Source organism: Bradyrhizobium sp. GW821-FHT13H05 (genome assembly GCF_058804065.1).
Genome location: NZ_JBXAPO010000002.1, coordinates 573,671 through 628,641, shown reverse-complemented (window position 1 = coordinate 628,641; position 54,971 = coordinate 573,671). Strand labels below are relative to the sequence as shown.

Annotated in this window: 53 protein-coding genes, 1 pseudogene and 1 riboswitch (1 of these 55 cut by a window edge); of the genes and pseudogenes, 26 read left to right on the top strand and 28 right to left on the bottom strand. The window is 64.5% G+C overall.

The window, feature by feature from the left end; translation table 11 throughout:
- Positions 1-317: 317 nt before the first annotated feature.
- Together AC1RR3_RS07280 and AC1RR3_RS07275 are read right to left on the bottom strand one after the other, a co-directional pair.
- Positions 318-1,553 carry an aminotransferase-like domain-containing protein gene (locus AC1RR3_RS07280; RefSeq protein WP_492820836.1) on the bottom strand — a complete coding sequence of 412 codons (1,236 nt, stop codon included), beginning with the start codon at positions 1,551-1,553 and terminating at the stop codon, positions 318-320.
- 87 nt (positions 1,554-1,640) lie between these two features.
- Positions 1,641-2,168, bottom strand: a complete 528-nt coding sequence (locus AC1RR3_RS07275) for a DUF3124 domain-containing protein (protein ID WP_492820834.1) — start codon at positions 2,166-2,168, stop codon at positions 1,641-1,643.
- A gap of 67 nt (positions 2,169-2,235) precedes the next feature.
- Here AC1RR3_RS07275 and AC1RR3_RS07270 point away from each other — a divergent pair, with 67 nt between their 5' ends.
- The 4 genes from AC1RR3_RS07270 to AC1RR3_RS07255 all read left to right on the top strand — a co-directional run bounded on the left by AC1RR3_RS07270 (position 2,236) and on the right by AC1RR3_RS07255 (position 7,674).
- The gene (locus AC1RR3_RS07270; RefSeq protein WP_492820832.1) at positions 2,236-3,966 is read left to right on the top strand and encodes a cation:proton antiporter domain-containing protein; all 1,731 of its coding nucleotides are present in this window, start codon (positions 2,236-2,238) and stop codon (positions 3,964-3,966) included.
- A gap of 190 nt (positions 3,967-4,156) precedes the next feature.
- The gene (gene ribB / locus AC1RR3_RS07265) at positions 4,157-5,233 is read left to right on the top strand and encodes a 3,4-dihydroxy-2-butanone-4-phosphate synthase (RefSeq protein WP_492820830.1); all 1,077 of its coding nucleotides are present in this window, start codon (positions 4,157-4,159) and stop codon (positions 5,231-5,233) included.
- Between the two features lie 191 nt (positions 5,234-5,424).
- Positions 5,425-6,639 carry an acyl-CoA dehydrogenase gene (locus AC1RR3_RS07260; protein WP_492820828.1) on the top strand — a complete coding sequence of 405 codons (1,215 nt, stop codon included), beginning with the start codon at positions 5,425-5,427 and terminating at the stop codon, positions 6,637-6,639.
- Positions 6,640-6,750: 111 nt separating this feature from the next.
- Positions 6,751-7,674 (top strand): MBL fold metallo-hydrolase, encoded by a 924-nt coding sequence (locus AC1RR3_RS07255; protein WP_492820826.1) that lies wholly within the window; start codon positions 6,751-6,753, stop codon positions 7,672-7,674.
- A gap of 7 nt (positions 7,675-7,681) precedes the next feature.
- Here the strand turns inward: AC1RR3_RS07255 and AC1RR3_RS07250 are convergent, their stop codons facing one another.
- Entirely contained in the window at positions 7,682-8,536 is an 855-nt protein-coding gene (locus AC1RR3_RS07250; protein WP_492820824.1) for a DUF1499 domain-containing protein, read from the bottom strand.
- A 208-nt stretch (positions 8,537-8,744) separates the two neighbouring features.
- Positions 8,745-10,373 (bottom strand): fatty-acid--CoA ligase, encoded by a 1,629-nt coding sequence (locus tag AC1RR3_RS07245; protein ID WP_492820822.1) that lies wholly within the window; start codon positions 10,371-10,373, stop codon positions 8,745-8,747.
- A gap of 65 nt (positions 10,374-10,438) precedes the next feature.
- Between AC1RR3_RS07245 and AC1RR3_RS07240 the strand changes: the two genes are divergently transcribed.
- Positions 10,439-11,539 carry an extensin family protein gene (locus AC1RR3_RS07240; RefSeq protein ID WP_492820820.1) on the top strand — a complete coding sequence of 367 codons (1,101 nt, stop codon included), beginning with the start codon at positions 10,439-10,441 and terminating at the stop codon, positions 11,537-11,539.
- Between the two features lie 36 nt (positions 11,540-11,575).
- Here the strand turns inward: AC1RR3_RS07240 and AC1RR3_RS07235 are convergent, their stop codons facing one another.
- Positions 11,576-12,262 carry a L,D-transpeptidase gene (locus tag AC1RR3_RS07235; protein ID WP_492820818.1) on the bottom strand — a complete coding sequence of 229 codons (687 nt, stop codon included), beginning with the start codon at positions 12,260-12,262 and terminating at the stop codon, positions 11,576-11,578.
- A gap of 339 nt (positions 12,263-12,601) precedes the next feature.
- Here AC1RR3_RS07235 and AC1RR3_RS07230 point away from each other — a divergent pair, with 339 nt between their 5' ends.
- Positions 12,602-13,579, top strand: coding sequence for a magnesium transporter CorA family protein (locus tag AC1RR3_RS07230; RefSeq protein WP_492820816.1), 978 nt, complete (start codon positions 12,602-12,604; stop codon positions 13,577-13,579).
- Positions 13,580-13,848: 269 nt separating this feature from the next.
- On the top strand, positions 13,849-14,067 hold the full coding sequence (locus AC1RR3_RS07225; protein WP_492820814.1) for a hypothetical protein: 219 nt from the start codon (positions 13,849-13,851) through the stop codon (positions 14,065-14,067).
- Between the two features lie 76 nt (positions 14,068-14,143).
- Here the strand turns inward: AC1RR3_RS07225 and AC1RR3_RS07220 are convergent, their stop codons facing one another.
- Genes AC1RR3_RS07220 through pdxH form a run of 3 tightly spaced genes read right to left on the bottom strand, consistent with a single transcriptional unit; the run spans position 14,144 to position 16,347 of the window.
- Positions 14,144-14,920, bottom strand: a complete 777-nt coding sequence (locus AC1RR3_RS07220; RefSeq protein WP_492820812.1) for a class I SAM-dependent methyltransferase — start codon at positions 14,918-14,920, stop codon at positions 14,144-14,146.
- Between the two features lie 18 nt (positions 14,921-14,938).
- A complete protein-coding gene (locus tag AC1RR3_RS07215) occupies positions 14,939-15,691 on the bottom strand; it encodes an SDR family NAD(P)-dependent oxidoreductase (RefSeq protein WP_492820810.1) in 753 nt (250 codons plus the stop codon).
- Positions 15,692-15,705: 14 nt separating this feature from the next.
- Positions 15,706-16,347 (bottom strand): pyridoxamine 5'-phosphate oxidase, encoded by a 642-nt coding sequence (pdxH, locus tag AC1RR3_RS07210; protein WP_492820808.1) that lies wholly within the window; start codon positions 16,345-16,347, stop codon positions 15,706-15,708.
- Positions 16,348-16,460: 113 nt separating this feature from the next.
- Here pdxH and AC1RR3_RS07205 point away from each other — a divergent pair, with 113 nt between their 5' ends.
- Both AC1RR3_RS07205 and AC1RR3_RS07200 read left to right on the top strand, forming a co-directional pair.
- The gene (locus AC1RR3_RS07205; protein WP_492820806.1) at positions 16,461-16,868 is read left to right on the top strand and encodes an RT0821/Lpp0805 family surface protein; all 408 of its coding nucleotides are present in this window, start codon (positions 16,461-16,463) and stop codon (positions 16,866-16,868) included.
- A 166-nt stretch (positions 16,869-17,034) separates the two neighbouring features.
- Positions 17,035-18,003, top strand: coding sequence for a DnaJ C-terminal domain-containing protein (locus AC1RR3_RS07200; protein ID WP_492820804.1), 969 nt, complete (start codon positions 17,035-17,037; stop codon positions 18,001-18,003).
- 317 nt (positions 18,004-18,320) lie between these two features.
- Here the strand turns inward: AC1RR3_RS07200 and AC1RR3_RS07195 are convergent, their stop codons facing one another.
- On the bottom strand, positions 18,321-19,094 hold the full coding sequence (locus tag AC1RR3_RS07195; protein WP_492820802.1) for an anti-sigma factor family protein: 774 nt from the start codon (positions 19,092-19,094) through the stop codon (positions 18,321-18,323).
- A gap of 106 nt (positions 19,095-19,200) precedes the next feature.
- On the bottom strand, positions 19,201-19,689 hold the full coding sequence (locus tag AC1RR3_RS07190; protein ID WP_375310428.1) for a sigma-70 family RNA polymerase sigma factor: 489 nt from the start codon (positions 19,687-19,689) through the stop codon (positions 19,201-19,203).
- A gap of 172 nt (positions 19,690-19,861) precedes the next feature.
- Here AC1RR3_RS07190 and fabI point away from each other — a divergent pair, with 172 nt between their 5' ends.
- The 6 genes from fabI to AC1RR3_RS07160 all read left to right on the top strand — a co-directional run bounded on the left by fabI (position 19,862) and on the right by AC1RR3_RS07160 (position 24,805).
- Entirely contained in the window at positions 19,862-20,677 is an 816-nt protein-coding gene (fabI, locus tag AC1RR3_RS07185) for an enoyl-ACP reductase FabI (RefSeq protein ID WP_492820800.1), read from the top strand.
- A gap of 12 nt (positions 20,678-20,689) precedes the next feature.
- Positions 20,690-21,289, top strand: coding sequence for a histidine phosphatase family protein (locus AC1RR3_RS07180; RefSeq protein ID WP_492820798.1), 600 nt, complete (start codon positions 20,690-20,692; stop codon positions 21,287-21,289).
- Between the two features lie 178 nt (positions 21,290-21,467).
- Positions 21,468-22,556: a chorismate synthase gene (gene aroC, locus AC1RR3_RS07175; RefSeq protein ID WP_492820796.1), complete on the top strand. Its 1,089-nt coding sequence runs from the start codon at positions 21,468-21,470 to the stop codon at positions 22,554-22,556.
- Positions 22,557-22,680: 124 nt separating this feature from the next.
- Positions 22,681-23,871: an adenylate/guanylate cyclase domain-containing protein gene (locus tag AC1RR3_RS07170; RefSeq protein WP_492820794.1), complete on the top strand. Its 1,191-nt coding sequence runs from the start codon at positions 22,681-22,683 to the stop codon at positions 23,869-23,871.
- The gene (locus AC1RR3_RS07165) at positions 23,868-24,287 is read left to right on the top strand and encodes a hypothetical protein (protein ID WP_492820792.1); all 420 of its coding nucleotides are present in this window, start codon (positions 23,868-23,870) and stop codon (positions 24,285-24,287) included. Before AC1RR3_RS07170 ends, AC1RR3_RS07165 begins: the two co-directional genes overlap by 4 nt.
- Before the next feature lie 23 nt (positions 24,288-24,310).
- Positions 24,311-24,805 carry a GNAT family N-acetyltransferase gene (locus AC1RR3_RS07160; RefSeq protein ID WP_492820790.1) on the top strand — a complete coding sequence of 165 codons (495 nt, stop codon included), beginning with the start codon at positions 24,311-24,313 and terminating at the stop codon, positions 24,803-24,805.
- 2 nt (positions 24,806-24,807) lie between these two features.
- On the opposite strand, the gene AC1RR3_RS07155 is transcribed toward AC1RR3_RS07160, so the two are convergent.
- From AC1RR3_RS07155 to leuC, 3 genes are read right to left on the bottom strand one after another with little or no spacing between them, the layout of a single operon-like run.
- Positions 24,808-26,130 (bottom strand): 2-hydroxycarboxylate transporter family protein, encoded by a 1,323-nt coding sequence (locus tag AC1RR3_RS07155; protein WP_492820788.1) that lies wholly within the window; start codon positions 26,128-26,130, stop codon positions 24,808-24,810.
- A 55-nt stretch (positions 26,131-26,185) separates the two neighbouring features.
- A complete protein-coding gene (leuD, locus tag AC1RR3_RS07150; RefSeq protein WP_492820786.1) occupies positions 26,186-26,788 on the bottom strand; it encodes a 3-isopropylmalate dehydratase small subunit in 603 nt (200 codons plus the stop codon).
- The gene (gene leuC / locus AC1RR3_RS07145) at positions 26,785-28,209 is read right to left on the bottom strand and encodes a 3-isopropylmalate dehydratase large subunit (protein WP_492820784.1); all 1,425 of its coding nucleotides are present in this window, start codon (positions 28,207-28,209) and stop codon (positions 26,785-26,787) included. Before leuC ends, leuD begins: the two co-directional genes overlap by 4 nt.
- A 113-nt stretch (positions 28,210-28,322) precedes the next feature.
- Between leuC and AC1RR3_RS07140 the strand changes: the two genes are divergently transcribed.
- Positions 28,323-29,276 (top strand): LysR family transcriptional regulator, encoded by a 954-nt coding sequence (locus tag AC1RR3_RS07140; RefSeq protein WP_492820782.1) that lies wholly within the window; start codon positions 28,323-28,325, stop codon positions 29,274-29,276.
- A 4-nt stretch (positions 29,277-29,280) separates the two neighbouring features.
- On the opposite strand, the gene clpS is transcribed toward AC1RR3_RS07140, so the two are convergent.
- From clpS to AC1RR3_RS07125, 3 genes are all read right to left on the bottom strand, one after another.
- The gene (gene clpS / locus AC1RR3_RS07135; protein WP_492820780.1) at positions 29,281-29,586 is read right to left on the bottom strand and encodes an ATP-dependent Clp protease adapter ClpS; all 306 of its coding nucleotides are present in this window, start codon (positions 29,584-29,586) and stop codon (positions 29,281-29,283) included.
- A 128-nt stretch (positions 29,587-29,714) separates the two neighbouring features.
- Entirely contained in the window at positions 29,715-30,098 is a 384-nt protein-coding gene (gene crcB / locus AC1RR3_RS07130) for a fluoride efflux transporter CrcB (RefSeq protein ID WP_492820778.1), read from the bottom strand.
- A 31-nt stretch (positions 30,099-30,129) separates the two neighbouring features.
- Entirely contained in the window at positions 30,130-31,305 is a 1,176-nt protein-coding gene (locus AC1RR3_RS07125; RefSeq protein ID WP_492821425.1) for an MFS transporter, read from the bottom strand.
- A gap of 136 nt (positions 31,306-31,441) precedes the next feature.
- A riboswitch (Fluoride riboswitch) is annotated at positions 31,442-31,526 on the bottom strand.
- A 263-nt stretch (positions 31,527-31,789) separates the two neighbouring features.
- Between AC1RR3_RS07125 and AC1RR3_RS07120 the strand changes: the two genes are divergently transcribed.
- A complete protein-coding gene (locus AC1RR3_RS07120) occupies positions 31,790-32,653 on the top strand; it encodes a DUF1194 domain-containing protein (RefSeq protein WP_492820776.1) in 864 nt (287 codons plus the stop codon).
- 175 nt (positions 32,654-32,828) lie between these two features.
- Entirely contained in the window at positions 32,829-33,461 is a 633-nt protein-coding gene (locus AC1RR3_RS07115) for a hypothetical protein (RefSeq protein WP_492820774.1), read from the top strand.
- Between the two features lie 19 nt (positions 33,462-33,480).
- Here AC1RR3_RS07115 and AC1RR3_RS07110 read toward each other — a convergent pair whose 3' ends face one another.
- Together AC1RR3_RS07110 and AC1RR3_RS07105 are read right to left on the bottom strand one after the other, a co-directional pair.
- A complete protein-coding gene (locus AC1RR3_RS07110; RefSeq protein ID WP_492820772.1) occupies positions 33,481-34,254 on the bottom strand; it encodes an enoyl-CoA hydratase/isomerase family protein in 774 nt (257 codons plus the stop codon).
- A 182-nt stretch (positions 34,255-34,436) separates the two neighbouring features.
- A complete protein-coding gene (locus AC1RR3_RS07105) occupies positions 34,437-35,078 on the bottom strand; it encodes a carboxymuconolactone decarboxylase family protein (protein ID WP_492820770.1) in 642 nt (213 codons plus the stop codon).
- 89 nt (positions 35,079-35,167) lie between these two features.
- Between AC1RR3_RS07105 and AC1RR3_RS07100 the strand changes: the two are divergent.
- Both AC1RR3_RS07100 and AC1RR3_RS07095 read left to right on the top strand, forming a co-directional pair.
- Positions 35,168-35,299, top strand: a pseudogene (locus AC1RR3_RS07100) (hypothetical protein); the annotation flags it as partial.
- Positions 35,300-35,662: 363 nt separating this feature from the next.
- Entirely contained in the window at positions 35,663-36,265 is a 603-nt protein-coding gene (locus tag AC1RR3_RS07095) for a hypothetical protein (RefSeq protein ID WP_492820768.1), read from the top strand.
- A gap of 4 nt (positions 36,266-36,269) precedes the next feature.
- On the opposite strand, the gene AC1RR3_RS07090 is transcribed toward AC1RR3_RS07095, so the two are convergent.
- The 8 genes from AC1RR3_RS07090 to AC1RR3_RS07055 form a co-directional block, all read right to left on the bottom strand.
- On the bottom strand, positions 36,270-37,517 hold the full coding sequence (locus AC1RR3_RS07090) for a class I SAM-dependent RNA methyltransferase (protein WP_492820766.1): 1,248 nt from the start codon (positions 37,515-37,517) through the stop codon (positions 36,270-36,272).
- Positions 37,510-38,244, bottom strand: a complete 735-nt coding sequence (locus tag AC1RR3_RS07085; protein ID WP_492820764.1) for a TlyA family RNA methyltransferase — start codon at positions 38,242-38,244, stop codon at positions 37,510-37,512. The genes AC1RR3_RS07090 and AC1RR3_RS07085 overlap by 8 nt, the downstream gene beginning before the upstream one ends.
- A 26-nt stretch (positions 38,245-38,270) precedes the next feature.
- Positions 38,271-38,825, bottom strand: coding sequence for a nucleoside 2-deoxyribosyltransferase (locus AC1RR3_RS07080; protein ID WP_492820762.1), 555 nt, complete (start codon positions 38,823-38,825; stop codon positions 38,271-38,273).
- 183 nt (positions 38,826-39,008) lie between these two features.
- Positions 39,009-40,937, bottom strand: coding sequence for a 1-deoxy-D-xylulose-5-phosphate synthase (gene dxs, locus AC1RR3_RS07075; RefSeq protein ID WP_492820760.1), 1,929 nt, complete (start codon positions 40,935-40,937; stop codon positions 39,009-39,011).
- Positions 40,938-41,524: 587 nt separating this feature from the next.
- Positions 41,525-41,776: an exodeoxyribonuclease VII small subunit gene (locus AC1RR3_RS07070; RefSeq protein ID WP_027516568.1), complete on the bottom strand. Its 252-nt coding sequence runs from the start codon at positions 41,774-41,776 to the stop codon at positions 41,525-41,527.
- A 74-nt stretch (positions 41,777-41,850) separates the two neighbouring features.
- Positions 41,851-42,780: a histone deacetylase family protein gene (locus AC1RR3_RS07065; RefSeq protein WP_492820757.1), complete on the bottom strand. Its 930-nt coding sequence runs from the start codon at positions 42,778-42,780 to the stop codon at positions 41,851-41,853.
- A gap of 133 nt (positions 42,781-42,913) precedes the next feature.
- Positions 42,914-44,569, bottom strand: coding sequence for a bifunctional metallophosphatase/5'-nucleotidase (locus AC1RR3_RS07060; protein WP_492820755.1), 1,656 nt, complete (start codon positions 44,567-44,569; stop codon positions 42,914-42,916).
- Between the two features lie 254 nt (positions 44,570-44,823).
- Positions 44,824-45,582 carry an enoyl-CoA hydratase-related protein gene (locus AC1RR3_RS07055; protein WP_492820753.1) on the bottom strand — a complete coding sequence of 253 codons (759 nt, stop codon included), beginning with the start codon at positions 45,580-45,582 and terminating at the stop codon, positions 44,824-44,826.
- A 314-nt stretch (positions 45,583-45,896) separates the two neighbouring features.
- Between AC1RR3_RS07055 and AC1RR3_RS07050 the strand changes: the two genes are divergently transcribed.
- On the top strand, positions 45,897-47,132 hold the full coding sequence (locus AC1RR3_RS07050) for an MFS transporter (RefSeq protein ID WP_492820751.1): 1,236 nt from the start codon (positions 45,897-45,899) through the stop codon (positions 47,130-47,132).
- 180 nt (positions 47,133-47,312) lie between these two features.
- Here AC1RR3_RS07050 and AC1RR3_RS07045 read toward each other — a convergent pair whose 3' ends face one another.
- Entirely contained in the window at positions 47,313-49,091 is a 1,779-nt protein-coding gene (locus AC1RR3_RS07045) for an acyl-CoA dehydrogenase family protein (RefSeq protein ID WP_492820749.1), read from the bottom strand.
- A 237-nt stretch (positions 49,092-49,328) separates the two neighbouring features.
- Positions 49,329-50,105 (bottom strand): hypothetical protein, encoded by a 777-nt coding sequence (locus AC1RR3_RS07040; RefSeq protein ID WP_492820747.1) that lies wholly within the window; start codon positions 50,103-50,105, stop codon positions 49,329-49,331.
- A 303-nt stretch (positions 50,106-50,408) separates the two neighbouring features.
- Between AC1RR3_RS07040 and AC1RR3_RS07035 the strand changes: the two genes are divergently transcribed.
- The 5 genes from AC1RR3_RS07035 to AC1RR3_RS07015 form a co-directional block, all read left to right on the top strand.
- Positions 50,409-51,803, top strand: a complete 1,395-nt coding sequence (locus AC1RR3_RS07035) for a hypothetical protein (protein WP_492820745.1) — start codon at positions 50,409-50,411, stop codon at positions 51,801-51,803.
- An 85-nt stretch (positions 51,804-51,888) separates the two neighbouring features.
- Positions 51,889-52,806 carry a hypothetical protein gene (locus AC1RR3_RS07030; protein WP_492820743.1) on the top strand — a complete coding sequence of 306 codons (918 nt, stop codon included), beginning with the start codon at positions 51,889-51,891 and terminating at the stop codon, positions 52,804-52,806.
- Between the two features lie 52 nt (positions 52,807-52,858).
- Entirely contained in the window at positions 52,859-53,704 is an 846-nt protein-coding gene (locus AC1RR3_RS07025) for a hypothetical protein (RefSeq protein ID WP_492820741.1), read from the top strand.
- Positions 53,698-54,171 carry a hypothetical protein gene (locus AC1RR3_RS07020; RefSeq protein WP_492820739.1) on the top strand — a complete coding sequence of 158 codons (474 nt, stop codon included), beginning with the start codon at positions 53,698-53,700 and terminating at the stop codon, positions 54,169-54,171. Before AC1RR3_RS07025 ends, AC1RR3_RS07020 begins: the two co-directional genes overlap by 7 nt.
- Positions 54,172-54,173: 2 nt before the next feature.
- Positions 54,174-54,971, top strand: the 5' portion of a protein-coding gene (locus AC1RR3_RS07015; protein ID WP_492820737.1) for a hypothetical protein. Its footprint extends 600 nt past the window's final position; 798 of the gene's 1,398 nt are visible here — the first part of the coding sequence; the start codon lies at positions 54,174-54,176; its stop codon lies beyond the right edge, outside the window.

Here is a 54,971-nt window from a genome sequence, read left to right as displayed (position 1 = left end):
TCATCCCGGCCTACTGACCAAGCTTCCGAATTTGACGGGAGGTAGCTCACCATGGTCACGATCTGATCCCCATTCGATCGATCCTTCCAAAGAAACCCGTAAGTTCGTTCTGGCGATCTGATTCTTCGTGGTCCCTCAAACCGGTCGGGAGAGATCCCGCGTCGTTCACACTCTTGTCGAAAAGCAAGCCGTGCTTCTTCACGAGCGCTCGCTTCAGTGCGCGTCGCGAACTCCGGCACCTCAGAGGCGGCGACCACGAGACCGAGAGAGACACAGATTCCAAGGATCCATCGGGCGATCCGTGCCACACGTCTCATCTAAGCCTTCGCCTTCTCCACGTTGGCGCTGCGGGCCGGCACTCCGAACTCCTTGCGGCAGACCTCGGCCAGCACGGCGACGCCTTCGCGGATCTGCTGATGCGAAGGGCTGGCAAAGCACAGCCGCAGGCGCGAGCTGGAATGGCCCTTGTCGGTCGACCATTCCGGACCCGGATTGATCGAGACGCCGGCGGCGAGCGCGGCCTGATAGAGTTTTAGCGTATCGACCTGGTCGGGCAGCTTCACCCACAGGAAGATACCGCCCTTGGGCTCCTCGAACTCCGCCGCCGTCCCGAACTGCTCGTTCAGCGCTTCCATCAACGTGTCGAGCTTGGTGCGCAGCGCCTTGGTCAGGGCCGGCACGTGGGTCGAAAAATGCGCCTTGCAATAGGCGGCCAGCACCATCTGCTCGAGCGCGCCGGAGCCGGCATCGGTCTTCAGCGACAGCATCCGCGACATCACATCCCAGGGCGCGACGATGAAGCCGACGCGCAGCGCCGGTGCGATCGATTTCGAGAACGAGCCGATATGGATGACGCCGCCGTTCGGGCTCATCGCATGGATCGCCGGCGGCCGCTGTCCCGACCACACCAGGTCCGCGTAGCAATCGTCCTCGAAGATCGGCACGCCATATTCCGCTGCGAGCCTTACCAGCTCAGCGCGGCGGCTCTCCGGCATGATGCTGCCGGTCGGGTTCTGCACGGTCGGGATGGTGTAGATGTATTTCGGCCGGATGCCGCGACTCCTGAGATTGGCGAGCGTCGCGGCCAGCACGTCCATGCGCATGCCGTCCTTGTCGAGCGGGATGCCAACCACGTTGACCCCGAGCCGAGCCAGACGGGTCAGCGAGCCCTGATAGCTGTCCTGCTCGAAGATCACGGTGTCGCCGCGCGTCAGCAGCGTGTTGTTGACGAGGTCGAGCGCCTGGAGCGAACCCGAGACGATCATGAGATCGTCGACCGTGCAGCTGATGCCGGCATCGCGCTTCAGTTTTGTCACCAGGAATTCGCGCAAGGGCAGGTAGCCTTGCGGCCCGTGCGCCAGCCCGTAGGTGGCGAGCGATCGGCCCTCGCGCCGCAGCACCGCGTTGGCCGCCTCGATCAGCTCGTCCAGCGGCACCTGCTCGGAATCATTGTTGCCGCCGACGAAGCTGTATTTGGCAAGGCCCGTCCAGCGCGCAGTCGGGGCCGGCAGCCCTGCGGGGAACAGGGGCGCGAAATCGAAGCTGGACGTCATGGGAGCGTTCCTCGTTTTGTTCTTGTTGAGCGGCCGGCTTTGTGCCGGTCTGCCTTCCGTCTTGCTGGCCGTCCGGGTCGGACGGTCTTATTTTTTGCCTGCCGTCCTGGTCGGACGGCCCTGGCTGATGAAAGCGTAATGCGCATTGGCGACGCCGCCAACCATCAAGGCCTCGACGACGGGCTCGGAGATCTCGCCCGTTGCGGCCCAGTCGACGAGGAAGTTGGCCCCGGTCCCGCCGCGCACGTCGTCGGTCGGGATGAAGATCGAGACGGTGGCAAGCGGCTTCAAGGCGACCGGCGCCTTCAGATAGCTTTCGACCTGCTTGCCTGCGGTGTCGAAATAAGCGATGCGTTTGACCACAAGCGCTTGCGTCTCGGAGGCGTTGTGAACGCTCAACGTCACCGAGAAGTCGACGCGCAGCTTGCCCTGGCTCATTGCAACGCTGGAATAGGCCGGTACGTAGAACCCGCCGGATACGCCGAGTTCCTCCTTCGGCAGCGCGGTCAGCGAATCGGCAAAGTTTTGCTCGATATTGACCTTGGGCTGCGCGGCGCCGGGTGCCGCGGATACGAACGGACCTAGCAGGGCTATCAGCCAGAGCACGATCCGCATGTGACGAATTGCTCGCTTGCCGCGTTGCACTCGATCACTAGGGTGCGGCGAAACGGACCAATTTGGCATGCACGAGCTCATTCGCGACATCACTCTCTGTATCCTGTTTGCCTGGATGCTGGGCCTGCTCGCCCATTTCTCCCGGCAACCCCTGATCCTGGCGTACCTTATCGCCGGCTTCTGCATAGGTCCATTCGGTGCCGGCTGGGTCAAGTCGCAGGAATCGATCAGCGTCATCTCCGAGCTCGGCCTGATCTTCATGCTGTTCATGATCGGGCTCGAGATCGACCTGAAGAAGATCGTGCGGGCGGGCAAGGTGATCCTGTTCGCGGCGGGTGGACAGCTTCTCGGCGGCTGCCTGCTTGGGGTGCTGTTCTTCGCTGCAATTGGCCTGTCGCTCGGCGGCGGGCACTTCGACGCCATCTATCTGTGCGTCGCCTGCGCGCTGTCGAGTACCGTCATCATCGTCAAGGTGCTCTACGAGAAGCGCGAGCTCGACACGCTGCCCGGCCGCATCACGCTCGGCGTCCTCGTGCTCCAGGACATCTTCGCCATCCTGTTCCTGGCGGTGCAGCCGAGCCTCGCCAATCTGCAAATGAGCGTCATCGTGCTGTCGATCGGCCGCGTCGCAGTGCTGGTCGCAGCTGCCTTGCTGGTCAGCCGCTATGTGCTGCCGCGCCTGTTCCACCAGATTGCGCGGCGCCCCGAGCTGATCCTGCTCGGCGCACTCGCCTGGTGTTTTCTCGTCGCCGAGACCGCGGAGCGGCTGTCGCTGTCGCGCGAGATGGGCGCGCTGATTGCCGGTGTCTCGCTCTCGACCTTCCCTTACGCGCTCGACGTCACCGCCAAGGTCACGACGCTGCGCGACTTCTTCATCACGCTGTTCTTCGTCGCGCTCGGCATGACCATTCCCGTACCCGGCCTCTCCGTGATCGGGCTTGCCCTGATGATCGCGGCCTTCACGGTGGCGAGCCGCCTCGTCACCACTTTCACCCCGCTCTACCTGATGAAGCAGGGGCTGCGTGCCAGCCTGTTGCCGGCCCTGAACCTCGCGCAGATCTCCGAGTTCTCGCTGGTTGTGATCCAGACCGGCGTCGCCGACAACCACATCGCGGCCGACACGGCCAACGCGGCCTCCTTCGCCTTCGTCGTGCTCGCCGTGCTCTCGACCTTCGTGATGACCCGGAGCGACGAGATCATCCGCCGGGCGATCGGCCCCCTGAAGCGGATCGGCCTGCGCGACCTCGACCATGGCAACGGCCACGGCGAGGAGGGGCACGAGGGCGGCCACGGCGAGGCACGCCGCATCGTCATCCTCGGCTTTTTCCGTGCTGCGAGCGCGCTCCTGGCCGAGATCGAACGGCAGGCCCCGGTGCTGCTCGAGCAGATCACCGTGATCGACTTCAATCCCAATGTGTACCAGACGTTGCTGTCGCGCGGCCTGCACGTGATCTATGGCGACATCAGCAGCGCCGACACGCTGCTCCATGCCGGAATCGGCAAGTCCGAGATGATCATCCTCAGCGTGCCGGATGCGCTTCTCAAGGGCGCCAGCAACGAGAAGCTGGTCCGCCACGTCCGCACCCTCAATCCGACCGCCATGATCGTCGCCACGGCCGATCTCTTGTCGGATGTCGGCGAACTCTACGAGGCTGGCGCCAGCTACGTCACCGTGACCCGGCTCAGCGACGCCCATGAGCTGTTCACCGTGATCGAGGCGGCCCAGGCCGGCCTTCTGGCCGACAAGCGGGCCGAGCTCGATCTGCGGCTCGGCGAGCGGCGAGAGGTGCTGCCCTGACGGCGGTGCGGCCGCCTTCCCTCCGGGCCCCGCGCGCCTATATCCCTGGTATCTTCGGTGCAAGCCTGAAGCCCGCGGGCCGGCCCGCCACCGGGCATATGCGGTTGCGTCCAGGACACTAGCGCTTGGGGCCAAGTCCGGCTAAGGCGTCCGGCTAAGCCTCCGGCCCATAACCGATAGAGATTGGGAAATGCCCGATAGCGTCCAGGAAGTCTTGCAGGCCTTTGCCAGGGGCGAGCTTGTCGTCGTGACCGACGACGAGGACCGTGAGGGCGAGGGCGATCTGATCGTCGCTGCCTCGCTCTGCACCGCCGAGAAGATGGCGTTCATCATCCGCCACACCTCCGGCATCGTCTGTGCGCCCGTGACCAGCGAGGATGCGCGCCGGCTGCGGCTCGATCCGATGGTGGCCCACAACGATTCCGCACACACCACCGCCTTCACGGTCTCGATCGACTACAAGCCCGACGGTGGTACCGGCATCTCCGCCGAGGAGCGTGCCTCGTGCTGCCGCGCGCTGTCCAATCCCAATGTCGGCGCCAACGACTTTGCCCGGCCCGGCCACATCTTCCCGCTGATCGCCAAGGATGGCGGCGTGCTGCTGCGCTCCGGCCATACCGAGGCCGCCGTCGACCTCTGCAAGCTCTCTGGTCTGCCGCCGGTCGGCGTCATCAGCGAGCTGATGAACGACGACGGCAGCGTGATGAAGGGCGAGCAGGTCGCCCGCTTCGCCACCCAGCACAAGCTCAAGCATGTCACCATCGCGGACATGATCGCCTACCGCCAGGCGCGCGAGAAGCTGATCGAGCGGGTCTCGACCTTCGTCACCGAAAGCCCGATCGGCCCCTTGCAGGGCTATGCCTACCGCTCGCCGTTCGATTCCATCGCCCACGTCGCCTTTGTCTACAACGGCGTCGGCGACGGCAAGAACGTGCTGACGCGCTTCCACAAGCCGAACATCGTCAAGGACATCTTCACCGGCCACAAGCGCATGGCGGCCGTGCTCGAGCAATTCAAGAAATCCGGCCGCGGCGTGCTGGTCTACTTGCGCGACGGCGCGGCCGGTGTCCCGGTGTCGGCACTGCCGGACGAAACGGCGACGGAGGCCGACCGCAACCGCCAGTGGCGCGAGGTCGGCGTCGGCGCGCAGATATTGCGCGATCTCGGCGTCACCTCGATCCGGCATCTCACCTCCTCGGTGCACGACTACAAGGGCCTGTCCGGCTTCGGCATCGAGATCGTCGCCAACGAGCAGCTCGAAGGCTGACACGCAGCGTCATTCCGGGATGGCGCTGAAAGCGCCAGACCCGGAATCTCGAAGTGATGGATAAGGAGATTCCGGCTTCGCGCCGTTGCGTGCCCCGGAATGACCGAAACCAGGATGCATTTGCACTTGTTGCCGCGGCGCTTTAGTTTGTCGGGCAAATTTTGACGGAACCAGATGCGAAAGGACGTTTCATGAGCGTGCGCCCTCAGGCCAAGGACAAGCCGGCTGCGGCTTCTTTCCAGTGGGACGATCCGTTCCTGCTCGACGAGCAGCTCACCGAAGACGAACGCATGGTGCGCGACACCGCCCGTGCCTACGCCCAGGACAAGCTGCTGCCGCGCATCACCAAGGCCTATCTCGAAGAGACGACGGATCGCGAGATCTTCAACGAGATGGGCGAGCTTGGTCTGATCGGCATCACGCTGCCCGAGGAATACGGCTGCGCCAATGCGAGCTACGTCGCCTATGGCCTCGTCGCACGCGAGATCGAGCGGGTCGACTCAGGCTACCGCTCGATGAACTCGGTGCAGTCCTCGCTGGTGATGTACCCGATCTACGCCTATGGCGACGAGAACCAGCGCAAGAAATACCTGCCGAAGCTCGCCAGCGGCGAGTGGGTCGGCTGCTTCGGCCTGACCGAGCCCGATGCCGGCTCCGATCCGGCCGGCATGAAGACCCGCGCCGAGAAGGTCTCGGACGGCTACCGGCTGACTGGCAGCAAGATGTGGATCTCGAACGCGCCGATCGCCGACGTGTTCGTGGTCTGGGCCAAGTCGGCCGCGCACGACAACCAGATTCGCGGCTTCGTGCTGGAGAAGGGCATGAAGGGCCTGTCCGCGCCGAAGATCGGCGGCAAGCTGTCGCTTCGCGCCTCGATCACCGGCGAAGTCGTGATGGACGGCGTCGTGGTCCCCGAGGACGCGCTGCTCCCCAACGTCTCCGGCCTCAAGGGTCCGTTCGGCTGCCTCAACCGCGCCCGCTACGGCATCTCCTGGGGCGCGCTCGGCGCCGCCGAGGACTGCATGCACCGCGCCCGCCAGTACACGCTCGACCGCAAGCAGTTCGGCAAGCCGCTCGCCGCGACCCAGCTGGTGCAGAAGAAGCTCGCCGACATGGAGACCGAGATTGCGCTCGGCCTGCAGGGCTCGCTTCGCGTCGGCCGCCTGATGGACGAGGGCAAGTTCGCGCCCGAGATGATCTCGATCATGAAGCGCAACAATTGCGGCAAGGCGCTCGACATCGCCCGTGTCGCCCGCGACATGCACGGCGGCAACGGCATTTCGGCCGAGTACCACGTGATGCGCCACGTCCATAACCTCGAGACGGTCAACACCTACGAGGGCACCCACGACGTCCACGCCCTGATCCTGGGCCGCGCGATCACGGGCATTCAGGCGTTTTTCTGATTTCGTTCTCCGTCATTCCGGGGCGATGCGCAGCATCGAACCCGGAATCTCGAGATTCCGGGCTCGCCCTTCGGGCGCCCCGGAATGACGTCAAAGAACAAAGAAGAAGTCATGTCCGACAACGACGACGTCCCGTTCAACCGCAACTTTCCGCTCAAAGCTGGCATCGTCGAGGAAGTCCGCCCGGGCGTCCGGCGCGTGCTCTGTAACAATCCGAGCCCGTTCACCTTCACCGGCACGGTCAGCTACATCGTCGGCACCGGCAAGGTCGCGATCATCGATCCCGGTCCTGATGATGCGGCGCATGCGGCGGCGCTGCTCGATGCTATCAGCGGCGAGACGGTGAGCCATATCTTCGTCACCCACACCCACCGCGACCATTCGCCGAACACCGCGCGGATCAAGCAGGCAACCGGCGCGCCTGTCTACGCCGAAGGCCCGCACCGCGCCTCGCGTCCGCGCTTCGAGAGCGAGAAGCACAATCCGGAATCCGGCGTCGACCGCGACTTCGCGCCCGACATCAGGGTCGCCCATGGCGACGTCGTCGAAGGTGACGGCTGGCGGCTCGAGGCGGTGGCGACGCCCGGCCATACCGCCAACCATCTCGCCTTCGCCTGGCCCGAGCGCAAATTCAACTTCGTCGGCGATCACGTGATGGGCTGGTCGACCTCGATCGTGGCGCCGCCTGACGGCTCGATGATCGACTACATGGAATCGCTCGACCGGCTCGCCGCGCGCGAGGAGGATCTCTATTTCTCCGGCCACGGCCCCGAGATCCCGGACGGTCCACGCTTTGTGCGCTTCCTGATCCGCCATCGCAAGGCGCGCGAGGCCTCGATCCTGCACCGCCTCGCCAAGGGCGAGACCGACATCCCGACCATGGTGCGCGCGATCTATATCGGTATCGACCCGAGGCTGACGACAGCCGCCGGCTATTCGGTGCTGGCGCATCTGGAAGATCTGGTTGCGCGCGGCGTGGTGGCGACGGATGGTGATCCCGTGATCACCGGGACATACCGGATGGCGAACGCCTAGCTCACCGTCACTTTTTCACCGTCTTCGCCGGCGCCTTTGGCGGCGTCACCGGGGTCTTCTTCACCGGTTTCAGCGCATCAGCGTCCGCAGCCGTGTTGAGATCGTCGATGAATTTGGTCACGCGGGCAGCGTTGCTGCCGAGATCGCTGTCGAAATAGCGCGAGGCGGAACGGATATCGACGCGGGAATCATCGCCATCAGGCACGACCCTGATTGAGATGTCCTCGCGCAAACCCATGATCGGCGTGCGCGCCACCGCCTCGATGCGGCCGATGCGTCGCGGCGGCTGCGGCGCGCGCTCGTCGATGACCAGCCATTTGCGCTTGTTGACGAGCTGGAGCGCGATCGCATAGGCGCGGTCGACCGGGATTTCGAGCTCGATCGGCTCGATATCGGGGTAGAATTGACGCTGCTGCTCGGCCGAATAGAGGCCGGCGTAAACCGCCGTGTTGGCGCCGTCGCCGGCGCGCAGGCGCGCCAGCGCGTCGAAGCGGGGCGGGTCGATCGGGTCGGTGGTGATGTCGTGGATCGCCGGCAGCTTGCGGTATTGCAGGCCGAGATAGGCGGGGTAGGCGAGAATCGCCCCGTCGATCAGGAAGGCGAGCAGGATGCGCGCCATGCCGCGCGAGCCGTTCTGCCAGATCGCGGCAAAGCCGGCGAGGCCGAACAGGATCGAGAGCCCGGCGATGGCGAGGCCGCCGAAGAAGGTGACGAGTGCCGGCTTCGGCTCCAGAAAGCCGAAGCGGACGATGATGATCGACACCACCACCGCCACCACCGCGAACACCGCCAGATTGCGCGCCCAGCTCGCAAGGCTGGACACGGGCTCCGTCTGATAGGGAGCGGAAAACCTGCGGGCCATCGGGTGAGCTCTGTCGGATAGTTGGGGGCGGTGCCGGCCGAACTGGCGCGACAATGCGCCGTTGAGACCATGGCCCGGGGGTAAATTCAAGGGTTCCCGGGTTGTTACGACCCGTCATTCCGGGGCGATGCGAAGCATCGAACCCGGAATCTCGAGATTCCGGGTTCGGCTCTTCGAGCCGCCCCGGAATGACGTTCGCGCGAGCGTCTTACGCCGCCGCGTTCGGGAAGCGGTACTCCTTGAACTGGTCGCGCAGCGCCGTCTTCAGGATCTTGCCGGTCGCGGTGTGCGGGATGCCGTCAACGAAGGCGACGTCGTCGGGCATCCACCATTTGGCGATCTTGCCGTCCATGTACTTCAGGATGTCCTCGCGGCTGGCCTGCTGGCCTTGCTTGAGCTGCACGATCAGCAGCGGACGCTCGTCCCATTTGGGATGATAGATGCCGATCACGGCGGCCTCCGCCACGGCGGGATGGCCGACCGCGAGGTTTTCGAGGTCGATCGAGGAGATCCATTCGCCGCCGGACTTGATCACGTCCTTGGAGCGGTCGGTGATCCGCATGTAACCGGCTTCGTCGATGGTTGCGACGTCGCCGGTGTCGAAGAAACCCTCCTCGTCGAGGATGTCAGTGTCGACCCGGTAATAGGCCTTGGCGACGGCCGGTCCTGAGACCTTGAGGCGGCCGAAGGTCTTGCCGTCCCAGGGCAGCTCCTTGCCGGCATCGTCGGTGATCTTCATCTCCACGGCGAAGGGCGCATAGCCCTGCATCTGGAGCACGTCGAGCCGCGCCTCGCCAGTCGCGTTCTGGAACGGCGGCTTCAGCGCCGCCACGCTGCCGATCGGGCTCATCTCGGTCATGCCCCAGGCGTGGCGCACGTTCGAGCCCATGTCGAGGAAGGCCTTGATCATCGAGCGCGGCATCGCCGAGCCGCCACAGATCACCATCTTCAGCTCCGGCAGCTTCAGATTGTTGGCGGCCATGTGCTGGAGCAGCATCAGCCACACCGTGGGCACGCCAGCGGTATGCGTCACCTTCTCGGTCGAGAGCAGCTCGTAGACCGAGGCACCGTCGAGCTTGGCGCCGGGCATCACCAGCTTGGTGCCTTGCGAGGGGGCGGAGAAGGCAATGCCCCAGCTGTTGGCGTGGAACAGCGGGACCACCGGCAGCATCGTCTCGGAGGCACTGGTGCCGAGCGCGTCGACATTGTTGGCCATCAGCGCGTGCAGCACGTTGGAGCGATGCGAATACAGCACACCCTTCGGGTCGCCGGTGGTGCCTGACGTGTAGCACATCGCGGCTGCCGTGTTCTCGTCAAAATCCTTCCATTTGAATTTGCCGTCGGCCTCCGCGATCCAGTCCTCGTAGGCCACCACATTCTTCAACGTGGTCTCGGGCAGATGCGCCTTGTCGGTGAGCACGACGTAGCGTTCAACGCTTGGCAGCTTGTCGGCGATCTTCTCCAGGACCGGGATGAAGGTGATGTCGGTCATCACGATGCGATCCTGCGCATGGTTGATGATCCAGGCGATCTGCTCTGGGAAAAGGCGGGGATTGACGGTATGGCAGATGGCGCCGATCCCCATGATGCCGTACCAGACCTCGAGATGGCGCCAGGTGTTCCAGGCGATCGTTGCGACGCGGTCGCCAAGCTTGATGCCGTCGCGCTCCAGCATCTGCGAGACCTTAAGCGCCCGCTTGTGGATTTCGGCGTAGGTGGTGCGGTGGATCGGTCCCTCGACCGATCGCGTGACGACCTCCTGCTTGCCATGAATCCTGGCGGCGTGTTCGATGATCCGGTGGCAGAGCAGGGGCCAGTCTTGCATCAAACCAAGCATTCCGACGTTCCTCCGAGAAGTCGCTGGGCGCTTTGTCGCTCTCAGCGTTGGGCCAAAGAATTGTCATGAGTTTTAGCCTGCCGGACTTTCGCCGCAAATGGTCTTGTCGCGGCTATATGTCCGCCGGCGCGGCAGTGGTTACCGCCGCGCTGGGGTTAACGCTTGTGCTCGCGGATCGGGCGGAGGCGCGAAAATATGCTGCGCCGCTCGATATCTTTGGTCTTGGCACACCACGGCCGCGCCCGACAGTTCATTCCGCCAAGATCCCGCTACCGAGACCACGCCCCGAGGAGGCCCCCAAAGCACCGGACGAGGCCCCTCCGGCGGCTGACGGCAAGTCGTCCCCGGACAAGCCGGCTGCCAACAAGCCCGCCGAGGCCGCGCCGCCGCCCGAGAAACAGGTCTCAGCCTGCCGGCTCGCGCTGACCGAGGAGATCGCGATTGCGCCCTCCATACCTGACATCCGTGGCCCCGGCGCCTGCGGCGGCGAGGATCTGGTGCGGCTCGAGGCCATCGTGCTGCCGGACAAGCGCAAGGTGGCGGTCAAGCCGGCGGCGATCCTCCGCTGCACCATGGCCTCCGCGATCACCGACTGGGTGCGCAAGGATATGGTGCCGCTGGCCACCAGCCTCGGCTCGACCATCAGCGATCTCGACAATTTCGACAGTTTTGAGTGCCGCGGCCGCAATCGCATCGCAGGCGCGATGCTGTCCGAGCACGGCAAGGCCAACGCCCTCGACGTCCGCGCCATCAAGCTCGCCAACGGGCAGTCGATCGGCCTCACCGACCGCACCCTATCGCGCGAGGTGCGCGAGCGCGTGCTGCATTCGGTCTGCGCGCGCTTCTCCACGGTGCTCGGGCCGGGCTCGGACTGGTATCACGAGGACCACATCCATCTCGATCTCGCGCAGCGGCGCAACGACTACCGGATCTGCCAGTGGAACGTCTGGGATCCCCTGCCGCAGGTCGCCCCGCTGCTGCCGGCGGAACGTCCCGAGGAGGCGCCGCCGCGCGAGGTCGCGGCCAAATCTGAGACAAGCAAGCCTGAGGCAAAGGAAGGCGCCGATGACGAGGCGGCGGAGAAATCCCCCGCGTCTGCGGACAAGTCGGCGGTCGATGGCAACAACGCCCAGCCGCGCAAGGCGGCAACAAAAAAGCGCCGGTAAAACCGGCGCTTTTGGATATCAGAGATCAGCAGGCGATCAGTAGCTGCCCGCCTGGCCAGTTCCGCCGGCACCGAGCGCCAGACGCGAATTGTAGGGGGAGTCGCCGTGCTTCGGCTCGAGCACCACGACGATGGTGCCGACCTTGACGCGGCCATAGAGGTCGATCGCGTCCTCGTTGGTCAGGCGGATACAGCCCGACGAGATCGAGGCGCCGATATATTCCGGCTGGTTGGTGCCGTGGATGCGGAACAGCGTGTCCTTGCCGCCCGAGTAGAGATACATCGCACGGGAGCCCATCGGATTGTCCGGACCCGGCGCGACATAGGTCGGAACGCCAAGGCGCGAAATCTCGCCCGGGGTCGGATGCCAGGCCGGCCACTCGGTCATGCTGCCGACCTTGGCGATGCCCGACCAGGCCATGGCCTCTTCGCCGACGGTGATGCCGTAGCGGATCGCTTTGCCGCCATCCATCACCCAGTAGAGGTAATGATTGTCGGAATCGACCACGATCGAGCCCGGCGATTCCTTGCGGTGATACTCGACGATGGCGCGGCGGAACGGCTCGGCGACCGGGGTGTTCTCGTACCGAACCTTGGCAAGGAGTTCCTTGTCCTTCGGCTTGAAGGCCTTGGTGTCGGTCGCCTCGAAATGCGTGGCCTGCATGCAGCCCGACAGCATCAGGCCAGCGGCCAAAACACCCAGCATAACTTTCAGCGACGACATGATTTGGTTCCAATCGACAACGACTAGCTTGCGCGGAGCTTGAGCCAAGCCCAAGGACCACGACTCCGTAGCCCGTATTATCGTTGAAATCTGCCACAATTCCAGCCTTTCGGACCTTGTCCCGCGCTGCAAGACCTTAGCTGTGGCTTTTTTGCCGCAAGTTTTGCGGCCTTGGGGTGGTTTTTGGGCTACGGAGGCCGGACTGTCGATTCTATGCCACGGTTCAGACGCAAAGCGGCCACAAATGCAAACGCACCGTTAATGTGCTTGTCATCATGAACTTGTCAGAATCGCGCTAAGGGCTGTCAGTCTGTCGCAGGCCCCCTGCTGGAGTTGTGCATGTTTTCTGTGTTCGTTCCCTCCGACACCTCTCTCAAGAAGGCCGTCGTCGACGATCTCGCGGCAGTGCCGGAGCATGCGGTGTGGATCGACCTGTTCAACCCGACCGCGGCCGAGGACAAGGCGGTGGAGCGGCTCTCGGGCATCGCGATCCCGACCCGGGAGGACATGCAGGAGATCGAGATCTCCAGCCGCCTCTATATCGAGAACGGTGCACGCTACATGACGGCGACGCTGATGTGCCATTCCGATACCGACATGCCCCGGACCACGGCGGTGACCTTCATCCTCGGCGACCACCGCCTGGTGACGGTGCGCTACGATCAGCCCAAGCCGTTCGCGCTGGTCGAGGCCAAGCTCGCGCGCTCCTGCACCCCGGCCATCACCGGCGAAATCGTGCTGATGGAACTGCTGGACGCCGTGATCGATCGCTGCGCCGACATTCTGGAGAAATGCGGTGCCGACATCGACCAGGTCTCGCACGACATCTTCGAGCCCGAGAGCGAGCGCCACGGCCACGCCAAGCAATATTCCCAGATCCTGATCTCGATCGGCCGCAAGGGCGATCTGACCTCCAAGGTTCGCGAGAGCCTGGTCTCGATCGGCCGCGTCGTCGCCTTCCTCTCGGCGGTGGTGGAGGGCGTGAAATGGTCAAAGGACATGCGCGAGCAGCTCAAGACCATGCAGCGTGACGTCTCCTCGCTGACCGACCACGCCTCCTATCTCTCCAGCAAGATCACCTTCGTGCTCGACGCCATGCTCGGCGTCGTCAATCTCGAGCAGAACAACATCATCAAGCTGTTTTCGGTCATGGCCGTTGTCCTGATGCCGCCAACGCTGATCGCCTCGATCTACGGCATGAACTTCAAGGCGATGCCGGAACTCGAATGGGCGCACGGCTATCCGTTCGCGCTGGTGCTGATGCTGATCGCGGCGATCGTGCCGTACTGGATCTTCAAGTGGAAGAAGTGGCTGTAGAGCACGATCCAGACTGCACGCGCCGTGATGATGCTCGGAACGTCAGCCTGACGTTCGTAACGATGCAGGGCGCTCAGCGAAAGATACCTACCGATATCTTACGCCGGTCGCAGAGACACGGCGGTTCATGTCGCAGAATAGAGCGGGATTGCGGCCGTGCGGTGATGCGTGCCCGCCGCCCCAATTCCTCCGGTAAAATTTGAGCGGTGGGCTGAACGTTTGCGCGAAACTTGTCTGCGATAAGCAGTGCGTAGCCGCGAGGAACAACCATGGTTGAAAAACACATAACGTCGCCCCGCAACGTCATCGATCTGGCGAACTATCGTCAGACCCTGGCGAGCGGCAAGGCGTCGTCGATGTCGGCACGCATGTGCCGGCACTGTGGTGCTCCGCTGCTCGATGGTGAGAACGACGACGACTGCTCGACTGCATTCAGCGCGACCGCTCCGCGGCCACGCGAGAGGTCACGTCGCATTCGACTCGATTGAGGAACGGAAGGGTAAAGGCGATCCAGGTCTTGCGGCGGCTTTGTCTGGATCGCCTTGCTTCCCGCCTTGCGGCAAATCAGCTCCAGTGTTTCACGATCTGCGCCGTCGAGATGATGGTCTCGGCGATGACGCCGTCGTGGCTGAAGGGAGCCAGGTGCTCCCCGACATCGCGCAGCATCGCCTCGGCATTCTCGCCCAACGCCTCCGGCGATGATGACGAATAGGTGAGGGTGCGTCGCGTCAGGTCCGCGAAGCTCACCGTGTGGCTGGTCTCGACCGTCACGAGTTCGGTGGGCTGAAAGGCGCTGCCGTGAAAGAACGCCGGCAGATCGCGATGGGTGCGCGTGCCCCTGCCTGCTTCCTCCCAGAGCTTGGCCGGCGACCAGCGGCGGCGGACTTCGTTGTAGCCATCGAGCCACGGGTTGCTGCCGTCGGTGGCCGAGAACGAGGCGCAGATCAGGATTGCGCCGTCGCGCGCGACCAGCCGGTCGAGCCGCGCAAGCGTCGGCTCACGATCCATCCAGTGCAGCGCGCGCCCGATCGTCACGACCTCGAAGCTGCCGATGTCGGGGCCAAGCGTCTCGACCTTGCCTTCGATCAGCGTGAGTGCGTGGCCTGCGCTCGCAGCCGCCCGGCGCGCCGCATCGAGCATGGCAGGTTCAGGATCGACGCCAACGATGCGGCCGACATAGGGCGCGAAGCCGAGCGCCAGCAGGCCGGGTCCGGTGCCGAGGTCGATCAAGCCGGATCGTTCGGAGAGGCCGAGCTTTTCCGCGACGCTGCGAAAGAATTCGCCTGGGTAAGGCGGCCGCAAATGTTCGTAGAGTGACGCGGTGCTCGCGAACCGGCCCATGCTTTCGCCCGTTCTTGCCTACACGTGCTGGCCGCCGTTGATGTGGATCTCGGCACCGTTGACGTAGGAACTGGTGTCCGTGCACAGCACGTAGATGATCTTGGCGACCTCGTCGGGCGTGCCGAGCCGATGCAGCGGGATTTGCTGCTCGACGATCTTCTCGGTGCCCGGCGACAGGATCGAGGTATCGATCTCGCCCGGCGCGATCGCGTTGACGCGCACGCCGACGCGGCCGAAGTCGGAGGCCATTTCGCGCGTAAGCGAAGCCAATGCGGCCTTCGAGGTGGCGTAGGCGGCGCCGGCGAAGGGATGCACCCGCGAGCCCGCGATCGAGGTGACGTTCACGACCGAACCCTTGGCCGCCTTCAGCTCCTCGATCAGTCCGCGCGCGATCATGATCGGCGCGAAGAAGTTGACGTGGAAGACATGCGTCCAGGTGTCGAGGTCGGTGTCGACCGAGCCGAGCCTCGAGCCGCCCGGACCCTTCGGCGAGATCGCGGCGTTGTTGACCAGCGCATGCAGCATGCCGCCTTCGAGGCGGGCCCGGATGTCGGAGATCGCGCGCGTCGTGTCCTTGGGATCGGCGAGGTCGACCTGAATGTGGTCCTCGGGACCCGCATCCCACGGACAATCCTCCGGGAACGGATGCCGCGAGCAGGTGATGACACGCCAGCCCGCCGACGAGAAGCGGATCACGGTGGCATGGCCGATGCCGCGGCTGGCTCCGGTCAGGAGCAGCGTACGGCGCGGCGCATTGGACGACTGCGGCATGGACATCTTTCAGGTCAGGGGTACATCCGCGTCTTGGACCATGGCTGGCCCGCTGCGTCACGGCGAAATTCGATGCGGTCGTGCAGGCGGAACGGGCGGTCGTGCCAGAACTCGATACGCGAGGGCGTGATGCGCCAGCCGCTCCAGCCCGGCGGCCGCGGCACCTCGCCGATGACGTGCTTGGCCGCGACCTTTGCGATGGCTTGCTCGAAGGCGAAGCGGCTCTCCAGCTCCTGCGATTGCTTGCTGGCCCAGGCGCCGATCTGCGCCTGCTTCGGTCGCGTCGCGAAATAGGCGTCGGCTTCGGCGTCGGTCACCGGCGTCACGTTGCCGCGGACGCGGACCTGACGGCGCAGCGACTTCCAGTGAAAAAGTAACGCTGCCTTAGGATTTGCGGCGAGTTCGCGGCCCTTCTGGCTGGCGATGTGGCTGTAGAAGACAAAACCCTCGGTATCGAAGCCCTTCATCAGCACCATGCGCACATCAGGCAGCCCGTCGGGGTCGACGGTTGCGAGCGCCATGGCGTTCGGATCGTTTGGCTCGCTCTTGATCGCCTCGTTCAGCCAGGCCTCGAACAGCGCAAAGGGTTCGTCGGCGGCGGTGAAATCACCGGATGTTAAGGGTGTCTGGTGTTTCATCGAGGTCGTGTCGGTCATGTCTGGAGTCCGAGTTGCGTTCCGCGGCCCAAAACGCGTTGTTGTCCGCTACCGCCCTATATAGGGCATGGGGGCGCGTTGGCCTATCGGCGATCGGGCCGTCCAGCCTTGTCATGACGATCATTCTCATCGGGCTCGGCACCGGCGGTTGCAGCTTTTCCCGCAATGACAAGAATGCCTATGCCAAAGCCGACGATGCCGACCTCACCGGCTCGATCACGCGGCCGGCGAAGGAGGCAGCTCCAACCGAGACCGATCTTGCCTTCGCCCGCAACGCCGCCTCCGACGTGCTGAGCAAGGGCGACAAGGATTCCAGCCAGCACTGGGAGAATCCGGAGACCGGCGCGCGCGGCTCGGTAACGCCGATCGCGCAATCCTACGCCGCCGAGGACGGCCGCAAGTGCCGCGATTTCCTGGCGAGCTATGTCAACGGGAGCACCGAAAGCTGGCTCCAGGGCGCCGGCTGCCAAAGCAGTCGTGGCCGTTGGGAGATTCATACGCTAAAGCCGTGGCGGAGCTGAGCATGATCCGGGGAAGTGGGAACCGGTTTTCCGATAAGATCATGCTCCAAACGTAGAGAATCGGCCGGCGACCCTAGTTGCAAAAATGCCACTCACCCCCCACATCAAGCTCAAGTGGGGCGGGGAGCCCTTTGAACAATTTGATTCCTTGAAGGAGACGTGACGGATGCGCGACCCCTATGAGGTCTTGGGGGTGCCGCGGAGCGCCAACGCTGCCGCCATCAAGAGCGCCTATCGCAAGCTTGCCAAGAAGCACCATCCTGACAGCAACAAGGATGACCCGAAGGCTGCCGAGCGTTTCTCCGAGATCAATTCGGCGAACGAGATCATCGGCGACGAGGACAAGCGCAAGCAGTTCGACCGCGGCGAGATTGACGCCGACGGCAAGCCGCGCTTCCAGGGCTTTCCGGGCGGCGGCGGGCCGCGCGGCCGCGCGGGCGCGGGTCCCGGCGGGTTCGAGAGTTATACGTTCCGCTCCGGCGGCGGACCCGGCCAGGGCGGCGGCGCCTTCGAGGACATCCTCAACAGCATGTTCGGCGGCGGGGTGCGCGGCGCGCGGCCCGGCGCCGGCGGCGCCGGGCAGTTCGAATTCGACACCGGTGGGGTCGGGCTCGATCTCGACGTGAATGTCGCCATGAGTGTCTCGCTGGAAGAGTCGGCCAAGGGCGGCGAGAAGCGTGTCCGGCTACCGACCGGCAAGGAGCTCAACGTCAAGATTCCGGCCGGGGTCACCGAGGGCCAGCAGATCCGGCTGCGGGGGCAGGGCGAAAGTGCCCAGGGCCATCCGCCGGGCGATCTCCTGATCACCATCAGCATCGCGCCGCATCCGTTCTTCAAGATCGAGGGCGCGGATCTCAAGATCGACCTGCCGGTCACGCTCTACGAGGCGGTGCTCGGCGGCAAGGTTCGCGTGCCCACGCTCGGCAATGCGGTGGAGCTTTCGGTCCCGAAAAACACCTCCAGCGGGCGGACCTTCCGTCTCAAAGGTAAGGGCTTGCCGAAATCTGGCGGAACCGGGGATCTCTTCGTCACCATCAGGATTATGCTACCGGACGGGAACGACGCCGAGCTTGAAGCATTGATGGAAAAGTGGCGGGACCAGCACCCCTACAATCCACGTAGCGGGCTTGGTTAGGGCGAGATCGAACTGAAGGGGTTCTCCTAAGGTCTACGGCATCCTCTTTGCGGATGATGCTCATCATATGCCTGAGGCGTGGTAGCGCTTCATGTGCTCGACGTGTCGGCTGTCCGGCGGGGCAGCCGATAAAAAGGTGCGGCCTCGAGAGGGGGACCAGCGCGGTACCAAAAACCCCAATCGAGGCCGCCCGCGTCGATCGGCGGATCGAACGCTACTCATTTTCGCGTGATCATCCGGTGCGATAATGAGACGCGCCCATGTCTTGATTCCAAATTTTCAATGACGGAATCGAGGCACGGCGTTTGCGCGGTTGTTTAGCCGCCGTTTTTCTCTGCCTGGTCGTACACCGCCTGCGCCACCTTGGTCAGCCGGTCGCGGTCGTTGCCGCCGCCGCTGACGACGTAGCCGACGCCGCGCTCGGCCCAGAACAGCGCGCCGTCCTTGTCCGCCCTGGCGTAACGCATCTGCGTTGCCCCATTCTCGGTCTTGGCGGTGTAGATCGTGTACCGCTCGCCCGAGGCGCCCTCATACATCAGGAATGACGCAGGCCCGCTCGGCCCCGGCAAGAGCCGGCCGCCGACCAGCTTCAGCCCGCTGGCCTCCAGGTTTGGCGCGAAAACGGTCCAGCCGCAGCGCCTGGTCAGCCAGGCCTGGAGGTGATCGCGCTCGTTGCCGCCGACCTCGACGGGATGGCGGACCTCGACGACATAGAGGCGGTGGGCGTCGAGCGCATCCGTCGTAAAGCTCTGGAAGACCGAGGGCGCGTTGGCGGCGCCATGCGCCACCCAGCCGGCGGTGCCGCCGGCGACGAAAGCCACCAGCACAGCCGCAGCGGCGCCATAGAGCCATTGCCGGGGGCGGCGCTCCAGCCGTTCGAGCTCCAGCCGGGCCGGCACCGGCTCCTGGGCGACGGAATCGTAGCGCGCGTGCAGCATCTCGGCCATGGCGCGCCAGGACTGCACCCGCTCGGCATCCTCGGGGTGGGCAGACAGCCAGGCCTCGACGTCGGCACGGCGCTCGGCCGGCAGCTCGCCGTCGACATAGGCGTGCAACTCGTCTTCGGTGATGGGAATGTTGCGGTCGTTCATATCGATCGTCTCTGGCTCTGCGGCCCAAAAAAACTGACGCGGTTCAACTGCGCTGCTTCTCTCTCCGTGCAACGGACGCGGCACGCGCGATGCATCAATCCTGCCATCATTTCACCCGCCTGAGCGCCGGACGCTCACCCTCCAGCGAGGCTTTAACGTGGGCACGGGCGCGAGCCAGGCGCGACATCACGGTGCCGATCGGCACGCCCTGGATGTCGGCGACCTCGCGGTAGCTCATGCCCTCCAGCATCACCAGAAGCAGCACCGAGCGCTGCTCCTCGACCAGCGTTGCCAGCGCCCGCTCGATGTCGCGTCCTTCGGCTTCGGTCCCGCTGGCATCGGGGTTGTTCTCCGTCAGCTGCGTGAATTGCGGCCGCCTTGCCAGCGAGCGCCGCCGGTTCTTGTTGAGGTTGGTCAGGATCGTATAGAGCCAGCTCCTGACGTCGCCTCCGAGAAACAATCGCTCCGAACGCAGCGCCCGCACCAGCGTATCCTGCACCAGATCGTCGGCCGCATCTGCCTCGCGCGTGAGCGCGCGGGCGTAGCGGCGCAACGCCGGGATCATGGCTTCCACACTCTGGCGAAATGCGCTCATGCCGTCTTGATGTCCTGCCGTTCGGCGCAAGCGCCACAATCATCATAACACCCGAACGGAACGGCTATTCCAGCGCTCGAAACAGCGTTAACGCCGCGTATTAGGACTGTACCGCAGGGGAGGGCTGGTGTACCTCCAGACCTCAGAGAAAGCTCGACGGGACGTTACGAAAATGGCGCAGAATTCAGGTCTGATGCAGGGCAAGCGCGGGGTGATCCTCGGCCTTGCCAACAACCGCTCGATCGCCTGGGGCATCGCCAAGGCATGCCACGCGGCCGGCGCCGAGCTCGCCTTCACCTATCAGGGCGATGCGCTGAAGAAGCGCGTCGAGCCGCTCGCTGCCGAGATCGGCGGGCTCGTGCTCGGCCATTGCGACGTCACCGATGCTGCAACCATCGACGCCGCGTTCGCAGTGCTGCAGGAGAAGTGGGGCAAGATCGATTTCCTGGTGCACGCGATCGCCTATGGCGAGCAGCTCGACGGCCGCTACGTCGACACCACGCCGGAGAACTTTTCGAAGTCGATGCTGATCTCCTGCTACTCGTTCACGGCGGTGGCGCAGCGCGCCGAGAAGCTGATGACGGACGGCGGCTCGCTGATCACGCTCTCTTATTACGGCGCCGAGAAATGGATGCCGCATTACAACGTGATGGGCGTGGCGAAGGCGGCGCTGGAGGCCAGCGTGCGCTATCTCGCCGCCGATCTTGGCGAGAAGAATATCCGCGTCAATGCGATCTCGGCAGGCCCCATCAAGACGCTCGCCGCATCAGGCATCGGCGACTTCCGTTATATCCTGAAGTGGAACGAGAACAACGCGCCGCTGCGGCGCAACGTGTCCACGGAAGACGTCGGCGGCAGCGCGCTGTATCTGCTCTCCGACCTGTCGCGCGGCGTCACCGGCGAGGTGCATCACGTCGATTCCGGCTATCACGTGCTCGGCATGAAGCGGCCGGACGCGCCGGATATTTCGTTTGGTGGCAAGGACTGACGTTTACCTGGAATGCCCGCGCCCACGATCTACTACCTTCGCCATGGCGAGACCGAGTGGAATGCGCTCGGCAGGCTTCAGGGCACCAAGGACATTCCGCTGAACGCGCGCGGCCGCGCTCAGGCCGTGCAGGCCGGCGGGGTTTTGGCCGATCTCTTCAAGCGTGACGGCCGCGACAAGGAGGTGCTGCCTTACGTGTCGAGTCCGCTCGGCCGCGCGCGCATGACCATGGAACTCGCTCGCGGCAAGCTCGAACTACCGGTCGCCGACTACGCGCTCGATGATCGCTTGCGCGAGATCGGCTACGGCGTCTGGGAAGGGCTGACGCTCGCCGAGAGCGAGGCCGCCGATCCGGACGTCTACGCCAGGCGCCTCGCCGACAAATGGACGGTGGGCCCCGCAGGCGGGGAAACCTACGCCGATGTGCAGGTCCGCGTGCGCGCCTGGTACGACCAGCTCCGGACCGACACGGTCGCCGTCGCCCATGGCGGCACCTGCCGGGCCCTGATGGTTTCGCTTGGCCTGGAGACGCCGGCCAGTGCCGCCGAGCTCTATATCGAGCAAGGAGCCGTCTACGTGTTCCGTGAGGGACGGCTGGAGAAGTATAGTTAAGCCCACCCACCGTCATTCCGGGGCGCCCGAAGGGCGAACCCGGAATCTCGAGATTCCGGGTTCGATGCTTTGCACCGCCCCGGAATGACGGAACTAGGGTTGAATGCCACGCTCCTCGGCGCTACGACGTTGACATACAACGTTTATGTAAAGCGTCAGCGCTAGGCGGCAGTACGGCATGTCCTTCAACACCTTCGGCCACATGTTCCGCGTCACTACCTTCGGCGAGAGCCATGGGGTGGCGATCGGCTGCGTGGTCGATGGCTGCCCGCCCATGATCCCGCTGACCGAGGCCGACATCCAGCAGGACCTCGACCGCCGCCGTCCCGGCCAGTCGCGCTTCACCACCCAGCGCCAGGAGCCGGACCAGGTGAAGATTCTGTCGGGCGTGATGGCGCATCCGGAGACCGGCGTGCAGGTGACGACCGGTACGCCTATCAGCCTCCTGATCGAGAACACCGACCAGCGCTCGAAGGACTATTCCGAGATCAAGGACAAGTTTCGCCCCGGCCATGCCGACTTCACCTATGAGGCGAAGTACGGCCTGCGCGACTATCGCGGCGGCGGACGCTCCTCGGCGCGCGAGACTGCGACGCGGGTTGCCGCCGGCGCCATTGCGCGAAAGGTGCTGCCCGATGTGAAGGTGCGCGGCGCGCTGGTGCAGATGGGCCCGCACAAGATCGATCGCGACAAGTGGGACTGGGACGAGGTCGCCAACAATCCATTCTTCTGTCCGGACAAGGACAAGGCCGCGTTCTTCGAGACCTATCTCGACGGCATCCGCAAGAGCGGCTCCTCGATCGGCGCTGTCATTGAGGTCGTCGCCGAAGGCGTGCCGGCCGGCCTCGGCGCCCCGATCTACGCCAAGCTCGATTCTGATCTCGCGGGTGCGATGATGACCATCAACGCCGTGAAGGGCGTCGAGATCGGCGCCGGCTTTGGTGCGGCCGAGCTCACCGGCGAAGAGAACGCCGACGAGATGCGCACCGGCAACGATGGCACGCGCTTTTTGTCCAACCATGCCGGCGGCATTCTGGGCGGCATCTCCACCGGACAGCCGGTGGTGGTGCGCTTCGCGGTGAAGCCGACGTCGTCGATCCTCCAGCCGCGCCTGACGGTCGATCGCAACGGCGCCGACACCGAGATCTTCACCAAGGGCCGCCACGACCCCTGCGTCGGCATCCGCGCCGTCCCCGTCGGCGAAGCCATGATGGCCTGCGTGCTGGCCGATCATTTCATTCGGGATCGCGGGCAGGTCGGGCGATAGAGGCAGCGATGTATTCACCTCTCCCCTCCGGGAGAGGTGAATACATCGCGGATGACGCTTCGTGTCGCGGTACTAGCCCACCGCGCAGCTTGACGGCTCCACAACTTCGTCCGCAAATGCGGACATGCAAAACTCCGAGATCCAGCGCATCACCAACTGGCTGATCGACGGCGCGAGGTCGTCCGGGACCCCGTCGCAGATGATCGCGGAGGTCTGCGAGCATCTGGTCGCAGCCGGCCTGCCGCTGTGGCGGTTCGGCATTTTCATTCGCACGCTGCATCCGGAAATTTTTGGCCGCAATTTCATCTGGCGGGAGGGGCAGAAGGTCGAGATCGGTACCGTCGATTTCGAGATTCTCGAGACGCCAGAATTCGCCAGGAGCCCGCTTCGCATCGTGTTCGAGGAGGGACTGGAGGTCCGCGGACGAATGGACGATCCGGACAGCAAGCGGTTTCCGTTCCTCGACGACATGCGTGCCGAAGGCGTGACCGACTATTTCGCGGTGCCGATGCCCTATCTCGACGGCTCGATCCACGCGACGAGCTGGGTCACGCGGCGTCCCGGCGGTTTCAGCGATGGCGACATCAATGCGATCCGGACCCTCGTGGCGCCGCTTGCGCGCGTCAGCGAGATCATCAGCCTGCGCCGCACCGCCGAGATGCTGCTCGACACCTATGTCGGCAACCGCGCCGGCGCGCGCATCCTCGGCGGCCAGATCCGCCGCGGCCACAACGACACCATGCAGGCCGCGATCTGGCTGTCGGATCTGCGCGGCTTCACCGCGCTGTCGGACCGGCTGCCGGCCGAGACCGTGGTCGAGATCCTCAACCAGTATTTCGACTGCCAGGTCACCGCGATCCGGGGCCATGGCGGCGAGGTGCTGAAATTCATGGGCGACGGCCTGCTCGCGGTGTTCCCGATCGACGAGTATGTCGGCGATGCCGCGCATGTCTGCACGCGCGTGCTGGAAGCCGCACGCGAATCCCGCGCCAGCGTCGAGGCGCTCGCTTATCCCGTCGGCGAAATCGTCGAGCGCTTCCGCTTCGGCGTCGCACTCCATGTCGGCAACATCCTCTACGGCAATATCGGCGGCGGCAACCGGCTCGACTTCACCTGCATCGGTCCCGCCGTCAATCTCGCGGCGCGGCTGGAGAAGATCGCAGGGCGCCTGGGGCGGACCGTCGTGGCCTCGGAGGTCTTTGCAAAGGTCTGCCGTCACGACTGGCGCGATCTCGGCGATTTCCCGATCGCAGGTTTCTCCAAGGCGCAGCGCGTGTACGGGCTCGCGGAGGAAACGCCGATGGTGATGGCGTGAGCGTGAGAGGACGGCTCATCAAGCGCATTTTGATCGTGCTGGCCGTTCTGCTGGCCGGCTCTGCACTCGTCCACTGGGCCGGAGTTGCTTTCAGTCGCGCAATGATGAGCGCTGATCCCTATCCCGCTTTCATGGCCGAATATGATGCTGGTCGCTCCCGTTCCTATGAGGAGGCTAAGCGCGCGTTCTCTGATTTCGTCGCCAAGACGTTTCCGGTTGGCTCCGACGTCGGCAATGCGAACGCGCAGATCATCGAAGGTGGCTTCCAGGCGGAAATTCAGGCGTCGGAATCTTCCAGATTCACCTGGAAGCGCCATGCAGGTCCCTGTAGCGAGTGGTATTCGATCGTCGTGAAGGAGGGGCCCGATCGGCGGATTGCCAGCATTACCGGTCGGCTTCAGCCGATTTGCCTCTAACGTATCTGAGCAATGGGCCGCCTATGACCGTCGAATTCCGCCAGATCGAGGTCGCCGATACGGAGGCCTTTCGCGCCGCTGTTGATGTCGTTGCCCGCGAGCGCAAATACATTGCGCTTACGGAGGCGCCGCCGATCGAGCAGGTCCGCGCCTTCGTTGCACGCAATGTCGAGCGCGGCTATCCGCAGATCGTCGCGATTGTCGACGGCGTCGTAGTCGGATGGTGCAACGTGCCACCGGCGAGCCGCGCCGTGTCGGCGCATGTCGGCGATCTCTTCATGGGACTTCTGTCCGACTTCCGGGGCAAGGGTTTTGGCGAACTGCTGTTGCGGCAGGCCGTTCAGGCCGCGGATGTGTTTGGCTTCCGCCGCATCGAGCTTGGCGTGTTCGCGACTAACACCGCCGCGGCGGTGCTCTATCGCAAGGTCGGGTTTGTCGAGGAGGGCACCAAGCGGATGGCGATCCTCCTCGACGGCCTCTATCACGACGAGATCATCATGGCGCGTCTCAGGGGCTAGCCTCAGTACGCGATCTTCATCGCCAAAGTCGCGATCACGATCATGATGGCGCCGCCGACGCGGGTGGCGATCTGGGCGAAGGCCATCAAGCCCATGCGATCCGCGGCGCCGAGAATGGCGACGTCGCCGGTGCCGCCGAGCCCGGAATGACAGGCGGTCACGATGGCGGCCTCGACCGGATACATGTTCAGCCATTTGCCGACGAAGAAGCCCGACGCCACCATCGCCAGCACCGTCGTGGTGCAGACCGCGATGTAGCCGGGGTTGAAGGAGGCGACGAGCTGCTGCCACGACACCAGCAGCGTTCCCATCGCCACCAGGATCGCGAAGGTGAGGTTGGTCGACATGAATTTGTTGATCTGGTAGGCGCCAAGCTCCATGTCCGCCGGCAGCAGCTTTGTCAGCTTGAGCGCGACCGCCGAGACGATCATCAGGATCGGGCCGGGGATGCCGGTATAGGGCGCGAGCACCATGCCGAGCACGAACAGCACGCAGGACAGCACGATGCCGGCACCCAGTAGCCCGAGATCGATCGGATGATCGGTTCGCGCGGGACCGAGGATGTCGTCGTCGCCGGTCTTGACCAGGACGCCCTGGCCGTTGAGGTCACGCCGCTTTTCGCCGAGGCGAGCGAGAAGTCCGGCCGCGACGATGGCGACGACGTTGCCGAGCAGGGCGGCGGGCACCATCTGCGCCACGAGCTCGGCCTGCGGCCGGTGCAGCATTTCCGCATAGGCGATCGACAGCGGCAGCACGCCTTCGGCAAGGCCCCCGCCGATGATCGGGATGATCACGAAGAAGAACGTCTCCTTCGGGCTGTGACCAAACAACAGTCCGACCGTGATGCCGCCGGCAATGGCACAGAGCGTGCCGACCAGCAGCGGCACGAACATCCTGATGAAGCCTTGCACCAGGACGCGGTGGGGCATGCCGAGGATCGAGCCCGCGACGAGGCAGGCGATGAAGAAGTACTGGAAGTTTGCGGTGCGGAAGGTCGTCGTGATCGCCTTCAGTGCCGTCTCGGGCATCAGGCCGTAGCTGACCAGTGCGGCCGGCACGAACAGGCACAGGATGGCGGTGCCGCCGATCCGATTCAGCACCGGAACGGTCTGGCCGAGCTTGCCGAGCAGGAAGCCGAGCAGCATCAGCACCGAGAGCCCGCCGATCACGTCGTTCGGGAGCTTTCCGGTGTAGATCGCGGCCGCGCAAACGAGTGCGGCGGCAAGATAGACCGTGATCGGCAGCGGGCCGATTTTGAGCGCGGCGAGCCTGGACGACGGAGCGGGCTGCGCCGCGTCGTCAAGCTTCATGGTCGTGTCGGTCAAGATGGCCTCCCTTTGTGGTTTTATGTTCGTTTGTCGTCTGGTCCGCGCGCAGCACCTAGAACCAGGGATTGTCCGCCCTGTGCCGCGCCTCGAAGGCGCGGATGTCGTCGGCAAAGACGAGCGTCGAGCTGATCGCGTCGCGTCCGGTGAGGAACGCTTCCTTCCGCGCTGGCTCGATCGGGAAGGGCACGGTGCCCCCGCCGTCGATGCGGATGGTCTGCTGCTCGAGATCGATGGTGAGCCAGTTGCTCGCAGGATTGGCGATGATGTCGGCGAGCGTGCTGACCGTGGCAGCGTCGAGGCTGACCGTCAGCAGGCCGTTATTGGCGCAATTGTCGTTGAAGATCCCGGCAAATGTCGTGCCGATCAGGGCGCGGATGCCGAGCTGCTGGAGCCCCCAGACCGCATGCTCGCGGCTCGAGCCGCAGCCGAAATTGGGACCGACGACGAGAAAGCAGGCGTCGCGATAGCCGTCCATGTTCAAGATGAATTCGCGATTGGGCTTGCCAGCGTTGAACCGCAGCAGGTTGAACGCCCCCTCGCCGAGGCCACTGCGATCGACACCCTTCAGGAACATCTTTGGCATGATCACGTCGGTGTCGATATTGGGCGTCGTCATCGGCGCGGCGGCGCCGGAGACCCGATGGAATGGCATCATTGGACGTCTCCTCCGATCAGGGTGCGCACGTCGGTGATGTGGCCGGTGACCGCGGCGGCCGCGACCATCGCGGGGCTCATCAGATGCGTGCGCGCACCGGGTCCCTGACGGCCCTCGAAGTTGCGATTGGTCGAGGAGGCCGAGCGCTGGCCCGGCGCCAGCACGTCGTCGTTCATCGCAAGGCACATCGAGCAGCCGGATTGCCGCCACTCCACGCCCGCATCGATCAGGATTTGCGCGATCCCTTCCGCCTCGGCCTGCGCGCGGACCTGGGTCGATCCCGGCACCACGATGGCGCGAACGCCCGTTGCGACGTGGCGGCCCCTGAAGATTTTGGCTGCGTCGCGCAAATCCTCGATGCGTGAGTTGGTGCAGGAGCCGATGAAGGCGAAATCGATCGGCACCGACTGGATCGGCGTTCCCGGTTCGAGCCCCATATAGGCGAGCGCACGCATGGCAGCCGTCTTGCGGTCTGCGGCCGCATTGCTGTCGGGATCAGGAATGCGGTCGGTCACGGCGATCGCCTGGTCCGGGCTCGTGCCCCAGGTCACCAGCGGTGCCACGTTGCCGGCATCGATCGTCATCTCGCGGTCGAACCGTGCATTCGGATCGGAGCGCAGCTGCAACCAAGCCGCGGCGGCGCGGTCCCACATCTTGTCTTTCGGCGCGCGGGGCCGGCCCTTGAGATAATCGAGCACCTTCTGATCCGGCGTGATGACGACGCCACGCGCACCGGCCTCGACGATCATGATCGACATCACGATCCGTGCCTCGACGCTCATCTGGGTCACGGCGGGGCCGGCGAATTCCACGGCATAGCCGGCGGCCCCGTCCGCGCCGATGCGCCGGATGATCTCCATGACGATGTCCTTCGACGTGACGCCGAGCGGCGGCTGTCCGGTCACGTTGATGCGCATCGTCTTCAACCGGCGATAACGCACCGTCGAGGTCGCCAGATAGTGCTCGATGTCGGAGGTGCCGATGCCGTAACCGAGCGCGCCGAACGCGCCGTAAGCAGTAGTATGGCTGTCGCCGGCGGCGATCACCATGCCCGGCATCACCAGCCCCTGCTCGGGCGCGACGACATGCTCGATGCCCTGGCGCGGATCCAGGATGTCGAAATATTCGATGCCGAAATCACGGGCGTTGTCGGCGAAATAGTCGACCTGCCGTGCGGCATCGATGTCCGGCATCTGCCGCGTGCGCTGTGCTGCGGTCGGATTGACATGGTCGACGACCATGAGAGCCGCGGACGGATTCCACACCTTCCGCCCCGCCGCGCGCAGGCCGGCAAAGGCCTGCGGGCTGGTATATTCATTCAGGACGGTGCGATCGACATAGAGCAGCACGAGCCCGTCGTCGTCGAGCTTGCGCACCACATGCGCGTCGATGAGCTTGTCGTAGAGCGTGCGCCCGGACATTCCGCCTCCCAAAAGAAATCTCGCTTTCCCTGAGGGTGCAGGCCGGGCTTCTGGAAATCCAATGTCACCTCATGATATGATTATGCAGAATTTGCATAAGCGGGATTGAAGCCATGGAGATCAACTGGCTGCACGATTTCATCGCGGTGGCATCGACACGCAGCTTTTCGCGTGCGGCGGAGCAACGAAATTCGTCGCAGCCGGCGCTGAGCCGCAGGATCAAGGCGCTGGAGCTGTGGGCGGGCGCAGCATTGTTCGAGCGAACGACGCATGCGGTGAGCCTCACAGCCGCGGGCGAGGCGTTCCGCCTCACCGCCGAAGACGTCATCCGCCGCCTTTCATCCGGCCGCCTGGAGGCCCAGGAGCTGGCGCGCGGCTCCTCCGACGTGCTGAAATTCGCATCGACCAACGCGCTGTCGCTGACGTTCTTTCCGGACTGGTTGCGCGGAATCGAAACCGCGCTCTCTTTCGTCCCGAACGTCCAGCTCGTCGCCAACCACATGGAGGCGTGCGAGCGCATGCTGCTGGCCGGCGAGGTGCATTTCCTGCTGTGCCACCATCATCCGGCCACGGTCACCGCCCTGACGACGTCGCAATTCCGGTCCGTGCATGTCGGCAATGACTGCCTGATCCCGGCATCGGTGCCGGCCTCGAAGTCCGCCAAGGCGCCGCGGTTCAGGCTGCCGGGAACGGAGACGGCGCCGGTTCAATTTCTCAGCTACCGTTCCGAGTCCGGGATGGGAAAGATCCTCGAAGCGGTCCGCTCGACCTCGCCGCTCAGGGCGCAGTTGAAGCCGGCGTTCACCTCGCATCTTGCAAAGCTTCTCGTCACCATGGTCCAGGCTGGTCGCGGCATGGCCTGGCTGCCGGAAAGCCTCATTACCGATCAGCTCGCATCAGGCGAGCTGGTCAAGGCGGGTGGACGGGAATGGGAGATTCCGATCGAGATCCACGTGTTTCGCCCGAAGTCCAGACTGACGCCGGCGGCAGAGGCGTTCTGGAAACACGTGCAGGAGCATCCGCTCGAGAGTCTTGCGCGCAGGCCAACCCGCTCCCGCCGCAGCTAGCGACCTACTCCTCCGGCTCGGTCGTGAACAGCAGCGGATAGCCCTTGGCACGGCCGGCATCGGTGGCGCGTGTGGCCTTGGTCTCGGCGACGTCCTTGGTGAAGACGGCGACCACGCAGGCCCCGAGCTTGTGGGCGGTTATCATGACCTTGTAGGCCTGATCCTCGGTCATGCGGAATTCGGCCTTCAGGATCATGGTGACGAATTCACGCGGCGTGAAATCGTCGTTGATCAGGATGACCTTGTGCAGCTTGGGCCGCTCGACCTTGGTCTTGGTCCTGGTTTTCGGCTTGGTGACGGCGTCGTTCATCGTGTCCTGAAACGTCCCTTCCAGACCGCTTATTATATTGCACGCCCGGGGGGCTCTCCAAGATGGGGCAACCGCTCATCATCATGCCCGAGGGGATGGGCAGGAATGCGTCGATTGTGCGGGTGGCCTCACGGCAGCGCCCTGACGAGTTGCAATGCGGCTATGAGCGCGCCCACGGACAACACGACCGATCCAACCATATAGGCCGCGGAGGCCCATGTTTGCCCGCGCTCGATCAGGTACCAGGCATCCAGCGAGAATGTCGAGAATGTGGTGTAGCCACCGCAGATCCCGACCGTAAGGAAGATACGGGCGGCCTGCGGCAGGTTCCATCTGGTGGCGAACAAAGCAGCGAAAAGGCCGATCAGGAACGATCCCGTCACGTTGATGATCAGAGTGCCCCAGGGAAAGTCGGTGCCGAACAGCCGGCCCGAGGCGATTGCGACGAGGTAGCGCACGACCGCACCGAGTGCTCCGCCCGCTGCGACGGCCAGAATATATTGAACGTTCAACGTCTCGTCCCCCAGTTTGCGACCTGCATGATCATTTGTTCTCCTCCGCCAGCCCATTGCCGACGGCGAGCAGTCCTGCGAGTGAGACCAGCGCGAAGCCGAGCCCGGCCAGGAACGTGCCGGCCGGACCATAGGCGTCCCACAGCGCACCGGCGATCACGCTCGCGGCCAGCAAGGCCAGTCCCGTGAACAGGTTGAAATAGCCGAACGCGGTGCCGCGCAGGCTCGGCGGTGCTGCATCGGCGACGAGGGCCGAGAGCAGGCCTTGCGTCAGCCCCATATGCAGGCCCCACAATACGACGCCGAGCGCGAGTCCTCCAAGGCTCGGCAGCAGCGCGAGCGCGAGGTCGGCGGCGGCGAGGAAGACGAGGCCGAGCGCGAGCAGGCCGGTCCGGTTGATCCGGTCCGACAGCACGCCGGCCGGGTAGGCGGAGAGCGCGTAGACGATGTTCATCAGCACCAGCACCGCCGGCACCCACATCGCAGAGAGACCGATATTCTGCGCACGCAGGATCAAAAAGGCCTCGCTGAAGCGCGCGAGCGTGAACACCACCCCGACCGCGACGACGCGCCAGTACACGGGCCCGAGCTGTCGCATCGCGGCGGTGTTCAGCGGATTCTTCGCGGGCTCCCGGCTCGGGTCCGGCTCCGGCTCGCTCACCGCAAAGGCGATCAGTCCAAAGGACAGGACAGCCGGCAGCACCGCTGCCCAGAAGACGAGGGTAAAATTATCCGCCGTCCACCACATCAGGCCGATCGCGACCAGCGGCCCGACGAAGGCGCCGATGGTGTCGAGCGACTGCCGCAGGCCGAAGCTCGCGCCGCGCAGGCCGACAGGAGCGATATCGGCGATCAGCGCATCGCGCGGTGCCCCGCGGATGCCCTTGCCGACCCGGTCGATGAAGCGCGCCGCCACCAGCCATCCAACGCTGGGTGCAAGCGGGAACAGCGGTTTTGTCACCGCGGCCAGTCCATAGCCAAGGGCGGCGAGGAACTTGCGGCGGCCGAGCCAGTCCGACAGTGCACCGGAAAAGATCTTTGTGATCGAGGCCGTCGCCTCCGCGATGCCTTCGATGAATCCAACCGTGAGCGTGGAAGCGCCGAGCACGGTGACGAGATAGACCGGAAGCAGCGCGTGGATCATCTCGGAGGAGACGTCCATCAGCATCGAGACGAAGCCGAGCACCCAGATCCCCCTGGGTAACATGCTGCGCGCCGCATTCGGTGTCGTTGTCTTCACGTCGTGGACTTGTCCCTGGCCTTTGTCTTCAGGCAACAAAAAACCCGCCATCGGCGGGCTTGTCCATGCTCCCGCCAAAGGCAGAGGCCCAAAGATTGCCTCACCTCAAGCAGGAGTCATCAGCCCACTACGGTCCAAGATACAGGGCCGCCGGGCGGTTGTCGGGGGACTCCATCCCCATCTGTGCGGTCAGCCTAGCATGGAAATCGCGCCCGACAAGTGGGCGGGGAAGGTCTGTCCCCGGCTCGGTGCTGCGGGACGCTCGGGAATGACGGTGTGAGCGATCGCGCGCGTTCCGGTGGCGCAAGCGCGGCAACACGGCGGCAGCTTTGCGCGAAGCGCAAACTCCAAACTCGCAAATTCCTGACTGGAATGTGAAGCGCAAGCGATCTTCGTACTTTGCGGCAAGGCGATTGCATGTCACCATCGCGTCATACGACGGGAGACTGCGATGCGCTTGCTGTTCTCGATCGGGGCTGTGCTGGTGGCCGGCGTGCTCGCCGGAGGGGACGTTGCGGGCTTCGCGGCACCGGGACCCAAATTCGAACCGTCCAAACATCAACCGCAGCGGTTGGCAGCCGACAGGGATGCGCAAACGGTCGACGTCGAGCTGATCCTCGCGGTGGACGTCTCCTACTCCATGGACATGGACGAGCTCGCGATCCAGCGCGAAGGCTATGCGCAGGCGATCCAGTCGAAGGAGTTCCTGCAGGCGCTGAAGCTCGGTCCGAACGGCCGGATCGCTGTGACCTATTTCGAATGGGCCGCCTCCACCGACCAGAAGATCATCATCCCCTGGCGGCTGGTTGACGGACCGGAGACTGCGGATGCGGTCGCCGCCGAAATCTTGAAGACGCCGATCCGGCGTGCTTCGCGCACCTCGATCTCCGGTGCGATCACCTTCGCGATGCCGCTGTTCGACGAGGATCCCTATCGGGGCCTGCGCCGCGTCATCGACATTTCCGGCGATGGTCCCAACAACAATGGCGGGCCGGTCACGGTGGCGCGCGACGCCGCGCTCGAGAAGGGCATCGTCATCAACGGCCTGCCGATCATGGTCAAGGAGCCGTCCTATTCGACCATGGATATCGACAATCTCGATTACTACTACGAGGATTGCGTCGTCGGCGGCCCCGGCTCCTTCGTCATCGCGATCAAGGACCGTGACAAGTTCAAGGAAGCGATCCGCACCAAGCTGCTGATGGAGGTTGCGGGCCGCATGCCGGACCGCCCCGTGATGCGGGTTGCGGACAAGGAGCCGCGGGTCAATTGCATGATCGGCGAGAAGATCTGGTCGGACCGCTGGGGCCGCTGAAGCACCTCGAATGAGGCGCTTTGTCTCGTCTCGCCCGAGGGTTGAATTTAACCGCTCGTTAACCGGTGTGGGCCCTAATCGAATTGTTTCTGTTTGTTTCCGGACAGGTAGCCCTTGGTTGCTGACCGGCAAGCGACCGGAAGCCGATTTGTCAGCTTCGTCCGCCGAGCACCCAATGGCCGTCATCTCGTCATCCACCAGCCAGATTTCGCCTGCCAATGAGCGGATCTATCACCAGAGCAATCTGCTCGGTGAGTGGAAGGGCAATTGGGTCGGAAACAACCAGCCGGTCAGCTTCAAGGTTGTGAACATTCGCGGTGCCCGGGCCGTGGTCGAATACACACATAACGGGCACACCGAGCGCGGTTTCGGCCAGGTCAATGGCGCGCTCCTGACCTTTGGATCGGTCACGGTCGGAACCAAGGACGGCAAGAACCTCGTGCTGCTGTCCTCCGTGGGCGGCGGCAAGCAGACCGCGTCGCTCGAGAAGCAGGCACCGCCGGCCTCTGACAGTCGCCTGATGGGAAGCTGGGGCGGCTATTCCGCGGACAACGGCAAGAGCGCGAGCTTTCGCGTCCTCTCCGTCAACGGCAACGAAGCCCAGGTCAGCGTCACCACCGAAGGAATCACGCGCCAGGGCACCGGCATCGTCTACAAGAACGTCATCATGTTCGGACAGTCGCAGATTGCGACGAACGACGGGCAGAACGGCAAGGTCATCTATCAGGTCGGCACCAAATCCTTCTCGGTCGACGTGACGAAATATCCGCCGGCGGATTCGTCCTCCTCGCTGGACATGACGGCCTGAGCGCGTCTACGCCGATCCCTCACCAGTTCGGCGCCCGCTTCTCGACGAACGCCCTCAACCCCTCCTGCGCCTCATCCGAGGTCGCGACGTTGCAGAAATCGTCCACGGCGCTGGCAATGCTGCGCCGGTAGTCGAGATCGATCTGCCGCATGAAGGCGGCGCGGCCCATCCGCAGCACCGCGGCCGACTTCGCCGCGAATTGCGCTGCGAGCTTCTGTGTCTCGGCTTCGAGCTCTGTATCTGCGACGACGCGGTTCACCACGCCGAGCTCGCGTGCCTCCGCGGCGCTGAAGACGCGGCCGGTGAACAACAGCTCGAAAGCACGGTGGCGCCCGACGATGCGTGGCAGATGGGCGTAGTGGATCGCGGGGATGACGCCGACGTCGATCTCGGGATAGCCGAAGCTCGCGCTCTCGGACGCCAGCACCACGTCGCAGGACACCGCCATGGTCATGCCGCCGCCGCGCGCCGCACCGCCGACTGCGGCGATCGACGGCTTTCCGAGCCCGTACTGGGCATCGTAAAGGTCGATATAGAGCGCCTGGAGGAATTCACGGATCTGCGCGCCGGATTTGCCGAGCAGGATGTCGAGGTCGAGCCCCGCCGAAAAGCGTTTTGGAATGGCACTCGCCAGCACGACGACGCGCGCATCGGCATCGTCGGCGGCGCGTCGGAGCGCCGCCACCACCGCGCGGATGACCTCGAGGCTCAGCGCGTTGACGGGCGGACGGCGCAGCGTGATGCGGGCGATCTTGCCTGTGCGTTCGTAAATGACGGGATCGTCAGATGTCACCGGGGTCTCCAGTTTAGGGCGTCAGCAGTTGCTGCTCGCTCTCGATCAAGTTGTAACTCTCATAAGCATCCACGTCGTCATTGCGAGCGGAGCGAAGCAATCCAGAGTCTTTCCACTGCGACGATCTGGATTGCTTCGCTGCGCTCGCAATGACGGAGCTTGAAAGAGCGCGTGCGTTGTTTCTATTTGGCCGCAAGCGGCGGCAGCGGCGGCACGCTGTCGTTCGGTGCTTCGGCCTGCATCGTGATCAGCGTCATCGAGACCAGATCGTAATAGCCGATCAGGCCGATGATATCCATGATGCCGCGCTCGCCGAACTTTTGCTGCGCTGCGCGGTAGATGTCGTCCGACACCTTCTTGTCGCGATAGAGCGCCATTGCAAGATCATAGAGGGCGGCTTCGTCATCCTTCATCGCCTTCGGCCGTACGCTGTTCGCGACGTCCTTGGCGACGTCTGGATCGAGGCCGGCCTTCATCGCCAGCGGATAATGCGCGAACCATTCATATTGCGCCGTCCATTGCCGCGCGGTGATCAGGATCGCGAATTCGCTGAGGCGCGCCGGCAGCGACGAATTCCAGCGCAGATAATCCGACATCGCCGAGAGCTTGGGTGCGAGCTCGGGATTACGGATATAGGCGCGGTAGGGCGGGTTGGTGAATTTGGCGTTGCGCGGCGGCACCGCGATCGCATCGGCCCATTCCTTCTGCGGCGGGGTGAGCTCGTCCGGCTTCAGCGGTGTGAAGCGGGTCGGCTCGGCTGCGCGGCCGGCCCCCGAGATCGTCACGGCGAACAGCGCAACCAGCGCCAGACCCATATATCGCATCGTCATCCTCCCGTTACGGCGGACTCGCGCCGCCTTGTTCGCGGGATAGCTTACGTTGCGGGACGCGCCGTGCAAGGCCTCGGGAATGCATGCTAGACTGCGTGGTGGAGATTGCTTGTCACGGGGAGGGACCGATGACTGACGAACATCCGATGATGGCGGGCTCCGCCACCGTTTTCGTCGTCTCGGACATTGCCGTCAGCCTCGCCTATTACCGTGACGTGCTCGGCTTCGAGGTTACCTTCGAGTATGGCCAGCCCCGTCCTATGCCTGCCTTTGCCGAGACGAAGTCGGCCTGCACCTACTTGCGACGGCCGCAACGAAACGGCTGCCCGGACAGGGCGGCCTCTGCGTTTTCGTCAGGGACGTCGACCAGATCTATGCGGAGATGTCCGGCCGCGGGGCCATGCTGCTCAACCGACCGGAGGACCGCGACTACGGCATGCGCGATTTCGACGTCGTCGATGCCGAGGGCAATCAGCTCACATTCGGCATGGGGGTTTCTGGAACCGGGTGAACATCGCTCGGCTGGTATTTGCGGCATCCCGAGGGTATGATTTGCGACCTTTTTAACGGTCTCCCGAATGCCAAATCTTGCACGTTCCTATGGTCTCGCAATTCTCTTGGCGCTGCTCTGCCTCGGCGAAGCGCCGGCTCATGCGCAAGCCGCACCCCTGCAATATTGGATCCCGGGCGGGCCGTTCGGCTTCGGCGGCGCTGCCAGCCAGAGTTCGGACAGCTACGGCAATTTCCCGAGCTTCAATGCCGCCGACGCAAGCGGCCGCTCCAATTTTGCGAACGGCTTCTTTGTCGGCAGCCAGCGGGGCAATCTGAATTGGAGCGGTCTCAGCCAGACGGGGCTGGCCGGTAATTTCAGCGCGCTCTCCTATGACAGCACGCAGTTCGGCTACAACACCAAGACCGCGGGCGGCATGCCCGTCACGTTCTTTGCCGGTTTCAACTCGCAGAAATACGGCGACGGTATCGGCAGCTCGCTCGCGCCGCTCACCTCGGGCGTTTCGCCCGGCTACGGCGCGTTCGCGGGTGTCGAGTTCAAGCCGACCTCCAATCTCAGCCTGTCGTTCGGGGCCGGGTTCGCCCAGCAGGACTCGGGCCGCATGGACAGCGATATCAAATCGAACATGCTGCCCGGCGAGTCTCCGGCGCTGAGCGGTCTTCGGCGTTAGAAGATTAGCGCGTAAATTTCGCCACCAATTCCACATGCGGCGTGTGCCGAAACTGGTCGACCGGCACCACGGTCTCGATCCTGTAGCCGCCGTCAATCAGCAGTCGCGCATCGCGGGCGAAAGTTGCGACGTTGCAGGACACCGCGATCACCACAGGCACCTTGCTTGCGGCAAGTTTCAGCGCCTGCGCCTGCGCGCCCTGGCGCGGCGGGTCGAACACCACGGCGTCGAAGTCGCGCAGCTCGGGTGGCACCAGGGGGCGGCGGAACAGGTCGCGCGGCTCGCACCTGATCGGCTTCAGTCCAGGTGTGCGCGCAGCTTTCGCGAGCGCTGCGACCGCGCCGGCATCGTTGTCATGGGCGGTAACTCGGGCCTTCTCGGCGAGCCTCAGCGCAAACGGGCCGACGCCGCAGAACAGGTCGAGCACCTCCTTGGCTTTGCCGACGCGTTCGGCGACGAGCGCAGCCAGCGTCTCTTCGCCGGCGACGGTCGCCTGCAGGAACGAGCCCGGCGGCAGCGTCACTTCGGCGCGGCCCATCTTCACCGTTGGCGGCAGGCGTTGCAGCACCAGCTCGCCATGCCGCGTCAGCCGCGCCAGGCGATGCTGCTCGGCGACGCGCGACAGCGCGGTGACGAGCGGTGTCGGCAGCGGGCCGGAGCCGCGCACATCGACATCGAGGCCGTTGGCGGTGGCGGTGACCTGGATGTCGAGCGGTTTGGTCACCGGCATTTTCGACGTCAGCGGCTCGGCCAGCGCCCAGGCGGCATCGAGCGCGCCCTCGAGCGCGGGATCGAGGATCGGGCAGCGATGGATCGGGATGACATCGTGCGAGCTCGCCGCCGAGAAGCCGACCTTGAGAATGTCATGCGTGCCGAAGCGGCCATGCAGCGTGACGCGCCTGCGCCCCAGGCCATGGGCATCGACCAGCGGCGCAACCTCGCAATCGATGCCGGCCTGTGCCAGCGTCTCGACCACGATGCCGCGCTTCCAGGCGCGATAGGGCTCGGCCGTCCAGTGCTGGATCGCGCAGCCGCCGCAGACGCCGAAATGCGGGCAGAACGGCGCGACGCGCTCGGGGCTTGCGACATCGACCGCCAGCAGCTTGCGGCGGTCAGGGTGGTTGCCCGCGACGTGGTCGACCTCGACGGTCTCGCCGCCCAGCGTATAGGGCACATAGACGGCATCGCCCGCAGTCAGCGAGACGCCGTCGCCGCGATGGCCGACGTGATCGATCGTCAATCGCTCAACCACGACGCGCGCCCAGGAAGAATTCGATATTGCCGTCGCCGCCCGCAATCGAGGAGGGGAACACCTCGATGTCGCTGCAGCCGAGCGAAGCGGCGAATGCGGCGATGTCGTCGCAGATCTCCCGGTGCACGGCGGCGTCGCGGATGATGCCCTTCTTGTTGTGCTTCCGGTCAGCCTCGAATTGCGGCTTGATCAGCGCCAGCAGGCTCATCGGTGCAGCCGCCAGCGACAACGCCACCGGCAGCACCGTCTTCAGCGAGATGAAGCTGACGTCGATGACGACGACATCGGGCCGCGCCGGCAGGCGCTTGCCGTCATAGGCGCGGATGTCGGTCTCCTCCATCGACATGATCTTGGGATGACCGCGCAGCGAGGCGTGCAATTGGCTGGTGCCGACATCGATCGCGAAAACGAGGCTCGCACCGTTCGCCAGCAGCACTTCGGTGAAGCCGCCGGTGGAGGCGCCGACGTCGAGGCAGACATGATCCTCGATGTCGATCGGGTAGCGCTCCAGCGCGCCGGCAAGCTTGACGCCGCCGCGCGAGACATAGGGATGTGCCGGCTCGGCCTGGATCACGGCGTCCTCGGCGATCGTCTCCGACGGTTTTGCCACCTGCTTGTCGTCGGCCGTGACGAGGCCGGCCTCGATCGCCGCGCGCGCCCGCGCCCGGCTCTCGAACAGGCCGCGTTCGACCAGCAGAACATCCGCGCGTTTGCGGGCAGGGGACATCATCTCTCCAAAGACGACTGAAGCGTCTATGTAACGATCAATCGCGCGGCCGCCATCCGGACGCAAGTCTCGAACGCCGCAAGATCGTGCCAGACGTCGATCGGCATCTGGGCCGGCGTCACCAGCGGGCAGCCATGCAGCTCGACCGCGTGGATCATCATGAGATTGTCGACGAGGCCGAAATCCTCGACCGTCAGCCCCTGCGCATCGACCAGCCGCCCGTCCTCGGAGGTGACGTTCGTGAAGCGCGTGACGCGGTCGGCATAGGCGGCGGGATCGTTGGAATAGGCGAGGCAGAATTTGCGGCGGCCGGCCATGAAGCCCAGCTCGTAGACGGTGCCGGGATCGGCGCCGGCGCCGCGGAACGGGGTGAGGTTGGCGATGATGGCGTCGGCCTCCTCCATCATCGCCTCGTTGCCACAAAAGATCTGCCGCGAGGCGTCGGGTGAGGTGAGGTCGATCGTGTTATCGAGGGGATAGAGGCCGGTCAGGCCATGAGCCGCGCAGATCGCGGCCTTCTGCCGACCAATCTCAACCGCATCCGGCAGGAACACGTCGGGGCCTGCCAGATAGATTTTCATGGGAATAGAACCGAGGAAATTTGGATCAAGGTGCGAGCCTTAGCGCACGCTCTGCTCCCTCCCCCGCTTGCGGGGGAGGGTTGGGGAGAGGGTGTCTCCGTCATCGAGATACGCCCGAGGGGAGAGAACCCTCACCCGGCGCTTCGCGCCGACCTCTCCCGCGAGCGGGAGAGGTGAACCCAATCAAGCCAGCTTGACCGTCTCGGTCTTGACGTCCTTGCCGAGTGCCTCGAACACCTTGGCGACGATGCCCTTGGCGTCGAGGCCGGCGCGGGCGTACATCGCCGCCGGTGTGTCGTGGTCCTGGAACACGTCGGGCAGCACCATCGTGCGGAACTTGACCATGCCGGTGTCGAGCACACCCTGATCGGTCAGGAACTGCGCGACATGCGAGCCGAAGCCGCCGACCGAGCCTTCCTCGACCGTGATCAGGACGTCGTGGTCGCGGGCGAGCTTGAGCACCAGATCGGTGTCGAGCGGCTTCATGAAGCGCGCATCGGCGATCGAGGTGGAGAGGCCGTGAGCGGCGAGCTCGTCGGCCGCCTTCTCGCATTCGGCCAGACGCGTGCCGAAGGAGAGCAGGGCGATCTTGCTGCCCTGGCGGATCATGCGGCCCTTGCCGACCTCGAGGGGAACGCCGATTTCGGGCATCTCGATGCCGCGGCCTTCGCCGCGCGGATAGCGCAGCGAGCTCGGACGGTCGTTGATCGCGACCTGGGTCGCCACCATGTGCACCAGCTCGGCCTCATCGGCCGCCGCCATGATCACCATGTTCGGCAGACAGCCGAGATAGGCGTTGTCGAACGAGCCGGCATGGGTCGCACCGTCAGCGCCGACAAGACCGGCACGGTCGATGGCGAAGCGGACGGGCAGGTTCTGGATCGCGACGTCATGCACGATCTGGTCGTAGCCGCGCTGCAGGAAGGTCGAGTAGATCGCGCAGAACGGCTTGTAGCCTTCGGTCGCAAGACCGGCGGCGAAGGTCACCGCGTGCTGCTCGGCGATACCGACGTCGAAGGTGCGGTCCGGGAAGGCCTTGTTGAAGATGTCGACGCCGGTGCCGGACGGCATCGCCGCGGTGATGGCGACGATCTTGTCGTCCTTCTCGGCTTCCTTGACGAGGCTCTGGCCGAACACGTTCTGATAGGCCGGCGCATTCGGCTTGGACTTGGCCTGGGTGCCGGTCGCGACGTCGAACTTGACGACGGCGTGGTACTTGTCGGCGGAAGCTTCCGCCGGGCCGTAGCCCTTGCCCTTCTGCGTCACGACGTGGACCAGGATCGGGCCGGTCTCCATGTCGCGCACGTTCTTCAGCACGGGCAGGAGATGGTCGAGGTTGTGACCGTCGATCGGACCGACGTAATAGAAGCCAAGCTCTTCGAACAGCGTGCCGCCGTCCATCATGAAGCCGCGGGAATATTCCTCGACGCGGTTGGCGCGGTTGGCGAGGATCTTCGGCAGGCGCTTGTTGATCTGCTTGGCCGCATCGCGCAGCGTGCGATAGGTCTTGCCCGAGTAGAGCCGCGAAAGATAGGCGCTCATCGCGCCGACCGGCGGCGCAATCGACATGTCGTTGTCGTTGAGGATGACGATCAGGCGCGAGTTCATTGCACCGGCGTTGTTCATGGCCTCATAGGCCATGCCTGCCGACATCGCGCCGTCACCGATCACGGCGATAACGTTGTTCTTGCCGCCGGCGAGGTCGCGCGCGACAGCCATGCCGAGGCCGGCGGAGATCGAGGTCGAGGAATGCGCTGCGCCGAACGGATCGTAATCGCTCTCGCTGCGCTTGGTGAAGCCGGACAGGCCACCGCCGGTGCGCAGCGTGCGGATGCGGTCGCGGCGGCCGGTGAGGATCTTGTGCGGATAGGCCTGATGGCCGACGTCCCAGATCAGCCGGTCGCGCGGCGTGTCGAAGACGTAATGGATCGCGGTGGTGAGCTCGACCACGCCGAGGCCCGCGCCGAAGTGACCGCCGGTCACCGAGACGGCATCGATGGTCTCCTGCCGCAGCTCGTCGGCGACCTGGCGAACCTGCTCGACCTTGAGCTTGCGCAGGTCGTCCGGCGTCCGGATGGTGTCGAGAAGCGGCGTCTTACTGTATGCGTTCACGGCGATTTCCAATTTGTCAGCGCCGGAAGGTCGTTCCGGTGCGCGATGGGTTTGCACAATATCGGCGCAGCGCGAGTCCTTAAACCGTCGGAGCCACCTGCATGGGGCAAAGCCCCGTCTTCAAGCTTAGGTGAGCTTAAGTGCGCTCCGGTTCAGTCTCTGTGATCCCTGTCACTTAGATCGGCTTCGTCCGTCCCAGCCAATTTCTTCAGCAATTTGAAGCGCTTGTCGTTGGTAATCGGTCCCCACGTCAAGGCTAACAAAAAGCCACACTCCGCGCAGCTTTACACCAAAGCTTGGGCCAAAGCCAACCCACAGGGCCGATTACGGCCATGCCGCTGCAACCGGCGGGCCAGATTGGTTAACCGTGGCGCCGGCGGAGGAGTTCCAGTCTTGCCCGGTTCCTCAGCAGGATTTTGGGCAAGCGCATGGCTTTTTTGGACGGATTCGGGAGGGTTAGACGCCCTCGCGACAGAGTTCCCTGACCGCCGTGCCGGCGCACCGGGCGCCTGAGCGGAATCAGAGGCGTGCAATCATGAAAAAATGCAGGCGGCCGATGCTTGAGGCGGGCGGCTTCGAACGGCCGCCTACTGGACGTCGAGTGGCGCGGTGCCGGTGGCCTGACCGCTGGCGTCCGTGGTGATCTTGTCGACGCGCGCTTCGGCCTGGCGCAACAGCTCCTCGCAGCGGCGCTTCAGCGCCTCGCCGCGCTCGTAGATCGTCACGGATTCCTCGAGCGGCACCTTGCCATCCTCGAGCCGCTTCACGATCGTCTCGAGTTCCTCGATCGCGCGCTCGAAGGTGAGCCTGGAGACGTCGATTTGGGTATTTTCGGCCATATCCGTTTCCGATTGCCCGATTCGCATTCCCAGGAGTGAAGGCGGGTTTTGCGGGCTTAATGTGGCGGGTGTCGTCAGGCGCCCATCAGGGCGCCGACATGCGCCGTAACAGATTCTTTCAATCCTTGCAGGTCATAGCCGCCTTCGAGCACGGACACAACGCGGCCACCGGCGGACTTGTCGGCGAGGTCCATCAGCTTGCGCGTGACCCAGGCGTAGTCTTCCGCGCGCAAATTCAGCGAGGCCAGCGGATCGCGGTAATGCGCATCGAAGCCCGCCGAGATGACGAGAAGTTCGGGACTGAATTTTTCGAGCTGCGGCAGGATCAGATTCTCGAACGCGGAGCGGAATTCCGGGCCGCCGTCCTCGGACGCCAGCGGCGCGTTGACGATGGTGTCGTGGTCGCCGCGCTCGCCCTTCGCGCCGGTGCCCGGAAACAGCGGCATCTGATGCGTCGAGCAGTACATCACGGTGGGGTCCGACCAGAAGATGTCCTGGGTGCCGTTGCCGTGATGCACGTCGAAATCGACGATGGCGGCGCGCTTGATGCCGTATTTGCGCTGCGCATGGCGCGCGGCGATTGCGACATTGTCGAAGAAGCAGAAGCCCATCGGCTTGCCGATCTCGGCGTGATGGCCGGGCGGGCGCACCGCGACGAAGGCGTTGCGGTATTCGCCATTCATCACCGCCTCGGTCGCTGCGACCGCGCCCCCGACACCACGCATCACCGCTTCCCACGTGCCGGGGGACATCGAGGTGTCGCCGTCGATATAGACGAGGCCGCCGGTTGGCGCGATGTGGCGCAGTTCGGTGACGTAATCCTCGTTGTGGCACAGCGTCACGAGATCGAGATCGCCCTCCGGCGCCTGGTCGCGCACCAGGTACTGGAAACGCTCATGCGACAGCGCCTCCTCAACCGCGCGCAGGCGGTCCGGCCTTTCAGGATGTCCCGGCGGCGTGACGTGGTCGAGGCAGGCCTTGTGGGAGAGAAGAAGCGTGCTCATCAGGTCGGCCTCACAGGTACGGGCTCTTGACGTCGCTTGGCGCATCCGGCGCCAAAACGCAATGCAGAACCCAATCTATGCGTTCCCCAGGGAATGGCAAAGGGTTGTCCCGTTGCGGTCGGTTTGATCCAGATCAATTCACGCGCAGGATGCGGGTCGGTGGCAATGGTCCGATCGGCCCGTGCGCGCGGAAGAACACGAACAGCGCATCCGCGTCGTAGCCGCCATATTGCGGCGCTGCGCCCTGCTGGGCGACCGTGAAGCCGTCGCCGCCGACCGCGAGGTAATCGTTGAGGGTGACGCGGTAGCCGCTCCCGGCTTCGATCGGCCTGCCGTTGAGCATCATCTTCTCAAGGCTGACGCGTTCGCCGAACGGCTTCGACGCATCCCAGATGTAGCTGAATCCGTTCGAGACCTGGAGGATCCGCGGCCGCTTCGGATCGAGCCATTGCTGTTCCAGCATGTCCTTGAGCTGACTGCCCGTGAGCGTCATGGTGACGAGGCGGTTGCGGAACGGCTGGCTTGCGAACAACTCGCCAAAGGACACCGCGCCGTTCTCCTTCGGAATGACGTCGGTGCGGATGCCGCCGGGATTGGTGAGCGCGATGACAGCGCTGCCATCCCTGGTGTCCTTGGTCGCGGCAAGTTGCGCATCCGCGATGACGTCGCCGAGCGCGCTCTCGCCAGCCTCGTTCGGAACGCGCGATAGCGTCTGCGTCACCGATCCAGCCGGCCGGTTGGCAATCGGCGCCGAGAGCTTGTCATAGGCGTCGATCAGCGCGGTCTGCTCGGGGTCTTTCGCCAGCGAGGCATTGGCGACGATGACGTTCTCGGCCTTGGCGCCGACGATGTCGCGGGTGACAGGATCGAGCTTGAGGTCGATCGCGGTGACCAGCGTGCCGTATTTGTCGCCGCTGGTGACGAGCCGGCCGTCAATCTGGCAAATGTAGGCACGATGCGTGTGGCCGCTGACGACGACGTCGACGGCGCGGTCGAATTTCTTGACGATGTCGACGATGGGTCCGGTAATGGCCGGGCATTCATTGTAGTCGCCCGAGGGCTCACCGCCCTGGTGGATCAGCACCACGATCGCCTCGACGCCGCGCGCCTTCAGCTGCGGCACCAGCGCGTTCACCGTTTCCGCCTCGTCGCGGAATTCGAGCCCGGCGATGCCCGATGGCGAGACGATGCCCGCGGTCTCCTTCAAGGTCAGTCCGATGAAGGCGACGGGGATGCCCTCGAACTCACGGATCTCGTAAGGCGGCAGCACACTCTTGCCGGTCGCAGTCTCCACGGTGGAGGCCGCGAGATAATGGAATTTGGCGCCCGTGAAGGGGTGCGGACCCTGGCATCCGTCGACCGGATGGCAGCCGCCGTTCTGCATCCGCAGCAGCTCAGCCTTGCCCTCGTCGAATTCGTGATTGCCGACCGAGGTGATCGCGAGCCCCATCATCGAGAGCGACTCGATCGAGGGCTCGTCGTGGAACATCGCCGACAAAAACGGGCTCGCGCCGATCAAATCGCCGGCGGCCACGAAGATCGTGTTCTTGTGTCCTTCGCGCAGCTGCTTGACCAGCGTCGCCATGTACTCGGCGCCGCCGGCCGCCACCATGACCTTCTTGCTCTTGTCCTCGGGATCATTGATGCGGATGCCGCCCGGCGGCGGCCGCAGATTGCCGTGGAAGTCGTTGATGGCGAGGATGCGCAGCTCGACCGGCGCTGCGGTCTGGGCCGAAGCGGGGAGGGCGGCGAGCGCCAGCGTGAAGGCGGTCAGGAGAAGATATCGCATGGAACCAAGATTAATCGTTCCGCGCGAAGATTTCACGAAGCTTTCTTCCTTACTCCCCTTGTGGGAGAAGGTGGCATAGGCGGCCTTCGGCCGCCGTTCTTGAAAACGCCGATGCTTTGCATCGGCTATGGCGCCGGATGAGGGGGTTCTCTCCGCGAATACAAAAGAGGCGTGCTTGCGGAGACAACCCCTCACCCGGCTCGCCGCTTCGCGGCGAGCCACCCTCTCCCACAAGGGGAGAGGGGAAGACCAGATCACCGCTTCTTCCGGTTCGCGAACGCGTTGAACGCGGCCACGGCGTCGTCCGACTTCAACCGTTCGCCGAACAGATGGGCCTCCTGGTCGATGCGGCGGGTCAGCTCTTCCGGCGGGGAACGCAGCAGCTTGCGCGAGGTCGAGACCGCCTCGGCGGGCAGCCGGCAGATCTCGCGCGCCACCTTGCGCGCTTCGACCTCGGTATGTCCCGGCGAGACCACGGTGTTGACGAAGCCGGCCGCGTGCGCCTCCGCGGCAGTAAAAGTCCGCCCCATGATCAGCATCGCAAAGGCGCGCTGGTAGCCCATCGTGTTCGGCATCAGGAGGCTGGCGGCGCCGACCGGGACGAGCCCGAGATGGATATAGGGCGCGGAGAAGGTCGCCGCGTTCGAGGCGAGCACGTAGTCGCAATGAAACAGCATCACGGTGCCCATGCCGATCGACGCGCCGTCGACGGCCGCGATGATCGGCTTGGTGTTGAGGGCGAGCGAATAGAGAAACTTGGCGCCGTTCGACAGCGTCTCCGGGCGCGCCGTGTCGGCCTGGAGGAAATCGTCGATGTCGTCGCCAGCGGTGAACACGCCGGAGCCGCCGGTGATGATCATGCAGCGGATATCGGGGTTGTTCTGCGCGGTGTCGATCGCGCGGCTCATCTCCCGATACATGTCCTGCGTGATCGCGTTCTTCTTGCCGGGGCGGCGCAGGGTGATGACGCGCGTTCCACGCTCTTCGGTGACGACGATATTGCCATTCGGCATGAGAACTCCCTGCGGTCGCCGTGACGCTTGACTTTGGCGAGTCTCGCAAATGTCAGCCTACATCATCTTGCAGGCGTGCCAATCCGCCCGCTCGACCTTTTCGAGAATGATCTCCGGAAGTCCGGCGCATGGCGCCGCCGACGACGACCCGATTTCGGTCGGGAACCGCATCGCGTCGGGATCGCGCCGGTTGTATTGTCTTAAACGCTCCATTGCGCATTGCAACAAATAGCTACAATGTTTTATTTGAAAAACCAGTAGTTGTGAGGCACGATCGTGCCTGCTGCCGTTCTCTTTGGCCGATTGCGCGATTGATGATTGCCGGAACGAGTCTTGACGAATCATCGCTGCATTATCGCGGCTGGCGCGTTGTGCTGGCCTGCTTCCTGATGGCCTTCTTCATGTTCGGCTTCGGCCTTTATGGCCAGGGCGTTTATCTCGCCGAGCTCCAGCGCGCCCATGGCTGGTCTGGCTCGCTGGTCTCCGCGGCCAGCACCTTCTCGTTTCTCCTGACCTCCGTCCTCGTCATCTTCACCGACGATCTGCTCGCCCGCATCGGCCTGCGGTCGCTGATCCTGTGCGGCCTCGCCGCGCTCGGCGCATCGACGGTGATGCTGGCGCTGATGCAGACGCCCTGGCAGCTCTATCTCGCCTACGCGTTGATGTCGGTGGGCTGGGCCGGCATGGGCACCGTGGTGATCGCGACCGTGCTGAACTCCTGGTTTGAGCGGCGCCGCGGCCTCGCGCTCAGCCTCGCCTTCAACGGCGCGACCTGCGGCGGCATCGTCCTCGTGCCGCTGCTGCTGTCGCTGTCCGGCAGCATCGGCTTCCGCTCCGCAATGCTGGCGGCCACGATCACGATGGTGGTGCTGGTGCTGCCGGTCGTGGTCGTCTTCACCGGCTGGCCGGCCGGGATGCCGCTGGCATCGCGTGAACGCTCCGCCGGCGACACGACCGCGCCGGCTCATTCCCGCAAGACGCTGCTCGCCAACGCGGCGTTCTGGACCATGGTGCTGCCGATCGCGATCGCGCTGCTGGCGCAGATGGGCTTCATCATCCACCAGGTGACGTTTCTCGAACCGCTGATCGGGCGTTATGCCGCGGGCCTTGCGGTCACCATCATGGCGGCGATGGCGGTGGTCGGCCGCCTCTCGCTCGGCCTGTTCGTCGACCGGCTCGATCCGAGGTTCGCCTGCTCGGCGTCGATGACGAGCCAGGCGGCAGCGCTGTTCGTGCTGCTCCAGAGCACCAGCCCCACGGTGCTGCTGGTGTGCTGCGCCATCTACGGCTTCTCGATCGGCAACATGATCACGTTCCCGCCTTTGATCATCCAGCGCGAGATCGGCGCGGCTGCGTTTGCCGCCGCGATGGGGCTGGGCACGTCGATCAGCGGCATCGTCAGCGCCTTCGGCCCCGGCATCGTCGGCCTCGTGCGCAGCCTGACCGGCGACTACACCACGGCGTTCGCGATGTGTGTGGTGCTGGATCTCGTGGCGGCCGCGATCGTGCTGTGGCGGCCGGGGAGGCGTGCGAAGCTCGCAGCTTCGTAGCCGGTCTTACACACTCGGTGCCATCGCCCGACTTGATCGGGCGATCCAGTACGCCGAGACGCTTGTTGTTTTATCGCGAGGCCGCGGTGTACTGGATTCCCCGCTTTCGCGGGGAATGACAGCGGGGAGGCGGAGAGACCGCTCGTCGCATTGCGGGTGGTGTGACCGGCAGTGCGCCCCTTACCCCAACAACACCGCATCTGCCGCCGCAACCGACTCCGCGCTTTCCGTCACGGTGCGTTCGAGCGCGCCGGCCTGCACCGTGACGTTCTCGGCGAAGAAGCGCGCCAGCGAGACATAGCGCGCGGCGTCGGTGTTGCCGTCGGCTTTCGCGGCGAGCGCCTCGGAGGCCAGCATGCAGCCGCCGAGCGTCGCGCCGAACTGCTGGAGGTACGGCGTTGCGCCGGCGAGGGCTTCGTTCGGCGCAGATGCGACGCGCTCCAGCAGCCATTTGCTGGTGCGCGTCAGCGCCTCCAGCGCCTCGCGCAATTTCACGCCCGTGGTGCCGAAGGCGGGATCGTTGGAGGCTTCGACTTGGCTGACGGTTGCCGCGAGCTCGTCGAGCAGTGCCCACACCGCAGCGCCGCCATTGGCTGCGAGCTTGCGCGTGACGAGGTCGATCGCCTGGATGCCGTTGGTGCCCTCGTAGATCGCGGTGATGCGGGCATCGCGATAATGCTGGGCGGCGCCGGTCTCCTCGATGAAGCCCATGCCGCCATGCACCTGGACGCCGAGATAGGCGACCTCGTTGCCGATGTCGGTCGAATAGCCCTTCGCCATCGGCGTCAGCAGCGCCGCGCGCGCGGCCGCATCGGCGCGGACCTTGGGGTCCTTGGCGCGCGTCGAGACGTCGAGCGCGACGGCGGTGGCATAGCAGATGGTGCGCGCGGCCGCGGTCTGCGCTCGCATCCGCATCAGCATGCGCTTGACATCGGGATGCACGAAGATCGCGTCGGAGCCGTCGCCCTTCTTGCCGACGGCGCGGCCCTGCTTGCGCTCCTGGGCATAGGCGAGCGCCTGCTGATAGGCGCGGTCGGCAACGCCGACGCCTTCGAGGCCGACGCCGAGGCGGGCCTGGTTCATCATCGTGAACATGCAGCGCATGCCCTGGTTCTCTTCGCCGATCAGAAAGCCGATCGCACCGCCATGGTCGCCCATGGTCATGGTGCAGGTGGGCGAAGCGTGCATGCCGAGCTTGTGCTCGACGCCGGAGGCAAAGATGTCATTGCGTGCGCCGAGCGAGCCGTCTTCATTGACCATGAATTTCGGCACGAGAAAGAGCGAGATCCCCTTGGTGCCCGCAGGCGCGTCCGGCAGGCGCGCCAGCACGAAATGCACGATGTTGTCGGTCATGTCGTGCTCGCCATAGGTGATGAAGATCTTCGTCCCCTTGATGCGATAGGTGCCGTCGGCCTGCTTTTCGGCACGGGTGCGCAGCGCGCCGACGTCGGAGCCGGCCTGCGGCTCGGTGAGCTGCATCGTGCCGGTCCATTCACCGGAGACCAGCTTTTCGAGATAGATTTTTTTCAGCTCGTCGCTGCCATGCGCGTCGAGCGCCTCGATCGCCGAGGCCGTGAGCAGTGGGCAGAGGCCGAAGGCGACGTTGGCGGCGCTCCAGATTTCGGTGCAGGCCGCGTTGATCGCGATCGGCAGGCCCTGGCCGCCGAAATCCTCAGGCCCGGACACCGCGTTCCAACCGCCCTCGGTCCAGCGCTTGTAGGCATCGGGCCAGCCCGGCGCGGTCGTGACCTTGCCGTCGTCGAGCTTGATGCCGTGCTCGTCGCCGACCTTGTTGAGCGGCGCCAGCACGTCGGTTGCGAACTTGCCGGCTTCCTCCAGCACGGCGCTCACGATGTCGCCGTCGAAATCGCCGTAATGGCCGGCTTCCACGGCGGCCTTCAGGCCGGCGCCGTGATTGAGCGACAGCAGCATGTCAGAGATCGGCGCGCGGTAGGTCATGGCTCACTCCCCGGGGGACATCATTGCCGCCGTATTCCCATGAAACGCCGGAGGTCTCAATGGCCGGGAGGGGCGGGACCGGGCCAGGCTCGGGATATAATAGAGTGTGGCCGGACCGGCCCCCGGCCTGTGGTGTTTTGCCCTTCCGGGCTGTTGGAATGCCATCCTCGACCGGGCGAGGGACCGGGAAAGTGGAAAGGCAGTGAATCTTGATTCGCTCGTCTTGAGCCGCGGCCGTCAGAACCTTGGGCCCCACATCGCGAGGTTCTTGATTGCATCCCGGTCGGCGGCGATCTGTGCGACGAAGCTGCGCAACTCCTCCCACAGCCGCGGCCGGATGCGCGAGACGCCGCCGTTGCCCTTGGTCAGTTCGGCATAGCCCGCGGATTCGGCATCAATGAACAGGTGGCGGATATGCGTCCGCGACACGCCGACGCGTTGCGCGATGTCGGTGAAGGACAGCGTTCCGCGATGCGCGAGCTCGGCCTGGATCGCCAGCAGGAGAGCCAGATAGCCACCGTCCCGCGTCGCAAACAGACGAATTCCGGGGTGCCCGACATGACGCGCCTTGCGCGCCGACAGGGCAGCGATCTCCGCTCCGCGAATGGCCAGATGAATCCGGGCATTCTGGGCCACGATCTCCTGATGCCAGAGGTCGGAATAAAGCAGGTTCAGCGGCCGGTGCAGTGCCGCCAGATAGGCGCGATCGTAAGCGAGCAGCGCCGCGGTCGGCGCAAGGATGCGAATGCGGTGATCGTGACGATCGGGTAGCTGCTCGACGTTTCGTGTCTGGATCAATCGGGCGAGAAAGTCGTCGACCCGCCGGGGGCTGGCGAGCCCCCGATCCGCGATGATCTGCCGAATTCGGCCCGGCGTCGCCCATGTGGTCCGATCGGATTCATCGTAGACGGCGTAGAAACCGACCAGCAGGACGATGACCTCCAGGGAGGCCGCGTCTTTCAGCAGGCCAATGAGAAACCGGTTTCCATCAAAGAGACCGATGATCGCATTCACGTAGGACGCGAGCGCCTCCGAGAATCGTGGATGGCCACGTATCTCGTCGGCGCTCCTCGATAGCATCAGGGCCGAGGCGGCATCAGCGGGGTCACCACGCCCGGAGCCCGCAGGGCGCGGGTCGGCTCGCGACAGGCACGACGTTTGTCAAATGAAAGATGCACGCAAAAAGTGTCAAGCGCTTAGGTTGTGTCTGTGACATCGTTCGCCTTGGCCGTTTATTGCATTGCCGGCCGGCTCCAGGGTCACTTTACGACCGACCACTTTTTTCAGCCAGCGCACCATTTTTTAGGGAGTTCATCGATGACGCCGCAAGAGGAACAGGACTTCGTTCGCCGTCTTTATGACGACATCTACACATCGCTCACGAGTTCGCCGGACGGCGGTCAATCCGCTTTCGATTCCAAGACTTGCTACTTTACCATGTGCCGGCCGGGGCGATGGATCAATCCCAAGACGTTCGCCAATCCGTGGGGGCCGGGGAATCTCCAGGGCAGCAAGAAGGCCCTCAACGAGTTCGTCAACCTGGCGGATATGCTTCCCGCGTGCGCGCCGCTTTATTCGCCGCTCGGTCCGACGGTCGCCGACGTCTACGGCAACTTCATCGTCAACGCCCAGGTGACTGCGGACGCAGTGACCAGCCCCGACCAGCAGGCCCGGCTGAAGAAAGCCGAGGGCGTACTCAAGACCAGCGTCAAGGATCCCGACACCGGCCAGTCCCGCAAGGAGGATGCCGCCGTCTACAAGGATTACAAGAAGAACAAGGCAGCCTGGGTGGCGGCGCGGACGGCCTTCGTCAACGCCTTCGTCAACGCGAACAAGACGCCCGAAGGCCAGGAAACCTGGCCCATGACGGGCCCGCTGCTCCAGGCAACGGTCGACTCGGCCTACGAGACTTGGCGGAGCGGCGGCGCCGACGAGGTCGAGGACGCTTTGGCGGTGCTGTCGACCGCCAGCGGGAACCAGCTCAACCAGATGTTTGCCGAGGCGAAGCAATTGTTCACCGAAAGCAAGCTGACGCTGGACGACGGCCGGATCATCCATCGAACCACGGCAGTTCCCGGCGACTGGTGCGACACCGACCCTGAAACCGACTGGCCGAGCTATCAATTCACGTTCAGCACCGCGACCGCCAACCAGCATTCCGACGCGTCCAGCATGTCGGCAAGTGTGGGCGGGGGTGGCCTGTTCTGGTCTGGCGGTGGCTCGGTCAGCAAGTCCGACAGTCACATCCATCTCGATGCGGCCGCCAACGGGTTTTCGATCAACTACAAGTACACGATCGTCTACATCAACCGGTCCTGGATGAACGACCTTCTGATGAGCAGCCCGGGCTGGCGGGTTCAGGGTCTCAATCCAGGCGATATCTCGAGCGGCGGACGCAGCAGCCAGGACGGCAAGAAGATGCCGCTGCTGCCGGTCGCGTTTCTCGCCGTCAAGGATGTCGAGATCTCCGCGAATTGGTCGGCTTCCGACCAGGACCAGGCCAAGCATGCGATGAGCGCGTCGGCGTCCGGCGGCTTCGGACCCTTCTCGTTCAATTCGTCCTACGCAAGCTCCTCGCAGGACGACCATCAGCACGCCGAGTTCGCCGACGGCAAGATCAAGATCCCCGGCATTCAGGTCATCGGGTTCATGAACCTGATCGTGCCGATGACGCCGCCGGCGCCAGCATCTTCCGCCAAGCGCGTCGCCTGACCGCGGCTCGCGATGTAGTCCCGCGGGCGCGTGTTTCGCCCGCGGAGGCTGCGTGCATTTTCAATGCTTGGCTGGGAGAGAGACCATGGCGCAAGCCAACATCCTGAATCAGTTTGTCCTGCGTGCCCTCGGCGAGGCGCTGGGCGGCGATGACGACGACGGGCAGCAAGGCGTGTTGCGGATCATGTGCTGGCCCGGAATACCCGTGCATGCCAACGACTATGCGAACCCATGGTCGCCCGAGAACCAGAAGGGGTCGCAGGCTGCGCATGAAAGGTTCGCGCGCCTCGTCGACAAGGCGCCGAAACTCAACCCGATGTTCGTTCCCGCCGGCAGCATCAGGACGAACTACGGCGTGATCATGCGTGCGACCGCGCCAGCCAACCCGGCCGTGAGTCGTCGGCTCCTTGCCGCAAAGCAGCTTTTCGATCAGCAGGCGCGCGCTTCCGTGCTGGAAGTGGGCCAGCAATACCATCCATCTAACGGCGATCCGGACAATTGGTGGGATCCGAACGCGTCTGATCTGTGGACCAGCGTCGAAACCCAGCTCAGCGACGAATCGCAATCATCGGAGAGCGAGACGACCGAGGAGGCGGGCGCCGTGACCGAGCAGAATGACTCCGATCAGTCCGACACCAACGAGCTGAAGGCCACCTACAGGCATCTCCGCGTCTCGATCGAGCGTGGCTGGCTCGATGACGGTTTGTTCCAGACTCCCGGATGGACGATCCCGGGCATGCCGAGCGGCTCACTGTCGACTGGCTGCGTGGAGCAGAATGCCGGCTGCTTTCCGCTGCTCACGAATTCCTTCGTGCTGGTCAGGGACCTCGTCATCGCGGGTAGCTGGAAAGAAACCGACAGGCAACACGCGGCTCAGACCGCGAGCGCGCTCGCCACAGGGGGCACGCATGCCGCCTTCGACGGAAAGCATTTCTCCGTCCCCGGCATGATGGTCATCGGCTGGACGTCGACCCTGCTGCCGCTGCTCCCGCCGCATCAATGAATCGCAGGTGACGGGATTACTCGTCGTAACCGAAGCAAAGGGATGAACGCCAATGAATACCGTTTACGTTGCTTCCTGGAATTCGCAGATGGCGCCCGACTCCTTCAAGGAGAAGAGGGATCTCTATCTGAGCTGGCTGCAATGGTTCACCAAGCTGGCGGGGACGGCCCCATCGCTTGTCGTTCTCATCGAGGCATCGCCCTACATGCCGACGGACAAAGACACCCTCGGTCTCGGCTACGAATGCGTCGGGCACGTCGACACGCAGGCGGAGGACGGTGGGGTTGACAAGAACCAGATCGCCAAATCGCTCGTCGCTTTCTGGCGCAAGGGGAGCTCGGCCATTGAATGCCCCGGCGGCACCACGCTGAAGTTTCCGGGATTGAAAGACGCCATCCGGGCGGTGCTGAAGATCAACCTGGTCGTAAAGGGTGGCGCCGCCGCCACATTATGGTTCGTCCATGCCAACGCCAGCAAGAGCGGAGGGAGCGCCATGACCCAGGCGGCCTATGCAGAGCTGGCGAAGAGCCCGAGAACGGCCGTCATGGGAGATTTGAATCTCGATTTTCCCGCTCTCGAGAAGCCGAACGACTTCAAAGGAAAGGCGGTGCCGCCGCTCTCCTATCAAAAGCAAGGGCAGAATGCCGCGAAACTGGCCTTCACCAATTGGAATCGAAAAAGTCAGACGGATAATACCGAGGCGGACTACGCCCGCTGGGGAGTGACGATCCCGAAGGGCGGGCCAACGCGTTTCCAGACGGGTGCGGTGTTCGACTACGCGCTCGCCAGCGACACGTTGACGGTCACGGCCTTACCCAGCATGGCTGATGTCACAATGTTCAGCGGCATCTTCCGTCAGTTCGATCATTTTCCCGTCGTCTACAAGGTCGAATGGTAGCTGCGATGCCAGTCTGGGCGGGCATCGAGCTTCCCGGCTTCGACGCGGCACTGGTCGATGTTCCGGCCGTGCGCAGGGAAGCCCTGGCGGCTCATCTTCGTGACGTGCTTGCGGACGTCGGACGGCCCGAGCCCGAGCCCGCCCCGCAGCGGGCGCCCGGATGGTCGGCCGATGCCTGCGCCGCCTGCCGCGGCCATTGCTGCAGCAACGGGGCCGACGGCGCGTTTCTCGACATGGCCTCCCTGGTGTTCGCCTGGAAGAGTCTTGCCGATCTGTCACGGGAGCAGTTGGTGGTGCGTTACATGCTGGCGGTGCCGGCGCAGTCGTTCGCGGGATCCTGCATCTTCCATTCGGTGAGCGGATGCAGCCTGCCAAGCGCGATGCGACCTCGCATCTGTGTCGATTATCTATGTCTCAGCCTGCGCTCGGTGGTCGACCCGCCCGACGCTGCAGCGGCGAACGGCTGATCATGTCTGATCCCCAAACGCGCACCGTGGCGGAGGATGGAGCAGGTCGCATCCGCACCATCGTCACCAGCGCCATCCTGGTCGCCTTCACGGTCGGCGTCGGATTGATTTGTGTCCTGGTGCTGTCCTGTACCCTCACGCAAGGGCGATTGTCGCGCATTGCGATCGACGGCGTGCCCGTGAGCATCTGGAAGCTCGACGATGTCCGCAAGCAGTGGAGCGACCTCCGCGACCAGATCTTCGAGCAGGCGGATGCGCTCTCGCTCACGGAGACCGACGTCAGCCGGGACGAGAAGAGCCTCGCCGACAACGACACGCGATATCGGCCGCAGCGAACCCAGCTCGATGCCGAGCTCGAAGAGTTCAATTTCCGTGTGCGACCTTTCGACGAGACGCTGGCCAAGATCATGAGCGGTCAGAGTCCCGCCGAACAGGTCGGGCGGGCCAATGCTGCCAGGGACGAGTTGACCGCGCATCCGGACGTGCTGCCGTTGCTTGATCAGATCAACAAGACCTACGGCGGATACGAGCCCGTCTACCTGGAACGCATGAAAGTGCAGGCGGCACTCACCGCCGGCCGGGCGCGTGTCGCCAAGCTCCAGGAACGTCTCGTGTCCTTGCGCGCGTCGGTCGATCGCCTGTTCGGACAGTTCGGCAGGCAGCGGCTCGACGAACCCACGCGCGCCCGGGTCGAGAACGCGCTGTTCGAACTGTACTCCGCGGGCTGGCTGGGGCGGCTCATCAACAAGCTGATCGTGACGCCGCCCGACATCCTGACCCTCGGGCTGGTCGTCTTGATG

What these genes read in the sequence shown, in the direction of transcription:
- AC1RR3_RS07280 (WP_492820836.1), bottom strand. Translation starts at nt 1,553, where the DNA reads ATGACGTCCAGCTTCGATTTCGCGCCCCTGTTCCCCGCAGGGCTGCCG.
- AC1RR3_RS07275 (WP_492820834.1), bottom strand. Translation starts at nt 2,168, where the DNA reads ATGCGGATCGTGCTCTGGCTGATAGCCCTGCTAGGTCCGTTCGTATCC.
- AC1RR3_RS07270 (WP_492820832.1), top strand. Translation starts at nt 2,236, where the DNA reads ATGCACGAGCTCATTCGCGACATCACTCTCTGTATCCTGTTTGCCTGG.
- ribB (WP_492820830.1), top strand. Translation starts at nt 4,157, where the DNA reads ATGCCCGATAGCGTCCAGGAAGTCTTGCAGGCCTTTGCCAGGGGCGAG.
- AC1RR3_RS07260 (WP_492820828.1), top strand. Translation starts at nt 5,425, where the DNA reads ATGAGCGTGCGCCCTCAGGCCAAGGACAAGCCGGCTGCGGCTTCTTTC.
- AC1RR3_RS07255 (WP_492820826.1), top strand. Translation starts at nt 6,751, where the DNA reads ATGTCCGACAACGACGACGTCCCGTTCAACCGCAACTTTCCGCTCAAA.
- AC1RR3_RS07250 (WP_492820824.1), bottom strand. Translation starts at nt 8,536, where the DNA reads ATGGCCCGCAGGTTTTCCGCTCCCTATCAGACGGAGCCCGTGTCCAGC.
- AC1RR3_RS07245 (WP_492820822.1), bottom strand. Translation starts at nt 10,373, where the DNA reads ATGCTTGGTTTGATGCAAGACTGGCCCCTGCTCTGCCACCGGATCATC.
- AC1RR3_RS07240 (WP_492820820.1), top strand. Translation starts at nt 10,439, where the DNA reads ATGAGTTTTAGCCTGCCGGACTTTCGCCGCAAATGGTCTTGTCGCGGC.
- AC1RR3_RS07235 (WP_492820818.1), bottom strand. Translation starts at nt 12,262, where the DNA reads ATGTCGTCGCTGAAAGTTATGCTGGGTGTTTTGGCCGCTGGCCTGATG.
- AC1RR3_RS07230 (WP_492820816.1), top strand. Translation starts at nt 12,602, where the DNA reads ATGTTTTCTGTGTTCGTTCCCTCCGACACCTCTCTCAAGAAGGCCGTC.
- AC1RR3_RS07225 (WP_492820814.1), top strand. Translation starts at nt 13,849, where the DNA reads ATGGTTGAAAAACACATAACGTCGCCCCGCAACGTCATCGATCTGGCG.
- AC1RR3_RS07220 (WP_492820812.1), bottom strand. Translation starts at nt 14,920, where the DNA reads ATGGGCCGGTTCGCGAGCACCGCGTCACTCTACGAACATTTGCGGCCG.
- AC1RR3_RS07215 (WP_492820810.1), bottom strand. Translation starts at nt 15,691, where the DNA reads ATGCCGCAGTCGTCCAATGCGCCGCGCCGTACGCTGCTCCTGACCGGA.
- pdxH (WP_492820808.1), bottom strand. Translation starts at nt 16,347, where the DNA reads ATGACCGACACGACCTCGATGAAACACCAGACACCCTTAACATCCGGT.
- AC1RR3_RS07205 (WP_492820806.1), top strand. Translation starts at nt 16,461, where the DNA reads ATGACGATCATTCTCATCGGGCTCGGCACCGGCGGTTGCAGCTTTTCC.
- AC1RR3_RS07200 (WP_492820804.1), top strand. Translation starts at nt 17,035, where the DNA reads ATGCGCGACCCCTATGAGGTCTTGGGGGTGCCGCGGAGCGCCAACGCT.
- AC1RR3_RS07195 (WP_492820802.1), bottom strand. Translation starts at nt 19,094, where the DNA reads ATGAACGACCGCAACATTCCCATCACCGAAGACGAGTTGCACGCCTAT.
- AC1RR3_RS07190 (WP_375310428.1), bottom strand. Translation starts at nt 19,689, where the DNA reads ATGAGCGCATTTCGCCAGAGTGTGGAAGCCATGATCCCGGCGTTGCGC.
- fabI (WP_492820800.1), top strand. Translation starts at nt 19,862, where the DNA reads ATGGCGCAGAATTCAGGTCTGATGCAGGGCAAGCGCGGGGTGATCCTC.
- AC1RR3_RS07180 (WP_492820798.1), top strand. Translation starts at nt 20,690, where the DNA reads ATGCCCGCGCCCACGATCTACTACCTTCGCCATGGCGAGACCGAGTGG.
- aroC (WP_492820796.1), top strand. Translation starts at nt 21,468, where the DNA reads ATGTCCTTCAACACCTTCGGCCACATGTTCCGCGTCACTACCTTCGGC.
- AC1RR3_RS07170 (WP_492820794.1), top strand. Translation starts at nt 22,681, where the DNA reads ATGCAAAACTCCGAGATCCAGCGCATCACCAACTGGCTGATCGACGGC.
- AC1RR3_RS07160 (WP_492820790.1), top strand. Translation starts at nt 24,311, where the DNA reads ATGACCGTCGAATTCCGCCAGATCGAGGTCGCCGATACGGAGGCCTTT.
- leuD (WP_492820786.1), bottom strand. Translation starts at nt 26,788, where the DNA reads ATGATGCCATTCCATCGGGTCTCCGGCGCCGCCGCGCCGATGACGACG.
- leuC (WP_492820784.1), bottom strand. Translation starts at nt 28,209, where the DNA reads ATGTCCGGGCGCACGCTCTACGACAAGCTCATCGACGCGCATGTGGTG.
- AC1RR3_RS07140 (WP_492820782.1), top strand. Translation starts at nt 28,323, where the DNA reads ATGGAGATCAACTGGCTGCACGATTTCATCGCGGTGGCATCGACACGC.
- clpS (WP_492820780.1), bottom strand. Translation starts at nt 29,586, where the DNA reads ATGAACGACGCCGTCACCAAGCCGAAAACCAGGACCAAGACCAAGGTC.
- AC1RR3_RS07125 (WP_492821425.1), bottom strand. Translation starts at nt 31,305, where the DNA reads ATGTTACCCAGGGGGATCTGGGTGCTCGGCTTCGTCTCGATGCTGATG.
- AC1RR3_RS07120 (WP_492820776.1), top strand. Translation starts at nt 31,790, where the DNA reads ATGCGCTTGCTGTTCTCGATCGGGGCTGTGCTGGTGGCCGGCGTGCTC.
- AC1RR3_RS07115 (WP_492820774.1), top strand. Translation starts at nt 32,829, where the DNA reads ATGGCCGTCATCTCGTCATCCACCAGCCAGATTTCGCCTGCCAATGAG.
- AC1RR3_RS07105 (WP_492820770.1), bottom strand. Translation starts at nt 35,078, where the DNA reads ATGCGATATATGGGTCTGGCGCTGGTTGCGCTGTTCGCCGTGACGATC.
- AC1RR3_RS07095 (WP_492820768.1), top strand. Translation starts at nt 35,663, where the DNA reads ATGCCAAATCTTGCACGTTCCTATGGTCTCGCAATTCTCTTGGCGCTG.
- AC1RR3_RS07085 (WP_492820764.1), bottom strand. Translation starts at nt 38,244, where the DNA reads ATGTCCCCTGCCCGCAAACGCGCGGATGTTCTGCTGGTCGAACGCGGC.
- AC1RR3_RS07080 (WP_492820762.1), bottom strand. Translation starts at nt 38,825, where the DNA reads ATGAAAATCTATCTGGCAGGCCCCGACGTGTTCCTGCCGGATGCGGTT.
- AC1RR3_RS07070 (WP_027516568.1), bottom strand. Translation starts at nt 41,776, where the DNA reads ATGGCCGAAAATACCCAAATCGACGTCTCCAGGCTCACCTTCGAGCGC.
- AC1RR3_RS07065 (WP_492820757.1), bottom strand. Translation starts at nt 42,780, where the DNA reads ATGAGCACGCTTCTTCTCTCCCACAAGGCCTGCCTCGACCACGTCACG.
- AC1RR3_RS07060 (WP_492820755.1), bottom strand. Translation starts at nt 44,569, where the DNA reads ATGCGATATCTTCTCCTGACCGCCTTCACGCTGGCGCTCGCCGCCCTC.
- AC1RR3_RS07055 (WP_492820753.1), bottom strand. Translation starts at nt 45,582, where the DNA reads ATGCCGAATGGCAATATCGTCGTCACCGAAGAGCGTGGAACGCGCGTC.
- AC1RR3_RS07050 (WP_492820751.1), top strand. Translation starts at nt 45,897, where the DNA reads ATGATTGCCGGAACGAGTCTTGACGAATCATCGCTGCATTATCGCGGC.
- AC1RR3_RS07045 (WP_492820749.1), bottom strand. Translation starts at nt 49,091, where the DNA reads ATGACCTACCGCGCGCCGATCTCTGACATGCTGCTGTCGCTCAATCAC.
- AC1RR3_RS07035 (WP_492820745.1), top strand. Translation starts at nt 50,409, where the DNA reads ATGACGCCGCAAGAGGAACAGGACTTCGTTCGCCGTCTTTATGACGAC.
- AC1RR3_RS07030 (WP_492820743.1), top strand. Translation starts at nt 51,889, where the DNA reads ATGGCGCAAGCCAACATCCTGAATCAGTTTGTCCTGCGTGCCCTCGGC.
- AC1RR3_RS07025 (WP_492820741.1), top strand. Translation starts at nt 52,859, where the DNA reads ATGAATACCGTTTACGTTGCTTCCTGGAATTCGCAGATGGCGCCCGAC.
- AC1RR3_RS07020 (WP_492820739.1), top strand. Translation starts at nt 53,698, where the DNA reads ATGGTAGCTGCGATGCCAGTCTGGGCGGGCATCGAGCTTCCCGGCTTC.